At 58.2% G+C, this 57,671-nt stretch carries 49 protein-coding genes and 3 pseudogenes (2 of these 52 cut by a window edge); 29 read left to right on the top strand and 23 right to left on the bottom strand.

Annotated elements, in window-relative coordinates; all coding sequences use genetic code 11:
- Positions 1 to 1,647, top strand: the 3' portion of a protein-coding gene (locus KGB18_RS16945; protein WP_123719290.1) for a HAMP domain-containing sensor histidine kinase. 390 nt of this gene lie to the left of the window's left edge; the window shows 1,647 of its 2,037 coding nt (coding positions 391–2,037); its start codon lies off the left edge, out of view; it ends in the stop codon at positions 1,645 to 1,647.
- 2 nt (positions 1,648 to 1,649) lie between these two features.
- On the top strand, positions 1,650 to 2,231 hold the full coding sequence (locus KGB18_RS16940) for a cob(I)yrinic acid a,c-diamide adenosyltransferase (protein WP_223570265.1): 582 nt from the start codon (positions 1,650 to 1,652) through the stop codon (positions 2,229 to 2,231).
- A 134-nt stretch (positions 2,232 to 2,365) separates the two neighbouring features.
- On the opposite strand, the gene KGB18_RS16935 is transcribed toward KGB18_RS16940, so the two are convergent.
- The 4 genes from KGB18_RS16935 to secA form a co-directional block, all read right to left on the bottom strand.
- Positions 2,366 to 3,310, bottom strand: coding sequence for a Nudix family hydrolase (locus tag KGB18_RS16935; RefSeq protein WP_123719291.1), 945 nt, complete (start codon positions 3,308 to 3,310; stop codon positions 2,366 to 2,368).
- Positions 3,307 to 3,939, bottom strand: coding sequence for a glutathione S-transferase family protein (locus KGB18_RS16930; RefSeq protein WP_223570264.1), 633 nt, complete (start codon positions 3,937 to 3,939; stop codon positions 3,307 to 3,309). Before KGB18_RS16930 ends, KGB18_RS16935 begins: the two co-directional genes overlap by 4 nt.
- 162 nt (positions 3,940 to 4,101) lie before the next feature.
- Positions 4,102 to 5,319 carry a bifunctional glutamate N-acetyltransferase/amino-acid acetyltransferase ArgJ gene (gene argJ / locus KGB18_RS16925; RefSeq protein ID WP_008015216.1) on the bottom strand — a complete coding sequence of 406 codons (1,218 nt, stop codon included), beginning with the start codon at positions 5,317 to 5,319 and terminating at the stop codon, positions 4,102 to 4,104.
- A gap of 135 nt (positions 5,320 to 5,454) precedes the next feature.
- Positions 5,455 to 8,190 (bottom strand): preprotein translocase subunit SecA, encoded by a 2,736-nt coding sequence (gene secA / locus KGB18_RS16920; protein WP_052964293.1) that lies wholly within the window; start codon positions 8,188 to 8,190, stop codon positions 5,455 to 5,457.
- Between the two features lie 307 nt (positions 8,191 to 8,497).
- Here secA and KGB18_RS16915 point away from each other — a divergent pair, with 307 nt between their 5' ends.
- Positions 8,498 to 8,953, top strand: coding sequence for a DUF721 domain-containing protein (locus KGB18_RS16915; RefSeq protein WP_123357942.1), 456 nt, complete (start codon positions 8,498 to 8,500; stop codon positions 8,951 to 8,953).
- Between the two features lie 92 nt (positions 8,954 to 9,045).
- Here the strand turns inward: KGB18_RS16915 and KGB18_RS16910 are convergent, their stop codons facing one another.
- Positions 9,046 to 10,533: a helicase HerA-like domain-containing protein gene (locus tag KGB18_RS16910; protein ID WP_123719540.1), complete on the bottom strand. Its 1,488-nt coding sequence runs from the start codon at positions 10,531 to 10,533 to the stop codon at positions 9,046 to 9,048.
- 184 nt (positions 10,534 to 10,717) lie between these two features.
- Here KGB18_RS16910 and KGB18_RS30110 point away from each other — a divergent pair.
- The 5 genes and pseudogenes from KGB18_RS30110 to KGB18_RS16890 all read left to right on the top strand — a co-directional run.
- A pseudogene (locus tag KGB18_RS30110) lies at positions 10,718 to 11,749 on the top strand (cache domain-containing protein); the annotation flags it as partial.
- 93 nt (positions 11,750 to 11,842) lie between these two features.
- Entirely contained in the window at positions 11,843 to 12,607 is a 765-nt protein-coding gene (locus KGB18_RS30105; RefSeq protein WP_411736823.1) for a methyl-accepting chemotaxis protein, read from the top strand.
- Between the two features lie 220 nt (positions 12,608 to 12,827).
- Positions 12,828 to 13,949 carry a glycosyltransferase family 4 protein gene (locus KGB18_RS16900; protein WP_123719294.1) on the top strand — a complete coding sequence of 374 codons (1,122 nt, stop codon included), beginning with the start codon at positions 12,828 to 12,830 and terminating at the stop codon, positions 13,947 to 13,949.
- The gene (locus KGB18_RS16895; RefSeq protein WP_223570263.1) at positions 13,942 to 14,718 is read left to right on the top strand and encodes a DUF2334 domain-containing protein; all 777 of its coding nucleotides are present in this window, start codon (positions 13,942 to 13,944) and stop codon (positions 14,716 to 14,718) included. The genes KGB18_RS16900 and KGB18_RS16895 overlap by 8 nt, the downstream gene beginning before the upstream one ends.
- Complete coding sequence (locus tag KGB18_RS16890; protein WP_123719296.1) at positions 14,715 to 15,710, top strand: YbhN family protein; 996 nt, start codon at positions 14,715 to 14,717, stop codon at positions 15,708 to 15,710. The genes KGB18_RS16895 and KGB18_RS16890 overlap by 4 nt, the downstream gene beginning before the upstream one ends.
- Before the next feature lie 100 nt (positions 15,711 to 15,810).
- Here KGB18_RS16890 and KGB18_RS30100 read toward each other — a convergent pair.
- A pseudogene (locus KGB18_RS30100) lies at positions 15,811 to 15,984 on the bottom strand (hypothetical protein); the annotation flags it as partial.
- An 81-nt stretch (positions 15,985 to 16,065) separates the two neighbouring features.
- Positions 16,066 to 16,914 (bottom strand): formyltetrahydrofolate deformylase, encoded by an 849-nt coding sequence (gene purU / locus KGB18_RS16885; protein ID WP_007903852.1) that lies wholly within the window; start codon positions 16,912 to 16,914, stop codon positions 16,066 to 16,068.
- Positions 16,915 to 17,241: 327 nt separating this feature from the next.
- Here purU and mvaT point away from each other — a divergent pair, with 327 nt between their 5' ends.
- Positions 17,242 to 17,619: a histone-like nucleoid-structuring protein MvaT gene (mvaT, locus tag KGB18_RS16880; protein ID WP_007903853.1), complete on the top strand. Its 378-nt coding sequence runs from the start codon at positions 17,242 to 17,244 to the stop codon at positions 17,617 to 17,619.
- Positions 17,620 to 17,717: 98 nt separating this feature from the next.
- Here the strand turns inward: mvaT and sbcB are convergent, their stop codons facing one another.
- Positions 17,718 to 19,148, bottom strand: a complete 1,431-nt coding sequence (gene sbcB, locus KGB18_RS16875) for an exodeoxyribonuclease I (RefSeq protein ID WP_223570262.1) — start codon at positions 19,146 to 19,148, stop codon at positions 17,718 to 17,720.
- A 182-nt stretch (positions 19,149 to 19,330) separates the two neighbouring features.
- Between sbcB and KGB18_RS16870 the strand changes: the two genes are divergently transcribed.
- From KGB18_RS16870 to KGB18_RS16850, 5 genes and pseudogenes are all read left to right on the top strand, one after another.
- Entirely contained in the window at positions 19,331 to 20,056 is a 726-nt protein-coding gene (locus KGB18_RS16870) for an RDD family protein (protein ID WP_123719300.1), read from the top strand.
- Positions 20,053 to 21,030, top strand: a complete 978-nt coding sequence (locus KGB18_RS16865) for a stage II sporulation protein M (RefSeq protein ID WP_201121285.1) — start codon at positions 20,053 to 20,055, stop codon at positions 21,028 to 21,030. The genes KGB18_RS16870 and KGB18_RS16865 overlap by 4 nt, the downstream gene beginning before the upstream one ends.
- Positions 21,017 to 22,561, top strand: a complete 1,545-nt coding sequence (locus KGB18_RS16860) for a DUF4129 domain-containing protein (RefSeq protein WP_223570261.1) — start codon at positions 21,017 to 21,019, stop codon at positions 22,559 to 22,561. Before KGB18_RS16865 ends, KGB18_RS16860 begins: the two co-directional genes overlap by 14 nt.
- The gene (locus KGB18_RS16855; RefSeq protein WP_201060556.1) at positions 22,558 to 23,721 is read left to right on the top strand and encodes a DUF4350 domain-containing protein; all 1,164 of its coding nucleotides are present in this window, start codon (positions 22,558 to 22,560) and stop codon (positions 23,719 to 23,721) included. The genes KGB18_RS16860 and KGB18_RS16855 overlap by 4 nt, the downstream gene beginning before the upstream one ends.
- 503 nt (positions 23,722 to 24,224) lie before the next feature.
- Positions 24,225 to 24,368 (top strand): annotated as a pseudogene (locus tag KGB18_RS16850) (serine recombinase); the annotation flags it as partial.
- 3 nt (positions 24,369 to 24,371) lie between these two features.
- Here KGB18_RS16850 and KGB18_RS16845 read toward each other — a convergent pair.
- Positions 24,372 to 25,676: a hypothetical protein gene (locus KGB18_RS16845; RefSeq protein ID WP_223570260.1), complete on the bottom strand. Its 1,305-nt coding sequence runs from the start codon at positions 25,674 to 25,676 to the stop codon at positions 24,372 to 24,374.
- 1,002 nt (positions 25,677 to 26,678) lie between these two features.
- Between KGB18_RS16845 and KGB18_RS16840 the strand changes: the two genes are divergently transcribed.
- Positions 26,679 to 27,134: a GNAT family N-acetyltransferase gene (locus tag KGB18_RS16840; protein ID WP_223570259.1), complete on the top strand. Its 456-nt coding sequence runs from the start codon at positions 26,679 to 26,681 to the stop codon at positions 27,132 to 27,134.
- A gap of 35 nt (positions 27,135 to 27,169) precedes the next feature.
- On the top strand, positions 27,170 to 27,367 hold the full coding sequence (locus tag KGB18_RS16835) for a hypothetical protein (protein WP_223570258.1): 198 nt from the start codon (positions 27,170 to 27,172) through the stop codon (positions 27,365 to 27,367).
- Between the two features lie 169 nt (positions 27,368 to 27,536).
- Here the strand turns inward: KGB18_RS16835 and KGB18_RS16830 are convergent, their stop codons facing one another.
- A complete protein-coding gene (locus tag KGB18_RS16830; RefSeq protein WP_223570257.1) occupies positions 27,537 to 29,801 on the bottom strand; it encodes an AAA family ATPase in 2,265 nt (754 codons plus the stop codon).
- Positions 29,802 to 30,059: 258 nt separating this feature from the next.
- Between KGB18_RS16830 and KGB18_RS16825 the strand changes: the two genes are divergently transcribed.
- The 6 genes from KGB18_RS16825 to KGB18_RS16800 all read left to right on the top strand — a co-directional run bounded on the left by KGB18_RS16825 (position 30,060) and on the right by KGB18_RS16800 (position 35,087).
- Positions 30,060 to 30,704 carry an EndoU domain-containing protein gene (locus KGB18_RS16825; protein WP_223570256.1) on the top strand — a complete coding sequence of 215 codons (645 nt, stop codon included), beginning with the start codon at positions 30,060 to 30,062 and terminating at the stop codon, positions 30,702 to 30,704.
- 14 nt (positions 30,705 to 30,718) lie between these two features.
- Entirely contained in the window at positions 30,719 to 31,129 is a 411-nt protein-coding gene (locus tag KGB18_RS16820) for a hypothetical protein (RefSeq protein WP_019580780.1), read from the top strand.
- A 374-nt stretch (positions 31,130 to 31,503) separates the two neighbouring features.
- The gene (locus tag KGB18_RS16815) at positions 31,504 to 32,505 is read left to right on the top strand and encodes an AAA family ATPase (RefSeq protein WP_123719303.1); all 1,002 of its coding nucleotides are present in this window, start codon (positions 31,504 to 31,506) and stop codon (positions 32,503 to 32,505) included.
- A 187-nt stretch (positions 32,506 to 32,692) separates the two neighbouring features.
- On the top strand, positions 32,693 to 34,024 hold the full coding sequence (locus tag KGB18_RS16810) for a DUF58 domain-containing protein (protein ID WP_223570255.1): 1,332 nt from the start codon (positions 32,693 to 32,695) through the stop codon (positions 34,022 to 34,024).
- A 124-nt stretch (positions 34,025 to 34,148) separates the two neighbouring features.
- Positions 34,149 to 34,397: a hypothetical protein gene (locus KGB18_RS16805; protein WP_123719306.1), complete on the top strand. Its 249-nt coding sequence runs from the start codon at positions 34,149 to 34,151 to the stop codon at positions 34,395 to 34,397.
- Positions 34,398 to 34,700: 303 nt separating this feature from the next.
- Positions 34,701 to 35,087 carry a DUF6124 family protein gene (locus KGB18_RS16800; protein ID WP_223570254.1) on the top strand — a complete coding sequence of 129 codons (387 nt, stop codon included), beginning with the start codon at positions 34,701 to 34,703 and terminating at the stop codon, positions 35,085 to 35,087.
- Between the two features lie 146 nt (positions 35,088 to 35,233).
- On the opposite strand, the gene KGB18_RS16795 is transcribed toward KGB18_RS16800, so the two are convergent.
- Together KGB18_RS16795 and KGB18_RS16790 are read right to left on the bottom strand one after the other, a co-directional pair.
- Complete coding sequence (locus KGB18_RS16795) at positions 35,234 to 35,593, bottom strand: PilZ domain-containing protein (RefSeq protein ID WP_038981931.1); 360 nt, start codon at positions 35,591 to 35,593, stop codon at positions 35,234 to 35,236.
- Between the two features lie 233 nt (positions 35,594 to 35,826).
- Positions 35,827 to 36,201 (bottom strand): tetratricopeptide repeat protein, encoded by a 375-nt coding sequence (locus KGB18_RS16790; protein WP_201060553.1) that lies wholly within the window; start codon positions 36,199 to 36,201, stop codon positions 35,827 to 35,829.
- Between the two features lie 172 nt (positions 36,202 to 36,373).
- On the opposite strand from KGB18_RS16790, the gene pyk reads away from it, so the two are divergent.
- The gene (pyk, locus tag KGB18_RS16785; protein ID WP_123719309.1) at positions 36,374 to 37,825 is read left to right on the top strand and encodes a pyruvate kinase; all 1,452 of its coding nucleotides are present in this window, start codon (positions 36,374 to 36,376) and stop codon (positions 37,823 to 37,825) included.
- A gap of 206 nt (positions 37,826 to 38,031) precedes the next feature.
- Here pyk and KGB18_RS16780 read toward each other — a convergent pair whose 3' ends face one another.
- From KGB18_RS16780 to KGB18_RS16770, 3 genes are read right to left on the bottom strand one after another with little or no spacing between them, the layout of a single operon-like run.
- The gene (locus KGB18_RS16780; RefSeq protein WP_123719310.1) at positions 38,032 to 38,781 is read right to left on the bottom strand and encodes an enoyl-CoA hydratase-related protein; all 750 of its coding nucleotides are present in this window, start codon (positions 38,779 to 38,781) and stop codon (positions 38,032 to 38,034) included.
- 60 nt (positions 38,782 to 38,841) lie between these two features.
- Positions 38,842 to 39,777, bottom strand: a complete 936-nt coding sequence (locus tag KGB18_RS16775; protein WP_201060551.1) for an iron-sulfur-binding ferredoxin reductase — start codon at positions 39,775 to 39,777, stop codon at positions 38,842 to 38,844.
- Positions 39,770 to 40,876: a sensor domain-containing diguanylate cyclase gene (locus tag KGB18_RS16770; protein WP_123719312.1), complete on the bottom strand. Its 1,107-nt coding sequence runs from the start codon at positions 40,874 to 40,876 to the stop codon at positions 39,770 to 39,772. Before KGB18_RS16770 ends, KGB18_RS16775 begins: the two co-directional genes overlap by 8 nt.
- Positions 40,877 to 41,335: 459 nt before the next feature.
- Here KGB18_RS16770 and KGB18_RS16765 point away from each other — a divergent pair, with 459 nt between their 5' ends.
- The 5 genes from KGB18_RS16765 (at position 41,336) to KGB18_RS16745 (ending at position 48,841) form a co-directional block, all read left to right on the top strand.
- A complete protein-coding gene (locus KGB18_RS16765; protein ID WP_123719314.1) occupies positions 41,336 to 42,859 on the top strand; it encodes a fumarate hydratase in 1,524 nt (507 codons plus the stop codon).
- 237 nt (positions 42,860 to 43,096) lie between these two features.
- Positions 43,097 to 44,857, top strand: a complete 1,761-nt coding sequence (locus KGB18_RS16760; protein ID WP_123719315.1) for an ATP-binding protein — start codon at positions 43,097 to 43,099, stop codon at positions 44,855 to 44,857.
- Positions 44,857 to 46,191, top strand: coding sequence for a sigma-54-dependent transcriptional regulator (locus KGB18_RS16755; protein WP_052967295.1), 1,335 nt, complete (start codon positions 44,857 to 44,859; stop codon positions 46,189 to 46,191). The genes KGB18_RS16760 and KGB18_RS16755 overlap by 1 nt, the downstream gene beginning before the upstream one ends.
- Before the next feature lie 317 nt (positions 46,192 to 46,508).
- Complete coding sequence (locus tag KGB18_RS16750) at positions 46,509 to 47,828, top strand: MFS transporter (RefSeq protein WP_123719316.1); 1,320 nt, start codon at positions 46,509 to 46,511, stop codon at positions 47,826 to 47,828.
- A gap of 383 nt (positions 47,829 to 48,211) precedes the next feature.
- On the top strand, positions 48,212 to 48,841 hold the full coding sequence (locus KGB18_RS16745) for a flavin reductase family protein (RefSeq protein WP_018926552.1): 630 nt from the start codon (positions 48,212 to 48,214) through the stop codon (positions 48,839 to 48,841).
- On the opposite strand, the gene KGB18_RS16740 is transcribed toward KGB18_RS16745, so the two are convergent.
- On the bottom strand, positions 48,842 to 49,072 hold the full coding sequence (locus tag KGB18_RS16740; protein ID WP_030128151.1) for a hypothetical protein: 231 nt from the start codon (positions 49,070 to 49,072) through the stop codon (positions 48,842 to 48,844). It abuts the gene before it with no gap.
- 41 nt (positions 49,073 to 49,113) lie between these two features.
- Entirely contained in the window at positions 49,114 to 49,467 is a 354-nt protein-coding gene (locus KGB18_RS16735) for an antibiotic biosynthesis monooxygenase family protein (protein WP_123719317.1), read from the bottom strand.
- Positions 49,468 to 49,802: 335 nt separating this feature from the next.
- Here KGB18_RS16735 and KGB18_RS16730 point away from each other — a divergent pair, with 335 nt between their 5' ends.
- Positions 49,803 to 50,732 (top strand): AraC family transcriptional regulator, encoded by a 930-nt coding sequence (locus tag KGB18_RS16730; RefSeq protein WP_052967299.1) that lies wholly within the window; start codon positions 49,803 to 49,805, stop codon positions 50,730 to 50,732.
- A gap of 131 nt (positions 50,733 to 50,863) precedes the next feature.
- On the opposite strand, the gene KGB18_RS16725 is transcribed toward KGB18_RS16730, so the two are convergent.
- The 6 genes from KGB18_RS16725 to KGB18_RS16700 all read right to left on the bottom strand — a co-directional run.
- A complete protein-coding gene (locus tag KGB18_RS16725) occupies positions 50,864 to 51,919 on the bottom strand; it encodes an ABC transporter ATP-binding protein (protein WP_052967300.1) in 1,056 nt (351 codons plus the stop codon).
- A gap of 15 nt (positions 51,920 to 51,934) precedes the next feature.
- Positions 51,935 to 52,783, bottom strand: coding sequence for an ABC transporter permease (locus KGB18_RS16720; protein ID WP_123719318.1), 849 nt, complete (start codon positions 52,781 to 52,783; stop codon positions 51,935 to 51,937).
- On the bottom strand, positions 52,780 to 53,688 hold the full coding sequence (locus KGB18_RS16715) for an ABC transporter permease (RefSeq protein WP_052967302.1): 909 nt from the start codon (positions 53,686 to 53,688) through the stop codon (positions 52,780 to 52,782). Before KGB18_RS16715 ends, KGB18_RS16720 begins: the two co-directional genes overlap by 4 nt.
- 192 nt (positions 53,689 to 53,880) lie before the next feature.
- The gene (locus KGB18_RS16710; RefSeq protein ID WP_007898368.1) at positions 53,881 to 54,984 is read right to left on the bottom strand and encodes an ABC transporter substrate-binding protein; all 1,104 of its coding nucleotides are present in this window, start codon (positions 54,982 to 54,984) and stop codon (positions 53,881 to 53,883) included.
- A gap of 218 nt (positions 54,985 to 55,202) precedes the next feature.
- Positions 55,203 to 56,663, bottom strand: a complete 1,461-nt coding sequence (locus KGB18_RS16705) for an aldehyde dehydrogenase family protein (protein WP_123719319.1) — start codon at positions 56,661 to 56,663, stop codon at positions 55,203 to 55,205.
- Positions 56,660 to 57,671, bottom strand: the 3' portion of a protein-coding gene (locus tag KGB18_RS16700) for a 5-guanidino-2-oxopentanoate decarboxylase (RefSeq protein WP_123719320.1). The gene runs 626 nt beyond the window's last position; 1,012 of the gene's 1,638 nt are visible here — the last part of the coding sequence; its start codon lies beyond the right edge, outside the window — the gene reads right to left on this strand; it ends in the stop codon at positions 56,660 to 56,662. The genes KGB18_RS16705 and KGB18_RS16700 overlap by 4 nt, the downstream gene beginning before the upstream one ends.

The raw sequence follows: 57,671 nt of genomic DNA, 5'->3' as shown, positions 1-57,671 counted from the left end.
CAAGTGATTACCCTGCCCCGTCCCGGCGTTGCGCCGGGGCACTTGCTGCTGGTGGCCAGCAGCGAGTTGCCGATGGCGTTCTACACCGGGACCCTGACCGCCAGCCTGGGGATTCTGATCTTCAGCGTGCTGTTGTGGCTGGTGATTGCCCGGCAGATCAAACGCCTGATTACCCGGCCGATCCATCAGCTCGAAGAGTTGTCCCGGCAAGTCACCCGGGAAGAGAACTATGCCTTGCGTGCCTCTCGCGGCAACCACGACGAAATCGGTAGCCTCGCCGAAGCGTTCAACACCATGCTCTCGCGCATCGAAGCCCGGGAGCAGCAGCTCAAGCGTGCCCGCGACGACTCCCAAGCCGCTTACGATCAGGCCCAGGGGCTGGCCGAAGAAACCCGTCACACCAACCGCAAGCTGGAACTGGAAGTTCAGGTGCGCAGCAAGATCGAAAAGAAACTCACCGGTTTCCAGAACTACCTCAACAGCATCATCGACTCCATGCCGTCGGCACTGATCGCCCTCGACGAGCAGCTCTACGTGACCCAGTGGAATCAGGAAGCCAGCGCCCTGTCCGGCACGCGTCTCGACGAAGCCTTGAACCAGCCGATCTTCCTCGCCTTCGAACCGCTCAAACCGTTCCTGCCGCAGCTCAGGCAAACCGTCGAGCAACACACTGTGGCCAAGATCGAACGCGTTACCTGGCTCAAGGACGATGAGTCCAAGCATTACGCCCTGACGTTCTACCCGTTGATGGGCGGTGCCGGGCGCGGCGTGGTGATCCGGATCGATGACATCACTCAGCGTCTGTCCCTGGAAGAAATGATGGTGCAGTCGGAAAAAATGCTCTCGGTCGGCGGCCTCGCGGCCGGCATGGCTCATGAGATCAATAATCCACTGGGCGCAATCCTGCACAACGTGCAGAACATTCGTCGGCGCCTGTCACCCGATCTGCCGAAAAACCTCGAACAGGCCGAGCAACTGGGCATCGAACTGGAAACAGTCAACCAGTACCTGCAAGCGCGTGAAGTGCCGAAATTACTCGATGGCATTCAACAGGCCGGCGCCCGGGCGGCAAAAATCGTGACGCACATGCTCAGCTTCAGCCGCCGCAGCACCCGGCAGATGGCCCCGTGCGATTTACCGGCGCTGATCGATCAAGCGGTGGAAATTGCCGGCAACGACTTCGACCTGGCTATCGGTTTCGACTTCAAGGGGCAGGCGATCATTCGGCAGTTCGATCCGGCACTGGGCCCGGTGCCCGGCACCGCCAACGAACTGGAACAAGTGCTGCTCAACCTGCTGAAAAACGCCGCGCAAGCCATTCACCAGCGCACAGACGATCGCGAACCGGGGCGGATCATTCTGCGTACAAAACTGAATCCGCCGTGGGCGGAAATTCAGGTCGAGGACAACGGCATCGGCATGAGCGAGAACGTGCGCAAACGCACGTTCGAGCCGTTCTTCACCACCAAGGAAATCGGTCAGGGCACCGGCCTTGGGCTCTCGGTCTCGTACTTCATCATCACCAACAACCACAAAGGCCAGATGGAAGTGCAATCGACGCCGGGCCAAGGTACCTGTTTCACCTTGCGCCTGCCGTTGTCGGGCACTCCGGTGGTCTCTCAAGAACTCAATCAGCTGTCGAGGTAACCATGGGCTTTCGCTTGTCGAAGATTTACACCCGCACTGGCGACAAAGGCGAAACCGGGCTCGGCGATGGCCGCCGGGTGCCCAAGGACCATCCGCGAATCGAAGCCATTGGCGAAGTCGATACGCTGAACAGCCAGGTGGGTGTGCTGTTGGCCGGATTGGCGGCGCAAAGTGATACGTACCCGGGGTTGAACGAAGTAATCGAGGTGTTGGCGCCCTGCCAACATCGGTTGTTCGACCTGGGTGGTGAACTGGCGATGCCGGTTTATCAGGCACTGAACACGGCAGAAATCGAGCGCCTGGAAGCGGCGATCGATGTGTGGAATGAAGAGTTGGGGCCGCTGGAGAATTTCATTCTGCCCGGCGGTTCGGCGCTGATTGCCCAAGCCCACGTATGCCGCTGCCTGGCGCGCAGTGCCGAACGGCGCTGTCAGCAGTTGAATGCAATCGAGCCGCTGGCCGGGGTTGGTCTGGCGTATATCAATCGGTTATCGGATTTGTTGTTTGTGGCGGCGAGGTTGATTGCCAAGCGTCAGGGGATTGCCGAGATTTTGTGGCAAGCGGCAGCGAAACCCCACGTTTAGTCGGCGCGTCCAAAGACGCCATCGCGGGCAAGCCCGCTCCCACAGGGATCAGCGTCGTACACAAATCTGTGTCCACCACGAACCACTGTGGGAGCGGGCTTGCCCGCGATGGCGCCAGCAGCAACACCGCAGAATCAGGCTTCAGGCCAAAACGCCCGAATCCCTGCCACACCCTGTGCTCCCGCTTCCCAGGCTTTCTGCCGCTCTGCCGGGCCCACCCCACCGAGCAAAAACACCGGTTTGCTGAAGCCCTCAATCAAAGTCGAAGCCTGCTCCCAACCCAATGGCAACGCATCCGGATGAGTCTGTGTCGGCTGTACCGGCGACAGGGTCACGAAGTCCACGCCCATCTGCTCGGCCAGCGCCAGTTCTTCAGCGTTGTGGCAGGACGCTGCCAACCAGCGCGACGCTGGTAGCGGGCGCCCGGCCGCCGCGTACTTGCGCAACTGCGCCGACGTGATGTGCCAACCGGCGGACGGAAAGTCCCCCAGCCATTCAAACGGCCCTTTGATCATCAACTGCGCCTTGCCGGCACACAGCCCCGCCGCGTCCACCGCCAGATCGCGGTATTGCGGGTCGTAGCCGTTGGGTGCGCGCAATTGAATCAGCTTGATGCCGCCAGCGATGGCTTTCTGGATACCGCGCAGCAAAGCCGGGGTTTCCAGGCCGTCCGGGGTGATCAGGTAGTCGCCGGGCAAGCGAGCAGCAGCGACGATCGGCTGGTTGGCGGCCGGAAATTCGTAATCCACCAGCTCCCGCGCAGTCACCCAGGCCAAAGGCTGACCTTCGGCGCCATGGGGTTCGCCGGTAAACGCCGAGACTTCCCAGACATCCAGCAACACCTGCTTGTCCGGGTAATCGTGGCGGACCTTGATCATCGGCCGCGCGGTATTGACCACAATGCCCAACTCTTCGTGAAGCTCGCGAGCCAGGGCCATTTCGACGGATTCGTCATCCTCGACCTTGCCACCGGGGAACTCCCACAAACCGCCCTGATGCTGGGTGTCGGCACGGCGGGCAATGAGGATTTTGCCGTTGCTATCGCGGATAACCGCGGCTGCTACATGGACTCGTTTCACCGCTCTATTTCCTCCAGACCCGCCTTCCGCCAAGCCTTGAAGGCTGGCCATTGGTAGATGGTTTCGACATAGGCCGCGTCGGCCTCGGGCAGTTTTACCTGATAGGTGCGCAGGCGTACGGCGATCGGTGCAAAAAACGCATCGGCCAGGGTCGCACCGCCAAACAGGAACGGGCCGGTTTCAGTCGCGACGGCGCGACATTCAGCCCACAACGCCAGCATGCGCTCGATTTCAGCCTGAACCTCAGGTGGGGTCGGCGACAGTGGCGCATCGTGGCTCAGGTCGAACGGCATGTTGCCGCGCATGGCGAAAAAACCGCTGTGCATCTGCGCGCACGCCGAACGCGCCTGGGCACGGGCGGCAGTGTCTTTGGGCCACAGGCTGGCATCGGGAAATTGTTCGGCCAGGTACTCGGCAATCGCCAGGGAATCGGCAACGGTGCCGTGTCCGGTTTTCAGCAGCGGGACTTTCCCGGTCGGCGAATGCTTGAGCACGCGCTCGCGAGTGTCCGGCTGGTTCAGCTTGATCAGTTCTTCGGTGTAGGACACGCCGGTCAGGTCGAGGGCCAGTGCGGCGCGCAGGGACCAGGAGGAATACAGTTTGTCGCCGATGATCAGGTGGAGGCTCATGTTCGGGACCTTTTGATAGGAGTACAAGCCAGAATCTTTAGCATCTGGTGGTCCGTCTTCGCGGACAAGCCTCGCTCCAACAGGGATCGCGCCGCAAACAAAGTTTGTGCACACCGCTGAACCTGTGGGAGCGGGCTTGCCCGCGATAGGGTCGACGCAGTCTTACGTACGGTACTCAGCGTTGATCTTCACATATTCGTGGGACAGGTCAGTGGTCCAGATGGTTTCGCTGCAATCGCCGCGACCCAGCTCGATGCGAATGGTGATTTCTTCCTGCTGCATCACCGCCGCGCCCTGGGCTTCGGTGTAGGTGGCAGAGCGAGCGCCACGGCTGGCGATACACACGTCACCGAGGAATACGTCGATCTTGCTCACGTCCAGGTTCGGTACGCCGGCACGGCCCACGGCGGCCAGAATGCGGCCCCAGTTCGGGTCGGAGGCGAACAACGCAGTCTTGATCAGCGGCGAGTGGGCCACGGTGTAACCGACGTCCAGGCACTCCTGGTGATTGCCACCGCCGTTGACTTCCACGGTGACAAACTTGGTCGCGCCTTCGCCGTCGCGCACGATGGCCTGGGCCACGTCCATGCAGACTTCGAACACCGCTTGCTTCAGCAAAGCGAACAGCGGACCGCTGGCTTCGGTGATTTCCGGCAGTGCTGCCTGACCGGTGGCGATCAGCATGCAGCAGTCGTTGGTCGAGGTGTCGCCGTCGATGGTGATGCGGTTGAACGACTTGTTGGCGCCGTCCAGCAGCAGGTTTTGCAGCACGTCGCGGGAGACTTTGGCGTCGGTGGCAATGTAGCCGAGCATGGTCGCCATGTTCGGGCGGATCATGCCCGCGCCTTTGCTGATGCCGGTGACGGTGATGGTCACGCCATCATGCTGGAACTGGCGGCTGGCACCCTTTGGCAGGGTGTCAGTGGTCATGATGCCGGTAGCGGCGGCTTCCCAGTTATTCACCGACAGATCGTCGAGGGCAGCTTGCAGCGCGCCTTCGATTTTTTCGACCGGCAGCGGCTCACCGATCACACCGGTGGAGTACGGCAGCACCAGGCTTGCATCGACACCGGTCAGCTCAGCCAGTTTGGCGCACGTGCGCTCGGCAGCCGCCAGGCCTGGTTCGCCAGTGCCGGCGTTGGCATTGCCGGTGTTGGTCAGCAGGTAACGTACCGGGCCTTGCACGCGTTGCTTGGCCAGGATAACGGGAGCGGCGCAAAAGGCGTTCAGGGTGAACACGCCCGCCACTGTGGAACCTTCGGCACAGCGCATGACCACGACATCCTTGCGCCCCGGGCGCTTGATGCCGGCCGAGGCGATACCGAGTTCAAAACCGGCAACCGGGTGCAACGTTGGCAAAGGACCAAGACCAACAGCCATGAATGCGCTCCTTAAAAAGTAGTGTCTGCACCGTCATTACCCCGTTCTTTTAACGTGGCGCGGTGGTTTAAATGGCAAAACGCCGCGACGGCATAAGCCGGTCGCGGCGCGGGTATTTCAGCGTATGAAACGGGTTTACTGGATCTGCCCGTGGCAATGCTTGTACTTCTTGCCCGAACCGCAGTAGCACAGCTCGTTGCGGCCCAGCTTCTGCTCGTTGCGTACCGGTGCGGTGGCGAGGGCTACATCGACCTCTTCACCCAACACTTCCGGTTGCTCCAGGCCAGGTGCTTCGTCGTGCTGGAACTGCATGCGCGCAGCCAGTGCCTCGGCTTCCTGACGCAGGCGAGCTTCTTCTTCGATCGGGTCTTCGCGGCGAACCTGAACGTGCGACAGCACACGGATCGAGTCGCGCTTGATCGAATCCAGCAACTCGGAGAACAAGGTGAAGGACTCGCGCTTGTATTCCTGCTTCGGGTTCTTCTGCGCATAACCACGCAAGTGAATGCCGTGACGCAGGTGATCCATGGTCGACAGGTGGTCTTTCCACAGGTCGTCCAGTACGCGCAGAACGATTTGCTTCTCGAAGGTGCGCAGTGCTTCGGCACCGGCCTGGTCTTCTTTCTCGTTGTACGCGGCGATCAGCTCGTTCATCAGCTTCTCGCGCAGGGTCTCTTCGTAGAGGTGATCGTCTTCGTCCAGCCATTGCTGGATCGGCAACGCCACGCCGAAGTCGCTCTGCAACGCCGCTTCCAGACCGGCCACGTCCCACTGCTCTGGCAGCGATTGCGGTGGAATGTGTGCGCTGACGGTTGCGTTGAGCACGTCCTGACGGAAATCGGCGATGGTTTCGCCAATGTTGTCAGCGGCCAACAAACTGTTACGCATGTGATAGATCACTTTACGTTGTTCGTTGTTGACGTCGTCGAACTCGAGCAGTTGTTTACGGATATCGAAGTTACGGCCTTCAACCTTGCGCTGAGCCTTCTCGATGGCGTTGGTCACCATGCGGTGCTCGATCGCTTCACCGGACTGCATGCCCAGCGCCTTCATGAAGTTCTTCACCCGGTCAGAGGCGAAGATGCGCATCAGGCTGTCTTCCAGCGACAGGTAGAAACGGCTGGAACCGGCGTCGCCCTGACGACCGGCACGACCGCGCAACTGGTTGTCGATACGGCGCGATTCGTGACGCTCGGAAGCGATCACCTGCAGACCGCCCGACTCCAGCACTTGCTGGTGGCGTTTCTGCCAGTCGGCCTTGATCTGGGCAATCTGCTCAGGGGTCGGGTCTTCCAGCGAAGCCACTTCCACTTCCCAGTTACCGCCCAACAGGATGTCGGTACCGCGACCGGCCATGTTGGTGGCGATGGTCAGTGCGCCCGGACGACCGGCCTGAGCAATGATTTCGGCTTCTTTTTCGTGGAACTTGGCGTTCAGAACCTTGTGTTCGATGCCTTCCTTCACGAGCAGGCTGGACATGTGCTCGGACGTTTCGATGGTGGCAGTACCCACCAGCACCGGACGGCCCTGAGTCATGCACTCCTTGATGTCGTTGATGATCGCCGCGTATTTCTCTTCGGCGGTCAGGAACACCAGGTCGTTATAGTCTTTGCGCGCCAACGGTTTGTTTGGCGGAATCACCATGACCTGCAGGCCATAGATCTGGTGGAATTCGAACGCTTCGGTGTCTGCGGTACCGGTCATGCCGGACAGCTTGTTGTACAGACGGAAGTAGTTCTGGAACGTGGTCGACGCCAGGGTCTGGCTCTCGGCCTGGATGTTCAGGTTTTCCTTGGCTTCGATGGCCTGGTGCAGGCCTTCGGACAAACGGCGACCCGGCATGGTACGGCCGGTGTGTTCGTCGACCAGCACGACCTGACCGTCCTGCACGATGTATTCGACGTTGCGGTTGAACAGCTTGTGCGCACGCAGGCCGGCATAAACGTGGGTCAGCAGACCGAGGTTATGCGCCGAATACAGGCTCTCGCCTTCAGCCAGCAGGCCGACGCGGGTCAGCATGTCTTCGATGAACTGGTGACCGGCTTCGTTGAGTTCGACCTGACGGGTCTTCTCGTCCACGGTGTAGTGGCCAGCCTTGGTGACTTCGCCTTCGACTTCTTCGACGTGCAATTCCAGCTGCGGGATCAGTTTGTTGATCTCGATGTACAGCTTGGAGCTGTCCTCGGCCTGACCGGAGATGATCAGCGGCGTACGGGCTTCGTCGATGAGGATGGAGTCGACTTCGTCGATCACGGCAAAATTGAGTTCGCGCTGGAATTTCTCTTCCATGCTGAACGCCATGTTGTCGCGCAGGTAGTCGAAACCGAATTCGTTGTTGGTGCCGTAGGTGATGTCGGCGGCGTAAGCGGCGCGCTTCTCTTCCGGCGGCTGGAATGGGGTGACCACGCCGACCGTCATGCCGAGGAATTCGTAGAGCGGACGCATCCAGTTGGCGTCACGGCGTGCCAGGTAGTCGTTCACCGTCACAACGTGCACGCCCTTGCCGGACAGCGCGTTGAGGTAAACACCCAGTGTTGCCACCAGGGTCTTGCCTTCACCGGTACGCATTTCCGCGATCATGCCTTCATGCAAGGTCATGCCGCCGATCAGCTGGACATCGAAGTGGCGCATACCCATGACGCGCTTGCCGGCTTCGCGGGCGACCGCAAAGGCTTCGGGCAGCAGTTTGTCGAGGGTTTCCCCTTTGGCGAGGCGGGCCTTGAACTCGTCGGTCTTGGCACGCAATTGATCGTCCGAAAGGGCTACCATTTGCTCTTCGAAGGCATTGACGAGCTGCACCGTCTTGAGCATGCGTTTGACTTCACGCTCATTCTTGCTTCCAAAAAGTTTCTTTAACAAAGGCGCAAACATATCGGCAGGATCTTCCACACTAAAGGGATGGAGGGCGGCCCCGTGAGTCGCCCGTGCAGCCCTCATGGCCGCATGCGAACGAGCATTCTACCCGGAAACGATGGTGAGGAAAGTGGCGTTATTCCACGATGCATGCACTGCGCTGTGACGGGGCTCACTTAAAATAAGGGCTTTTTGCTGAACTTCAACCCATCGAGGGCACAAGTTACTCGTTGATTTAATGGGTAAAGCGCTCGCAAAGCAATGGGTCGGGGGCAACGGGTGCTTTCTGTTACCATGGCCACTCTGTTACTTCAGGTGTTCGATCATGGCATTTCGCCCTCTCACGGCCAGAGCACCCGCCGTTCTGCTTCGCGAAGCCAAACCGCTGAAAGCCATCTTTGGCCACGCTCAACGCCTGGGTCATTTACAACGTCTGGTGGAAAGCCAGCTGCAGCCGGCTGCCCGCGAGCATTGCCATGTGGCGTCGTGGCGTGAAGGCAGTTTATTGCTGATTGTCACCGACGGCCACTGGGCCACCCGCCTGCGTTATCAGCAAAAGCGTCTGCAACGGCAGTTACAGCTGTTCGACGAGTTCGCCAGCCTGACGCGGATCCTGTTCAAGGTTCAACCGCCTACCGTTCAGCAAGGGGCGGCGGGGCATACGATAAATTTGTCGACCGATGCGGCGGCGACCATTCAGGCGACGGCTGACGGGATTACCGACCCAAACCTGCGGGCGGCCCTCGAACGCCTGGCGGCGCACGCCAAACCCAAGGTTTAAAAGCAGGATCAAAAGATCGCAGCCTTCGGCAGCTCCTACAGGATGTTCACCATTCAATGTAGGAGCTGCCGCAGCCTGCGATCTTTGCTTTTTCAGCGGCGTTTGCTGCCTCCGAGCAATGACCCCATCAACCCGCGTACCAATTGTCGGCCCAATTGATTTGCCGCCTGTCGCATCGCTGATTTCAACGCCTGCCCTGCCGCCGTACCGAGGAATTCCCCGGCCTGTTCAGTGAAACTCGGCTCTTCAGGTGCAGGTTTGCCCGGCGCAGCTTCAGGATCCGGCGCCAGGCCTTTGCGCCCCATCAGCACTTCATAAGCCGATTCGCGATCGACCGGTTTGTCGTAGCGCCCCTTGAAAGGCGAACCGGCGATCAGCACGGTGCGTTCGGTCTCGGTCAGCGGCCCGATCCGCGATTGCGGCGGTGCAACCAATACACGCTGGACCATCCCCGGCGTGCCCTTGTCTTGCAAGGTGCCAACCAGCGCCTCGCCGATCCCCAACTCCGTCAATACCGACAAGGCATCGAACGCCGGGTTCGGCCGGAAACCGTCGGCCACCGCACGCAGGGATTTCTGTTCTTTGGCGGTAAATGCACGCAAACCGTGCTGAATGCGCAGGCCCAGTTGAGCCAGCACATCGTCCGGCAAGTCGCCCGGCGATTGGGTGACGAAATACACCCCCACGCCTTTCGAGCGAATCAGTCGCACCACTTGTTCCAGACGCTCCTGCAATGCCTTGGGCGTACCGGCGAACAACAAGTGCGCTTCGTCGAAAAACAGCGCCAGCAGTGGTTTCTCGGCATCGCCGCGTTCCGGCAATTGCTCGAACAGTTCGGCCAGCAGCCAGAGCAGGAACGTCGCATAGACTTTTGGCGCTTCGTGCACCAGACGACTGGCATCGAGCAAGTGAATGCGCCCGCGACCATCCACGGCCGGTTGCAACATGTCTTCCAGTTGCAGCGCCGGTTCGCCGAACAACGCTTCAGCGCCCTGCTGTTCCAGCGTCGCCAGACGACGCAACAGCGCCTGGCTGGAGCCGGTGGTCATCAACGCGGCGTCATCCCCCAGCAATTCGGGGTTGTCTCGCAGGTGATTGAGCAGCGCCTTCAAATCCTTCAAATCCAGCAGCAACAGCCCTTCGCGGTCGGCCACCTTGAACGCGGCATAGAGTGCCGACTGCTGACTGTCGGTCAGTTCCAGCAGGCTGCCGAGCAGCAACGGGCCCATTTCGCTCAAGGTTGTGCGCAGTGGATGACCAGACTGACCGTTAATGTCCCACAGGGTCACCGGATACGCCTGAGGCTTATGGTTCAGCCAGGGCATCCCGGCGATCCGCTCCGCGACCTTGCCTTGAGGGTTGCCGGCGGCGCCCAGGCCACACAGGTCGCCTTTGATGTCCGCCGCGAACACCGCCACACCGGCATCGCTGAAGGCTTCGGCCAGGCGCTGCAAGGTGACGGTTTTACCGGTCCCGGTAGCGCCCGCTACCAAGCCGTGACGGTTGGCCAGGCGCATGGCTTGGGCGATGGACTGGCCCGCGAGATCGGCGCCGATAACGAGTTGCAATGAGTCAGGCATTTTGTCACCCATGGTTAATCTTTGATCCTTCATGGCCGATAACAAGCGAGAGACCAGACTGAAAAATAGCGTCGGTAATTCCCTAAGGAGAGGTGGAAATATCAGCTTACTTTCAACACTGCCCATTTTGCGCGCCTTTATAAAAGCACGCCCTGGACATTAAGACTTTAGCGGACCCCAAGCTATGAATAAAAATCTGCGCTTCAGCCATAAAATACTGCTTGCCGCCGCCCTCATCGTTATTGCTGCCTTCGCCTCGTTCACACTGTACAACGACTATTTGCAGCGCAATGCGATACGCAACGATCTAGACAACTATCTGCAAGAAATGGGCAGCGTAACGGCCAACAATATCCAGACCTGGCTGGCCGGACGCAGCCTGCTGATAGAAAATCTGTCACAAAACGTCGCCCTGAACGCTGACACTGGCAATGTCTCCAAACTACTTGAGCAGAAGGCCGTGACCTCGACCTTCATGGGTGCCTATCTGGGCAACAAGGATGGCACCTTCATCATCCGTCCTGACAGCAAGATGCCCGACGGCTATGACCCTCGCGTCCGGCCTTGGTACAAGAGCGCCCAAAGCACCGGCGGCTCGGCACTGACCGAACCGTACATCGATCTCGCGTCCGGCCAACTGGTCATTTCCATCGTCAACAGTGTGCTCAAGGACGGTCAAAGCATCGGCGTGGTCGGTGGCGACCTCAGCTTGCAGGTGATCGCCGACAGCCTCAACGCGCTGGACTTCGACGGCATGGGTTATGCCTTTCTGATCAGCGCCGATGGCAAGATCCTGGTTCACCCGGACAAAGCCCTGGCGATGAAGTCCCTGAGCGAGGCGTATCCGAAAAACACCCCGCGCATCAGCAGCGAACTCAGTGAGATCGACGTCGACGGCAAGACCCGCATCGTCACCTTCACCCCAATCAAAGGCCTGTCCTCGGTCAATTGGTACATCGGTCTGTCGGTGGATAAAGACAAAGCCTTCTCGATGCTCAGCGAATTCCGCGCCTCGGCGGTCGTCGCGACTGTGATTGCCGTGGCCATCATCATCGCCCTGCTGGGCATGTTGATCCGCATCTTGATCCAGCCGCTGCACGTCATGACCCGCGCCATGGAAGACATCGCCGACGGTGAAGGCGACCTGACCAAGCGCCTGACCATCCAGAATCAGGACGAATTCGGCATCCTCGGCACCGCGTTCAACCGTTTCGTGGAACGGGTTCATACGTCGATCCGCGAAGTGTCCTCGGCCACTGGCCAAGTCAACGAAGTGGCCCTGCGTGTGGTGGCTGCCTCGAACTCGTCGATGTTCAATTCCGACCAGCAAGCCTCGCGCACCAGCAGCGTCGCCGCGGCGATCAACCAGCTCGGCGCCGCGGCCCAGGAAATCGCCCGCAACGCCGCGCAAGCGTCAAGTCAGGCCAGCGACGCGCGCAGCCTGGCCGAAGATGGCCAGCAAGTAGTGGATCGCAGCATTGCCGCGATGAATCAGCTGTCGAGCATGCTCAGCGCCTCGAGTACCAACATCGAATCGCTGAACAGTAAAACTGTGAACATCGGGCAGATTCTCGAAGTGATCACCAGCATCTCCCAGCAAACCAACCTGCTGGCGCTGAACGCCGCCATTGAAGCGGCGCGGGCCGGTGAAGCCGGACGCGGTTTTGCCGTGGTGGCCGACGAGGTGCGCAACCTGGCACACCGCACGCAAGAGTCGGCGCAACAGGTGCAAACCATGATCGAGGAGCTGCAAGTCGGCGCCCGCGAATCCGTCAGCACCATGAGCGACAGCCAGCGCCATAGTCAGGACAGCGTGGAAATCGCCAACCTGGCCGGTGAACGCTTGAACAGCGTGACGTTGCGCATCGGCGAAATCGACGGCATGAACCAGTCCGTGGCCACAGCGACCGAGGAACAGACGGCGGTGGTTGAGTCGATTAACGTGGATATCACCGAGATCAACACGCTAAACCAGGAAGGCGTGGAAAACCTGCAATCGACGTTGCGCGCGTGCTCGGACCTTGAGCAGCAGGCTTCGCGATTGAAGCAGTTGGTAGGCAGTTTCCGCATCTAGCGTCTGATAGACCCCAATCGCGAGCAGGCTCGCTCCCACACTGGATCTATGGTGAACACATTATTTGTGAACTACGGAGATCAAATGTGGGAGCGAGCCTGCTCGCGATAACGATCTGCAAAGCCCCGCAAAACCCCGCTGACACCCCGCGCCGCAAAACCCCGACCGAACATCTATCCTTCATATAGGTCAACCAAGGGAGAACAAACGGACCGGAGGAATGTTCATCGTGCATATCGCTGACATAACCATGTTCTACGCCCCTGCCAGCGGTGGCGTGCGCACTTATCTGGATGCCAAACACCGTCGCCTGGGCATCAAGCCGGGCATTTGTCACAGCCTGTTGATTCCCGGGGCTCATTTCAGTGAACAGGACGGTGTCTACACGGTTCCGGCCCCTGCCCTTCCATTCGGCAAGGGTTATCGCTTCCCCCTCCGTCTCGCGCCATGGCGCAATGTTCTGCAGGATTTGCAGCCCGATCTGATTGAAGTCGGCGACCCATACCTGACTGCCTGGGCTGCTTTGGACGCCAAACGCCAACTTGATGTGCCGGTGATCGGTTTTTATCATTCGGACCTGCCGCTACTGGTCAGCAATCGCATGGGCAATTGGGTTACCGCCAATATCGAAGCTTATGTCAGCAAACTCTATGGCAACTTCGATCGGGTTCTGGCGCCGAGCCAAATCATGGCCGATAAGCTGATCGGGTTGGGCGTGAAGAATGTTTTCGTACAACCGCTGGGCGTCGACCTGCAAACGTTCAACCCCAGTAAACGGGATACAGGTTTACGGGCTGAATTGGGCATCGATGAAAACACTCATCTGCTGATCTTCGCCGGCCGTGGATCGAAGGAAAAAAACCTGCCGGTGCTGCTCAAATGCATGAAACGCCTGGGTCGTCGCTATCACCTGTTGCTGGTAGGCTCGTCAATGCCGACCCTGGTACCGCGCAATGTCACCGTCCTCAACGAGTTCTACCCGGCGGCGCAAGTCGCGCGCTTGATGGCCAGTGCCGATGCGCTGGTGCATGCCGGTGATCAGGAAACCTTTGGCCTGGTGATCCTCGAAGCCATGGCCAGCGGCATTCCGGTGGTGGCCGTGGCGGCCGGGGCTTTTCAGGAAATTGTCACCGATCAATGCGGCCTGCTTTGCACACCGAACAATCCAGCAGCAATGGCCAACGCTGTGCGTGAACTGTTCAGTCAGGGCAGCGCCGCGCTGGGCAAACAAGCCCGCAGCCATGTCGAACAGCATTACGCCTGGGATATCGTGGTCGACAGCCTGTTGGGGCACTATCACGCCGTACTCGGCACTCAATGGCCACTGACCGCCAATGGTTGAGCCCATGAACGCGCCCAGCCTGTTACTGGTATTGCACGACGTTGCGCCGCAAACCTGGCCCGATTACCAAGCCTTCGTCGAAGCCGTCGACGCGCTGGGTGAGGTACCGATCACCTGGCTGGTGGTGCCCGACTTCCACAAGCATAACGACCTGGACGCGTATCCGGCGTTTCGACGTTTGCTGACCCGCCGCGTCTCTCTCGGCGACGAACTGGCACTGCACGGTTACTTCCATTGCGATGAAGGCCCCATCCCCCTCACTCCCCGAGACTGGTTCATGCGCCGAATCTACACCCATGAAGGCGAGTTCTACGACCTGTCACAGGGAGCCGCCCTCACCCGCCTGCGTGCCGGAATCGAGGTGTTCCACCGTTACAACTGGCCATTGCAAGGTTTCGTCGCTCCGGCCTGGCTGATGAGCGACGGCACCCGCCAAGCCTTGCGCCAGGTACCGCTGCGCTACACCAGCGACTCGCAGCATCTGTATCGATTGCCGGATTTCACCGCGATCGATGCTCCGTGCCTGGTCTGGAGTGCGCGCAGCGCCTGGCGTCGGGGTCTGTCGAAAATCGTCAGCGATCAGCGCGAACAACGCTGGCACCAGGCGCCGGTGATTCGTCTCGGCCTGCACCCGGTGGACATGCGCCATGAGTTCTCGCGTCAGTACTGGCTGCAAACCCTCAAGCGCTTGCTCGACGAGGGTCGTGTGCCGATGACCAAGGCCAACTGGCTGGCCCGGCAACGCGACCCCATCGGTCGCGCCGCATGAGCCGCGGGATTCTGCTGGTCGTCGCCCTGCTCGCTGCGGTGCTCATCCCGTCGTTGCTGGGTGGCGGAGAGACATGGTCGCGGTTGCAAAGCTTTCCGCTGAAATGGTTGCTGATCATGTTCGGCATGATCCTGCTCTGCTGGATGCTCAACACCCAGCGCTTGCGTCTGCTGCTGGGGGATCAGCGCGACAAGATCAGCCGCTTCAAAAGTCTTGGGGTGGTGATGTCCGCCGAGTTCGCCTACTGCGCCACTCCCGGCGGCAGTGGCGGACCGCTGACCATCATGGCCTTGTTGGCACGCCACGGCGTACGACCGGCCAGGGGCAGCGCCGTGTTCGCCATGGATCAGTTGAGCGATCTGCTGTTTTTTCTCTGCGCGCTGAGCGGGATTCTGATTTACGCACTGTTCCAGCACCTCAGTCAGCGCATGGAATGGCTGCTGACCGTCAGCGCCATCTCGATGTTCGGCGGGCTGTTCAGTTGCGTATTGGCGGCTCGCTACCACCGCTCGCTGATTCGTCTGAGTGGTCGGTTGCTCGCTCGTCTCAATGTCAAAGGCACTACCCGGATGCGCTGGGCGCGAAAGCTCCTGCACTTCCTGGCGGCGTTTACTGACACATTGAAGTTGCCTTTTCAGACATTGATCACGGTGTTTGCACTGACCTGCCTGCATTGGCTCTTGCGCTATAGCGTGCTGTATCTGGCATTGCGTGGGCTGGGCGTGGACTTGCAGTGGGCCTGGTGCTTTCTGATCCAGATGCTGTCACTGAGTGCGGGGCAGTTCAGCCTGTTGCCGGGCGGTGCCGGGGCGGCGGAACTGACATCGGCGGCGCTGCTGGCGCCCATGGTCGGGAAATCCACCGCGGCGGCGGCGATTCTGATCTGGCGGACAGTGACCTATTACTTCTATCTGGTGGTCGGTGGGCCGGTGTTTTTGCTGATGCTTGGGCGGCCATTGCTCAGGAAGTTGATGAAGCTCAAGCAGGCTTAAAAGATCGCCTGTGGCGAGGGGGCTTGCCCCCGTTGGGCTGCGAAGCGGCCCCCGGCATTCCTTCATCTTGCGACGGCTGCGTCGCCGAACGGGGCGATGCGGCGTTCCGACAAGCCCCCTCGCCACGGTCCTGTAACTGCTCCCACAACTCGGCGGCACCGGGAAACTCCGTGCCGTCTTCGGGGCTCAGGTCATCCGGGTCATAGCGACTCAAACAGCCCTCACCCAATGTGGCGGGTGCCTTGGAAGTCGCTTTGTCCAGTGGATCGGCCATGGTTATGTTCTCAGTGCAAAAACGGCGAAGGGCCTGAAGCGATTGAACGCCCAGGCCCTTCGAATTTCAACCGTATGGCTATCAGAACACGACGGTTTTGTTGCCATGCACCAGCACCCGGTCTTCCAGGTGATAACGCAGACCACGGGCCAGCACCATTTTCTCGACGTCACGGCCGAAGCGCACCATGTCTTCAATGCTGTCGCTGTGACTCACGCGCACTACGTCTTGCTCGATGATCGGACCGGCATCCAGCTCTTCGGTGACATAGTGGCAAGTAGCGCCGATCAACTTCACACCGCGCATCGAAGCTTGGTGATACGGCTTGGCGCCAACAAACGACGGCAAGAAGCTGTGATGAATATTGATGACTTTATGGGCATATTCGCTGCACAACTCAGGCGGCAGAATCTGCATATAACGGGCAAGTACCACCACTTCGGCCTCGTGCTGTTTGACCAGACGCGAGACTTCGGCGAAGGCCGGCTCCTTATTCTGTGGGTTGACCGGGACATGGTAGTAAGGAATACCGTGCCACTCGACCATGCTGCGCAAATCATCATGGTTGGAGATCACGCAGGCGATTTCACAGTCCAGTTCGTCACTGTGCCAGCGGTGCAGCAAGTCGGCCAGGCAGTGGGATTCGCGGCTGGCCATCAACACCACGCGTTTCTTCTGCTCGGTGTCGGTGATGCGCCAGTCCATCGAGAACTCTTCGGCAATCGGTGCAAACGCTTCGCGAAAGGCTTCGATACCGAAAGGCAGCGAATCGGCACGAATTTCGTGACGCATGAAGAACCAGCCACTGAGATTATCCGAGTGATGGCTCGCTTCAGTGATCCAGCCGTTATGTGACGCCAGAAAGTTACTGACTTTAGCAACGATGCCGACGCGGTCCGGGCAAGCAATCACCAGCCGAAAAGTGCGCATGAGGGGGAAACTCCAGAACTTCGCAAAGGCCGCTATTCTAGCGATTGCGCAGCAAAACTGCAGTATTGATGACGCATGGCTTTGCCCGCAGGTCCGATACAGGTTCTGCAAGCACCAGGCTGACCCGCGCGATGGTGTTCTTGCGGGCAATCTTCAAGAGGTCAACTGTGAATATTTGTGACGCTATTTAACTGTCCCTCCAATGTGTGTCCTATTCCGCAACTAATTTAAATAAAACTCTGGTTAAATGTTTACTTGATGAAACACCCTGACTATTATTGTCGCACTGTCACCCTGCCATCCAGCGCCTAACATAAGGTAGTCCCCATGTCCTTGATCAACGAATATCGCGCCACCGAAGAAGCTATCAAAGAGCTGCAAGCCCGTTTGAAGAATCTGTCCCAAGACGACAAACTGCAAACCGAGCTGGAATTCGAAGGCAAACTGCGCACCCTGATGGGTGAATACTCCAAATCCCTGCGTGACATCATCGCGCTGTTGGATCCAGAGTCCAAAACCAAGGCTCCACGTGGCGGCGCAGTAAAAACTACCGGCACCAAGCGTGCTCGCAAAGTTAAACAATACAAAAACCCGCACAACGGCGAAGTCATCGAAACCAAAGGTGGCAACCACAAGACTCTGAAAGAGTGGAAAGCCAAGTGGGGCGGTGACGTGGTTGAAAGCTGGGCTACCCTGCTGGGCTAAGCCGCAAGCGTGTCGCAGACTGATCCGCGACCAAAAGAACGCCAGCAAATGCTGGCGTTTTTTTATGCCTGAAATTCAAGCGCAGATTATTCTCGTTTTCAAAGACTCAAACGTTTGCGTAACGTCTGGACATGATTCTTCCATTCATCCAGAACCTCTCGCTGAAACGATGTAGCACTAATCATCAATTGAGCAGCAACCTCCAGAAAACTATCCAGCGTATTTGGCGCGCCCCACTCAGGTGCACACAAACGTTTCTGACAGAATATTCGCCAGCGTTCTTGCTCCTCCAGGCTCAACGTATCGGGAAAGTTGCGTGCGCGATAACGAAACAATAATTCAGGCAAACGTTCATCATCGAAAGGCCACTGTTCTTGTGCTAATTGCGCAGGGTCGGCAGCTCTGACTTGCTCACATAGACGCCGGTCCCGATCACCGATAAAACCGTCGTATAACTGTTGCTCGGGGTCTTGGCTCGAAGAGAAATCGTCGCGGGAGTAAATGTCTGACACTTTATCTCGCCAAACTTGTTGTGCGTCACTTAGCCGCAGCGCCCGCTCCTGATAAAGCGCCATATCCAGTCCCAAACGTTGCTGATCTACAGGACGAAGTACCGATAACGGCGCCACTACCGGGCACTTGTTGATGTGTATGAGCTTGAGCGGCACCGGCAGTTCGCCTTCGGCCAAGTCATCGCGGCGGGTATAAAGCCGCTGACGCAAGGTTTCGGCATCCAGATCGAGAAGCCCCTGAGGGTCCAGATGCAGGTCACAGACAATCAGCGCGTTGCGATTACGTGGATGCCAAGCCAATGGCAGCACCACACCCACATAGTTGCGGGCCGCCGAAAAGCGCCCGGAAATATGCACCATCGGCTGCAACAGCCTAATTTGATCCATGACCTTTTGTTTGCCGCGCAATTGAAACAGCCAGTCATACAACTTCGGCTGTTTTTCCCGAATCAGACGCGCGAGGGCAATGGTGGCGCGAACGTCCGACAGTGCCTCGTGTGCATGCCCGTGATCGATGCCATTGGCAGCGGTCAGACGTTCGAGTTTGAGCGTGACTCGCCCTTCGTCGTCCTTCGGCCAGACGAGGCCATCGGGACGCAAGGCATAAGCCGCGCGCACCACATCGATCAGGTCCCAGCGGCTGTTGCCGCCCTGCCACTCCCGTGCGTAGGGGTCGAAAAAGTTTCGATACAGGCTGTAACGGGTCATCTCGTCGTCAAAACGCAGCGTGTTGTACCCGGCCCCACAGGTGCCGGGCGCCGCGAGCTGGGCATGAACCCGTGTCATGAAATCGGCTTCGCTCAAACCTTGCTCGGCCAGACGCGCGGGCGTAATACCGGTGATCGCGCAAGCCGCCGGATGAGGCAGGATGTCGTCACTGGGCTGGCAATAAAGGTTGACCGGTTCGTCTATTTCATTGAGATCGAAGTCGGTGCGAATCCCCGCCACTTGCAGCGGGCGGTCGCAACGGGGGTTGATGCCAGTGGTTTCATAGTCGTACCAGAAGATCGAGGTCACGGGTTGTTCCTGAACTGAAGACCGGCGAAGTCTAGGCGCACATATACCGCCCCGACCAGAATCTTGTCATTCAATCATCTCTGACCACGCACCGTGCAATACATAGTTATGTCGTTTTCCCCCAAGAGGCTGCTAGCATCGAAAGGAGATCGAATCCGGACCAGGCCACATCAAGGTTGCCCATGCTCGAGACCACAGCACTGCCAGGGAAAGCGACGCTGGCCCGGCCACTGGATACGCGGTATCACGTCGAAACGCCCGAAGGCATCGACTTGCCGCTGCGCCCGGCCGGGTTGATGGTACGTGCGCTGGCGTTCGCCATCGACCTGGGCCTGCGTGGGGTGATTCTGGGCCTGCTGTTTATTATGTTGGCGTTTCTCGGAAAACTCGGCGCCGGGCTGGGTTCGATTCTGCTGTTCGTGGTGAGTTGGTGGTACATGGTGCTGTTCGAGGTGCTCAATCAGGGCCGCTCGCCGGGCAAACAATGGATGAGGTTGCGCGTAGTGCATGACGATGGCACGCCGATCGGCTGGTCCGCGTCCTTGCTGCGCAACCTGCTGCGATTTGTCGACATGTTGCCGTTCGGCTACTTTCTCGGGGCGATCAGTTGCCTGCAACATCCCTCCTTCAAGCGCCTCGGCGACCTGGCCGCCGGTACGCTGGTGATCTACCGCGAACAACCGCTCACCCGCCCCCAACTACCCGATGTCCCACCGCGGCGCGCAGCCTTCGCGCTGACGCTGACCGAGCAACGCGCCATCCTCGGGTTTGCCGAGCGCCAGGGTGAACTCTCCGAGGCACGGGCCAATGAGCTCGCCTCGATACTCGCGCAACCGTTGCAGGTATCGAAGCCACAGGCGAGGGCCGAACTCAACGGCATCGCCCGTGGCCTGTTGGGCCCCTCATGAAGCAAAGCCTTTTCGAAAGTCGCCACCAAGCCGAATGGGAGCAGTTTGCACTCATGCTTGAACGGCTGGAACGAGGCAAGGACGCCTCTGGAGTCGCCAGTTTCCCCAGCGATTATCGACGGCTCTGCCAACACCTGGCCCTGGCTCAGGAGCGCGGCTACAGCAGTTTCCTGATCGATTCATTGCAGCAACAGGTTCTGCGCGGGCATCAACAGCTTTATCGGCATCGCAGTCGACTGGGTGCCAACGTGTTGAGTTTCATCCTCGCCGATTTCCCGCGACTGGTGCGTGAGCAGTGGCGCTTCGTCCTTGCCGCCAGCCTGATGTTTTTTGGCAGCCTGATCGGCTTCGCGTTGCTGGTGTATCTGTTCCCGGAACTGATCTACAACCTGATCCCGGCCGAGCAGGTCAGTGAGATGCAAAGCATGTACGATCCCGTCGCCGGTCATCTGGGGCGCCTGGCAGATCGGGCAGCCAGCGAAGACTGGGTGATGTTCGGTTACTACATCATGCACAACATCGGCATCGCCTTTCAGACCTTCGCCAGCGGTTTGCTGTTTGGCCTGGGCAGCGCGTTTTTCCTGTTCTTCAACGGGTTGATGATCGGTGCGGTGGCCGGGCACCTGACGCACATTGGTTACGGGCAAACCTTCTGGTCGTTCGTGATCGGCCATGGCGCCTTCGAACTGAGTGCCATTGCCCTGGCCGGTGCCGCAGGCCTGCAACTGGGCTGGGCCTTGATCGCCCCGGGACGTTTGCCCCGCGCCGAAGCCCTGCAACTGGCAGCGCGCAAGAGCGTGTTGCTGATTTGCGGGGTCATGCTGTTTCTGCTGATTGCGGCGTTTATCGAAGCCTACTGGTCGTCGCGGACCGGGCTCACGCCGCTGACCAAATACCTGGTCGGCGCGGCGCTCTGGTGCCTGGTGGCGACTTATCTGCTGTTTGCCGGACGGACCCGTCATGCGCCTGAGTGATGCCAGTGTGGTGATCCGCCCGCGCACAACCTGGGAAGCCATGGACCTGGGAGTGCTGCTGAGTCAGCGCCATCGACGCCTGTTGATGACCAGTTGGGCGATCGTGACCTTGCCGGTCTTTGCCCTGCTCACCTTGCTGCTGTGGGATTCACCCTCCCTCGCCGTGTTCCTGTTCTGGTGGCTCAAACCGGCGTTCGATCGGCTGCCGCTGTACATCCTGTCCAAAGCCATGTTCGGCGAAACCCCCACGCTGAAACAGGCCCTGCACCAATGGCCACGGCTGCTCAAACCGCAACTGCTGGCCAGCCTGACCTGGCGCCGCCTGAGTCTGAGCCGCAGTTTTCTGATGCCGGTGGTGCAACTCGAAGGCCTGGCGGGCGAAGAGCGCCAACAACGTTTGCGCGTGTTGCTGCAACGCAACGCGGGCGCCGCCCAGTGGCTGACGATCATCGGCGTGCATCTGGAAACCGCGCTGTGGATCGGCTTGATGGTGCTGTTCTACATGCTCTTGCCGCAACAGGTCGAACTCGACTGGGGCTGGCAGACCTTGATTACCGCCGCCACCCAAGACTGGCTCTGGCTGGAACACCTGACCAATACCTTTTACGTTCTGGTGCTGATTGTCTGGGAACCGATCTATGTGGCCTGCGGTTTCAGCCTTTATCTGAACCGGCGCACGCGGCTGGAAGCCTGGGATATCGAGCTGGTCTTTCGCCGATTGTGCCAACGCTTGACCAGCACGGTCGTCACGCTGCTGCTGGCCGCGATCCTGCTGGTGCCGACGGCGCAAAGCGTCTGGGCCGCCGAACCGGTTATTTCACCGGACTCTGCGCGTCTGCTGGACCAGTCACTGACCAGCCAGGCGTCCCGGGGCAGCATCAAGGTCATCCTCGATCAGCCCCCCTTCAAGAATAAGGAAACGGTAACGCGCTATCGCTTTGGCGAAGACAAACCCGCCCCCGACACTGCGGACAATGGTCAAACGCCCGCCTGGCTGAAGGCGCTGTTCAGCTTGCTGGACAGCCAACGCTTTGGCGTATTGGCCAACCTGATCGAAGTGTTGCTGTGGGGCACAGTGATCGGCGCCATTGGGCTATTGATCTGGCGTTACCGCGACTGGCTGCAGGCCTTCGTCAGCCGCCGCCCCCCGTTAAATCGCAAAGTCGCGCGGCCATTACCGCAGCAGGCGTTCGGCCTGGACCTCAACCGCGAAACCCTGCCCGCCGACATCGCAGCCAGCGCCGAAAGCCTCTGGCAGACCAATCCCCGTGAAGCCCTCGGGTTGCTCTATCGCGCCCTCCTCAGCCACTTGCTGCACGATTTCAACATGGCGCTCAAACCCGCCGACACCGAAGGCGAAGTTCTTCAGCGCGTTGAACAATTGCAACAACCTGCCTTGCTGGCCTTCAGTAAAAACCTCACCGGGCACTGGCAAAACATGGCGTATGGGCATCGATTGCCCCCCGCGCATTTGCAACAGGAACTCTGTGATGGCTGGCGCACGTTGTTCGGCCCGGGAGCGGTCCGTTGAACCGGCGCTTGTGGCTTTCAGTCGGTGCGTTCATCGCCCTGCTAGTGTGTGCGCTGAGTGTTTACCTGTATTTCAAGGCCATACCCTATCCAGCAGAAATCGATCACGGCCCATCGCCCGAAGCCCAAGCCAACCCCTATCTGGCGGCCGAGCACTTTCTGCGCAAACAGGGCCTGACCGTCAACCACGCCAACAGCCTCGACATCTTGCCGACGCTCGAGCCTCATCAGCGCAGTTTGTTGTTGCTCGGCGATCGAACGAACATGTCGCCACGACAGGTGAATCAGGTGTTGAACTGGACCCGGGCCGGTGGACGTCTTTTATTCGTCGCCGAAGCCCTGTGGGATGAGAAGACCGGTCAGAGCAACGACCTGCTGCTCGACCGGGTGCAGCTGCACCAGTCCCTGAGCAAAGACCTCAAGGAACCGCCGCCCGATCCTATTGACGATCCTTACCCCAAACTGACCAAGCTCTACCTGGAAAACGAAGAGGCGCCGGCCTACTTCAACTTCGATACCGCGTTCCACCTCGACGACCCGAAAAACCTCGCCCAGGCCTGGGCCAACAGCGGCAAGGCCACGCACATGATGCAGCTGAGTCACGGGCTCGGCTCGATTACCGTGGTCACCGACGCCGACCTCTGGAAAACCCCGGCTATCGACCAGTACGACAACGCCTGGCTACTGTGGTACCTGACGGCCGACACAGACGTGACCCTGCTGTTCAATACCGATCACGACAGCTTGCCGACCTTGCTGTGGCGCTATTTTCCACAAGCCTTGGTGGCCCTGATCGCCTTGATCGTTTTCGGGTTCTGGCATGTGGGCGTGCGTAACGGCCCGTTGCTGGAGCCGGCCACGAGAGCCCGCCGCCAGCTTCAGGAACACCTGCGTGCCAGCGCCGATTTCATGCTCCGCCACAACGGTCAGCACAGCCTGCTGCAAGCCTTGCAACAAGACATCCTGCGTCGTGTCCGTCACCGTCATCCCGGTTTTGAACAACTCGGCGTTGCCGAACAATGGCTGGTGCTCGCACGCCTGACCGGCCAACCCACACGCGCCATCAGCCAGGCCATGAGCCCGCGACCGAAGCAGCGGCTTCCCAGCGCTGAATTCAGCCGTCAGGTCGCCCACCTGCAAACCTTGAGGAACGCCTTATGATCTGGCACCTTGCAAAGGTTAGATCCCCATTGTATTAGAAACAGCTCTCTATGTACTCACGGCCTGAAATGGTGCTTGAGGGGCGATCTAATCGCCTTAAATCTGATAGAGCAGACAAAAAGGGTTGGGGTGTCTGGTCAGTACAGGAGATCGCAGATGGAGCTTGTATGGGCTACGGAGGATTTAGTGATCGCTGGGCGACCCTATCCGGGGTTCCCCATTCTGCTTTGGGAGCCAATGGAGAGTTGCGTCCCGGCCAATCAATTCTTTCGTCACTACCTGCTTCGCGGAGCCATTGGTTCTAGGCAGTCCTGGCCCAGTGCCGGGCGTGCTTTGTACGACTTTTTCAGCTTCCAGTACATCTAGCAGTGAATATTCGCTTGGCATTGTGTCGATTCCTTTCGAGAAAGCCCAAGAATAGCAACGACAGTTGGAGTCTGGAAAAAGTTGTCGAGGCGAAAGAGTGGTGTGGCTGAACCCAGCAGATTTGGGAATGGGGGAACAAAGCCGCAGGAAAGTATCAAGGTCGACCAATTAACACCGATCTACACAAGCGTGTGACGGAGCTACTCAGCGCAGGCCTTGGCATTCGAGCAACTGCTCGCCACCACCACAGTGCTACGAATAGAAGAAACTGTTCTGCTTAACGACTAAGGCTTTTCTGCTACAGCAGCATTAGCGGCAGGTAAATCAACAATTTCCGCCGAAGGCTTAACGGGAGGTGTTTTCGCCAAAGCGCTCTTAGCTATTTGAGCAATTTGTGCGGCAAACCCAGGGATCGATTTCATTGCCTCTTTGACAGCGACTGAAGACATCAATTCATGCCATGGGCTGCCGTAGCTAGCCGACTCGACTAAACGAAGGGGCTGCTCATCGAGCCGAGATAGCGCTGATCGCAACAGCTGGGACTCAAGCACAGGATCAATACGATGCGCTTCACGCCGATATCCTTCATAAGCTTTAGAAATAGAGGCTTTGAAAGCGTAATCTTCAGAAAGACGGAAGCGCTGCCCAATTTGCTTTGTTGAAAGCCAGGCAAACCATATGGGCGCGCCCACAGAAAGTATCGACAAGACAAAATTTATAGCAATAGCTGTCCCGGTAACATTTGGAGCCGTTATCAGTTCAGCAAGGTGCTGTAGTTGATCCTTGCCAAAATAGCTTCCGAGGCCGAGCGAAAGCACAAGCCCAGCCACCCACATCCACATAGAGACCCCAAGCCTGCTAGAGCGATCAGCAAACGCGGCAGCCAGCCCCTGACTAGTGGCTGTGGAATAAGCTAAATTAGCCTTCTTTACCACCTCGGTAGCTTCACTGGCAGCATCAATCAACTGTTGCTGCGCGGTTTCGGCGGCATCACGCGCAGACAGAATATGAACCCGGTCCTTTTCAGCGTCACTCAGAAGTTGCTGTAATTGGGCGCGTGCATCGCTCAGCGTTTCAAGATCCTCCGGAAGCTGGATGGCCGCCTCGTGAGCAGATTCGATTTCTCTCACCACAGAATCAAGGCTTTCGGATCGAGCAGTGAGATTATTGATTCTCGACTCGACCGTTTTTAACTGCCTTCCGGATAGCCGAATTCCATTGGCCAGCTCTTTAACGTCGTGGGATTTTAGGAGAGGTGCCGCGGCTCTTTTGAGTCCACCAAGGGTCATAAAAAGAGACGACAACGCGGCCTGTGAATTTCCCCATATCTGCGGCACAGAATTCGCACGATAGAACTGCAACCGGGGCAAGTACGCCTCAACGGCACCAGCTTTCTCACCGACGTCATCGCCAATTTCGGCCAAAACGTTTCGAACCTCGGCTATAGCTGCAACGATGTCGTCTACGTTTAGACCAGGAAAGCTCCAATTGCTGTGAGCAATATTGAAGTTACCCGCAGGTACCTGCGTACGCACTGCTGTTTCGAGTAATTCAAGCTCTTGTGTTACGGATGCAATAGCTGGATGCATTTTTCAATTCCCTACCGAAAAAATCACTAAATGCACCCATGGGCACGTGACTGATGTCTTCGAAACGTCGCAACGCATTGAATTATATGGTGTCTCAGGGCAGGTTCGAACTGCCAATCTTCCCCTTGGGAGGGGAGAAGATCTCGTACCAATTTTTGTACCAATAGGTAGGTTTTAGCACGAAAAACTGAGTTCGCCTGGGGCATCAACCCCCTGATTTCATTGCCCTTAGCAACTTAGCAAACACCCCTCAACATGTCATCATTAGGCTTGCCTAGCGTGACCGTGAGCTGGAGGGGCGCGGAATGGGGTTCGGCGGGGTGATCTCAGTCCAGCCCGTCAGTTTGCCTACCTCATCCCTCGCGCGAGTCTGAACACGACCATCGGGGTGCTCGATACGACTGGACAGCACACGCCCCGTTATGATGTCGCAAACGTGAGACATCACGCTGCCTGGCTTGCTGCCCCCCGTTAGAATGCGCGCCTTCTCATTATTCACGTCGGCCACCAGTTGCGTGGCATCCGTCTCGCTGACACTTCCCGCTTGTCGTTGCTGCTCAATCCGCGCCTTGATCGCCTCGCCCTGACTTTCCAGGTTGGCCCGTGGCACGGTCCTCAAACTTCTGATTTATTGGCTTATCGGAATTGGCATGGTTCAACTCCTTTCGAGAAAACCCAAGCATAGCAGGGGGGCAATGCTGAAATGGTTTAGGGCAAAATTAGGGTACTTTCAGGACCGCTATTGGCCGCAGCGCGCCACAGGCAGAGGACGAAAACACCGTATTTGATGGGCTGGAGCGGTTCTCAGGGATGCGTGAAGGGGTGCGAATCCCAATCCACACTTACCTCTAAGTCATGCTGAATAACCGCTTTCGGGGCCCATTGCCGCCCTTCGCGATAGGCAGAAATCGACAGCCAAAAGCAGCCATTGCGCCTTTTCGTTTTGGTCCGTAAGCCCGAATCCTTCTATGATCAAGCGATTATGCGGAAGGAGCTGCCTTGATGGATTACCTGATTCGAAACGCTATGAATGCAGATGCCCCGGCTATCAGTCGAACGATCATTAACACTCTCCGCGAGTCCAATGCTCAGGACTACTCATCGGAAATCATCGGTCAAGTGGCGCAGAGCTTTTCTCCCCCGGCAATTCTTCAATTGTTGTCTCGGAGTCAGGTACTCGTAGCAATAGTCGACGGTCATATCGTTGCAACTGCAAGTCTTGATCAGGACGTTGTCCGAAGCGTGTTTGTCGATCCGACCTATCAAGGCAAAGGGATCGGAAGACACCTGATGGAGAGGATTCAGTCGATCGCCAGAAATGCAGGCCTGAATCTGCTACGTGTTCCCTCTTCCATCACTGCAGAAGGCTTTTATGCTTCACTTGACTTTAAAAAAATCCGGGACGAGTTTCACGAATCGGAGCGCACGATCATCATGGCGAAGACATTGGACCTGTAGCGCTACAGCGTCCAAGAAGACGCCAGGATCAAAAAATGGATTTCATCTTTGATATCTTGATCAACATGTTGGCTCATCGGATTGGCGTTTACGTGCTTGGCTTGCTCAGTGGCGGTCGTTTCAAGGGAGAAAGCGGTTTTGCCTGGGGTTGGGCAGTCGCCGTCGGCGGCTTGGTGCTATTCGCACCTTTCGTGATTTTTATAGCCTTGCTCATCCATACCAGTGGCGGGTGAGGTGATGACCGCTCTGGGGCGGTTTCAGCCCTTGGCGACAGGCAGAAACCGGCCAAAAGCAGACGTTCTCCTTTAATTTCGGACCCCAAGCGCTCCTCGCCCCGCTTAGTCTTGATTAGCCTTCGCTCATACATTCATATGAGCATGTTCGTGAACAATCTTAGATCAGCTATTTGGTCATTGCTTTATAGTGTTCAGAGTACCCGCACTCTTCAAATATTATTCTCAGTCCATCCCTGAAGGCTTGGTGATCAAATTCTTTAATGTCAAAAATATTCTGACCAAGAGAGTGTGACTCTCTGTTCATATATCTGTAGAAGGTGGCAAATCTATCCGCCGACAAAGCGGGCATCTGAAATACGTTATTGAAGTCTGTCTTCTGAACAAAATTAAAGAAGTATTCAATTATGTTTCTCATGCAGTTCGCAATGAGTGCAGGTGGCGAAGCAGGATCTTTTACAATGGACCAGTACGATTGGTAGTCATTTTGTATCTCCTCGTATTTCATGGAGATTATACTGCTACCGTTTGCATTCTTAATAACTCTATACAGGTTCTGCGTTTCTGCGCGTTTATCCTTGTTGGTATGTGTGAGTTCGTAGAAAAAATACAAGCTATGCGTAAGCACGAATACTTGTTTATAAAGTGCGTCATTAATGAAGTATTTCTTTATTAGTTGCCCAATATTGAATACATATAGATGTGAGAGGCTTGAGATAGGGTCATCAATTACGACTACTTTTGTTAGAGGAACGGCTGACGGGGTTTTTTGCCCCTTACATAATTCGATAAAATATAGAAAGCTTATGACTGTTTTTTCACCTTCACTGAGTGAGTGAAATGCGTTGGCTTGATCTGTGGTCCTAGCAATCCTGTAAAGGGTGTCATTATGCTTAACTACTGAGAAGCCATCGATTCCGATTTCGAGTAAGCCGTTATTTATGTTTTGAATTGATTCCTCGATATTCACAGTTTGCTTTCTAAGGTTAGCGATCTGGCCATGAGAATTTTCGATAATCTGCTGAATATCTTTGCCGTTTTTATTCGCCTTGCCAGCTTCTTCCTGAAGCTCTGATACTGACTGAGTGTAGGCTGATATTGTTTGATCGTAATCCCAGCGCATTAAGTTCCAGAAGCGAGATTTTATATCGTCTTTTGTTTTTTTCTTGTTGGAAAGTTTGTCATTATGTTCTCTGATCAATTCATTCAGAGTGGCAATTACGTCATTAATCGATTTTACGGCGGGGCCACTGGACGAAAGAGTTACTGGGGTGCTCGGGCTTTTAAGCTTGTTGCTAGTAATCAGTGCATTTTCACGAATTGAGGACTTAAGGGTCTCACAGGCAAGTTCCCAAGCATTTACGAGTTCCTTGCTTGCTAATGGAAGATTCGATATGTCTTGTATGTTAATTCGCGAAGTAAAGGACTCATATCGAGCCCTAGTATTTTCAAGGGCTTCTATGTCTCGATCATAGGCTTCATCAAAAACATCGCGTATCGATTTTACGATGTTTTGCGTGATTGTATTTTCTTGGCAGAACGGGCAAGCCTGAGGCTGGCTGGCGTTGATATCAATATATCGGAGCCCTTGCTTAACCCAGTCCGAACTCCCAAGCCTGTTGATAAACTCCGCGACCGATCCGTCTTGGCTGCCTACTATGACTTTGGACCATATAGGATCTATCTCGACGTTGAGCCAATCTGCTGCCAAGTCAGGAATGGCTGTCAGTTGAACGGCGCCTTCGCCCTCGATCGAAGAGGCTTCAGCTCTCAAATCTTCAATTGTGTAATCCGGGGCCTCCTCAGTGCGAACAAGACCAGTGACGTGCTGAAAAAGAAGCTCTGTTCGCTTTAAATTATCAAGGCAAAACTCCAATACACGATCGCCGCCTGAGTATTTTGTTTTAATTTCCCACGTCTTGCTGCTAGCCTTGGACTTTTCTTGTTCCAGACGAGTTGTAATATCTCCAGTTAACTCGGAGTTTTTTTGCTGTAAGCTCTGTGCTTTTTCAAGCTCTATAGTTTCCGCTTCGATTTGCTGTAGTGCCTGTTTGTTTTCTTTCGAGAGAGTAAAAATCCCCTTAAGGTTATCTTCCTCAAAAAAATAGTCATTAAGAAAGCTTTGATTGTAAACTAAAATATCACAAGGCTGGCTGGTCTTGAAGCTACATTTATGAAAGGCAGCATTATTAGGCGCATATAGATATTCTGATACAGTGCTTTTTCCTGCCCCGTTTAATCCGTACACGAGGCAAGTCTTATTTGTTGGTGTTACTGAAGACTTGAGCTTATAACTGGTTACGCCTTCAATATTTAATTCCGTTATCACGATCATATCCTCTGTGCACAGAATGTGCGATACGCCATTAGTATTAGCATAAGAAGCATAGATCGCTTTTTTATAAGCGCCACGAGCCTGTCGATGACGGCGCATTCTGATCGAGGGTAACGATACGTTGACGTTGCCTATAAAGGGCCAGTCGAGAGCTCTAGGCTCTGTCAAACTCCGGCAATCTGGGATCGAGTCAATGTGCTAATCGCCCACTTGGTTGCTTGTTAGCCGGTAACCGCCTCGTGGCTGAACACCCGCTATTGACCAATAAATGCTCGTAACAAATGGCAGCTAATGGCTGATCTCAGCCCGTCGCCACCGTCGGCTTGGGTCGAAAGTAGCCGGTGACAGCTTCATCAGTTGAAGCTGTCGATCGAGCTGTGGGAGAGCGTTACCGGTACTGCATTTCCAATACATTTGCTTGATAAAAAATATCAGGTGTTGATAACACTCGCCGTGGATAATAACGTCGGTCATCCCGTGAGTGTTGGTGGGCAGGAGGTGCAGCCATCTCTGCCGACGAGTACTGATGGAAGCCAGATTGACAATTCTGGTGGTTGGAGTACTACATCCCCCGCGGTGGATCCGAATCTATCGCCAGGTATTATGTTCAGCAACCCGGTTGACATCCTGCATATAATCGGTGCGGATTATGATAGGGATGGCAATCCAACGGGGGCGCATACATTATTGAATGGCGATGTAAGAATTGTTCCCGGATCACAGTCGGCTCCTGACGCATCTGGTGTCTATCGGGCCACTGTTCAGGTGCCGGACCCAAAAAACCCAGGTCAGTGGCTGACCAAAACGACTAACAATTCGATAAATACGATGTTCCCTGCCTCTTGGACTAAAGCACAATTGATAGATGAAATTGATGGCGCTTGGAATAGTCCTAGGAAAGTAGTAAATGGGAGCCGCTGGACTTCCTGGACGCCTTCCGGTGTTAAAGTAACCGGGTACACGTCCCCAAGAGCAACCGTTTACCCACTCTACAAACCTTAAAGCAGGAGAGAGAAATGGAACTGAAATTTTGCCATATTTACGCGGGGTATGACGCTGTTTTAGGGCATTTGTTTTGCCGGGGTGCGACGGTTTCTTCGGGAGAAAATGCCCCGCGCTATGAGCTCTATATATGCTCTGTGCTAGACGCTATTGCCCAGATTCCACAAGATTGCGATCGATTACTTGGTTATATTGCATCTATCGAAAACGGTTCGGAACAGTCTGTCGAAACTGGCGGGAACGATGTTGCACTGACAATGGACGCTTCAGGTGTGCAAGTCGACATCCGCGTCAACGACGATTGGAATGGACAGCCCGAGGGCAAATTTACCCTAGAGGAGTGGCGAATAGTTCTAGAGCAGTGGAGGTATTTTCTGGGATTGCCTGAGTCGGAAGAGTCAGTAGTTACATTTAAACTGCCGTAATAAAAACGAGCAACGCAAACAGGAATCAACTCCAAGCTTGCTTCGAGGATCAGCCTGAATGGTGCACCGAGTCTACACAATCGTGCATCACATGGCTGTCGACTATTCACCCATTGCTTTACGTAAGCATCCGCTTCGACGACTGATGTGAAAGCCCGCACTGTACGTGAAACCAGTTCCTCGGATGTGTCCAAGCTATAGGCTAACCTCCACCTCTGACGAACGCTCAAATGAGGAGTTGCGATAGGATTGCAATGAGACCGATTGGCAGTCACTCATTCCACGCGTAAAAAACATAAAAATAGTTAGATTAGGTAAGTATCTGATTTATGGAAGATAAAACACATATAACAGTTAGCAAGGCTCCGGAAAGCATGAGTGAACAGATCGAGCCCGGCACACAGACCCACGCCGTCCAGCAACGCCAGCGCGCCAGCCAGTTGGCCCAAGCGATAAGGACGGAACTGCAAAAAGCCGTGATCGGCCAGAACATCGTGATCGACGATGTGCTTACCGCCCTGATCGCCGGCGGCCATGTACTGCTCGAAGGCGTGCCGGGGTTGGGCAAGACGTTGTTGGTGCGCGCCCTCGCCCGCTGCTTCGGCGGCGAATTCGCACGCATCCAGTTCACCCCAGACCTGATGCCCAGCGATGTCACCGGGCACGCGGTATACGACTTGCAAACCGAGCAATTCAAACTGCGCAAAGGCCCGCTATTCACCAACCTGCTGCTGGCCGACGAGATCAACCGCGCCCCGGCGAAAACTCAGGCGGCGCTGCTCGAAGCCATGCAGGAACGCCAAGTCACCCTCGAAGGCCGCGCCCTGCCCATCGCGCAACCGTTCATGGTGCTCGCCACGCAAAACCCCATCGAACAGGAAGGCACTTACCCGTTACCGGAAGCCGAACTCGACCGCTTCATGCTCAAGGTGCGCATGGACTACCCCGAAGCCGAGCAGGAATTGAACATGGTGCGTCAGGTCAGCCGCTCGACCCGAGCCGACATGCTTGATGTGCAACCGCTGCGCACCGTGTTGCAAGCCAAGGACGTGCTGGCCTTGCAGCGCATTGCCAGTGATCTGCCCATGGACGATCAGGTACTCGATTACGCGGTGCGCCTGGCCCGCACCACCCGAACCTGGCCGGGGTTGACCCTGGGTGCCGGGCCACGCGCATCAATCGCCCTGGTACGTTGCGCCCGCGCCCGGGCCTTGTTGCGCGGCGGCGAATTTGTGATTCCAGATGACATCAAAGGCTGCGCGCTGGCCGTTCTGCGTCACCGCGTGCGAATTGCCCCGGAGCTGGACATCGAAGGCCTGGAAGTCGATCAGGTACTCAAGCAACTGCTCGATCAAGTCCCGGCGCCGCGTTTGTGAAACCCGCTACTTCGGCAAACGATGCTCCTGTGGCGAGGGGGCTTGCCCCCGTTCGGCTGCGAAGCAGTCGTAAAAAGGCTTGGAAGTTTTTGGGAGTGCTTCGCACTCCAACGCGGGCAAGCCCGCTCGCCACAAAGGTGCTGTGCCAGATGGTTGTATGTAGCCCTGACCAAGGAATCGCGACGCAATGAAACCCACGCGCCTGCTGCTGATCTGGCTCGCAGTACTGCTGGCCATCGGCATCGTGCTCGGCGCATTGCGGGCACTGGACATCGCAGTTCCATCGAGCCTTTTGGCGATCAACTGGGGATTACTGTTAGCACTGCTGGCATTGGCGATCATCGACGCCATCCGCCTCAAACGCCTGCCCCCGCCCCGCGTGCAACGGCAAATGCCCGGCAGCCTGGCGCTCGGTCGATGGGGCGAAGTGCGACTGGAGGTCGAGCACGATTTTGCTCAACAGCTGAACGTACACATCTACGACCATGTGCCGCACGGCCTGGACTTCGAACTCCTTCCCCTGTCGGTCGAACTGCAACCCGGCCAACAGAGCCAGATCGGCTATCGCCTGCGCCCACTCAAGCGCGGCCACTTCACCTTCGAACACTGCGAAATCAGCCTGCCAAGCCCAATGGGCCTATGGTCAGGCAAACGTCTACTGAACGTAGTCGACAACACCCGCGTCTACCCCGACTTCGCCCGCCTCTACGGCGGCCAACTACTGGCTGTGGATAACTGGCTCAGCCAGCTCGGTGTACGTCAACGCCAGAGACGCGGTCTGGGTCTGGAGTTTCATCAACTGCGCGAATTCAGAGAAGGCGACAGCCAGCGTCAAATCGACTGGAAAGCCACGGCACGCCAACGCACACCGATTGCCCGTGAGTATGAGGATGAACGCGATCAACAGATCATCTTCATGCTTGATTGCGGGCGGCGCATGCGTAGCCAGGATGATGAGTTGTCGCACTTCGACCATGCACTCAATGCCTGTTTGCTGCTGAGCTACGTGGCACTGCGTCAGGGTGATGCGGTGGGCCTGAGCACCTTCGCCAGCCATCAGCCGCGCTACCTCGCCCCGGTCAAAGGCACTGGTCAACTCAACGTGTTGCTCAGCAGTGTTTACGATCTCGACAGCACACAATGCCCCGCCGACTATCTGGCCGCCGCCAACCAGTTATTGGCTAGACAAAAACGCCGGGCACTGGTGGTGCTGGTGACCAACCTGAGGGATGAAGATGACGAACAACTGCTTGCCGCCGTCCAACGGCTGAGCCGTCAGCATCGGGTATTGGTGGGCAGCCTACGAGAAGAGGTGCTCGACAGTCTGCGGCACGCGCCGGTACAAACATTGCCCGAGGCGCTGGCCTATTGCGGAACAGTGGATTATATGAATGTACGGGCAGAGCTCCATGAGCGGTTGAGTGCTCATGGAGTTCCGGTGCTGGATGCTCGGCCCTCAGAACTGGGGACCGAGATGGTGACGCGGTATTTGGGATGGAAAAAAGCTGGAACGATGTAATGGCCAATCGCACGATTCCATATGAATATGATGTGCGAGCACGTACGACTAGCTCTCATCCCAGAGTAATTACGAGAAGCAACCCCACCCAAGAATCTGATAGCTCTATCACAAGGAATCAATCATGGACGAGGCAAAACTATTCGCGTCAGTGATCACGCAGATCAATGACAACCAACTGGCATTGCGAGCCGCTGTAGAGGAACTATCGAATTGGGTGGCGCAGCAAGGAGCTGCCGAAATAGCGGATAACGTCCGATGTGCCTTACAAACGCTAGATGTAAACCAGGACTTTATATCTTTGGCACTTATTTCTATCTCCACCGATTTTCAAGAATCACAGATTCCAAAAAGGCCTGATTCTAATGGCTAGCTAACCTTCAATATTTGTAGTTTCTCCTAGGTGTTACCCGATGTTCCTGATCGTGTAGTAACGAGGGGCAATAAGCTCTGCCGTGTAAAAACTGACGTTCATGGCCGGCAATTTGCTTTTTGTACTCTCCCATCAGGCGTCTCAAATAACCGCGCTAATGACTACAGAATGAAGCGCCTCTGCCTACAAATATCAGCGACCCAGTCTGATTGTGGGTGGTGTCCGTCCCGACATAAGGTTCTCCTGTCGCCGCCGCCCTTTCGTTATTTCCGAATCGGTGGCAGCCCCAACAAGGAGTTAACCGTGATAACGCCCCGACCCAATCTACTCAAAACCACCGCCCGTTCGCCCTACAGCACCCTCGACTCGAGAAAACTCCACGAAGCTGCCGACAGGGCCCTAGATCACTATCTCAAACGGGAAAACACTAAACCGTGCTTTGCCGACGAACGCACCACCGAGGAACGATCCATGAAGATGTTCACCGTCGTAGCCAATGCCAATCCCGAAGCCCTCGCCATCCAGACCTATGAAACCTTTTCCTCGGTCAGCATTTTGCTGCTCGACCTGGCGGAAAGCCTGGACGACAAGCAGCGGCATCTGGCTATGGCGATTTATCAGATGAGTGAGTTGGGGTTGATGCTGGTGGAGCGGTCGCTGGATAACGAGCGGGCGATTAAGCCGGCCTAACCTTTAAGTATTGGCCGTCTGGCCTGACGCCATCGCGGGCAAGCCCGCTCCCACAGGGATCTTCGGTGAACACACAATAGGTGAACACCATCGAAAATGTGGGAGCAGGCTTGCCCGCGATGGCAATAGTGAAAGCGCCGCAGCCTTCAGGCCGAAGCAGGCAAAGGCTGAAAACTGAAGTACTGCTTCAGTGCCTCGACCAATTGCCCATATTCCGGCGGTGCCTGTTGCAGGCTGAAGCCGGCGTCATAGTGGTGAGGGGTTTCGTCCTCGTGGCACCACAGACAGCAGGCGTTGAGGTCGATCACCTGCTGACAATGGCCATCCATGGGGATTTTCAGGCGCAGATTAAAATCGGCGCCCACCATCATTGGCAACTGGCTGATCAACATCAGCCCGTCCTCGGACAGATTGCCCAGAAAGCCAATGGGCTTGTCGGTGACGCTGTTGAACACTTTGAGAAAATACGGCAGTTGATGCCGCTCGATCCGGCGGTCAGTGAACATGCTGATTTCGCTACGCAAGGCCCTTAAGCAGGGCCGCACTAATGCTTCGGAACGGGCCTGCTCTATTGCTTTATAGGCATAAGCCGCGCTCTCCCCGATTCCCGGTGCGACAGTCCATCCTTCCGCTACCGCTTACTGCTGCCGATCACAGGTGTTACCTCGAATTAGAAACAAGGCTCTAAACCGATTTATTCGACTATAGCTCACCGCCGCCGGTCAGCCAGCCGCTTCAATCAGAACCGGGTCGGGCTCACGACCGCCGCGCTGCGGGTCGGGTAATGCCCCAGGCTCTGCAAGGTTTCCAGGCGGGCACGGGCGCGGTAGGCGTATTCGCTCTGCGGGTACGAGGCGATGATGAACTGGTAAGTCTGGACCGCGTCGACAAACATTTTCTGCCGTTCCAGGCACTGGCCGCGCATCATCGACACTTCCGGCCACACATAAGGCCGCGCACGGCTGGCGCGCTCGACCTTGGACAGCTCGAGCATCACTTGCTCGCAGTTGCCGCGCTCATAGGCGCTGTAGGCATTATTCAAATGATGGTTCATCGACCAACGGGTGCAGCCCACAACACTGAGGGCAAGGACGGCAATGAGCACGAATCGCATGGGGGGATCTCCTGTCTTGCGCTCTGTATCGACCCGTTGTCTGAAATCTTCAGGATGTTGCTGCAAAGTTGTCGGGGTTCAATAAAGAAACCAATAAGTAGTGCAAACGAACAATGACTACACCCAAAGACCATAGTAGCCTCTGCTAGCGCTTGAACTCAGGAGTCTTTGCATGTCCGTCCGTCGTACCAAAATCGTCGCTACCCTTGGCCCGGCCAGTAACTCGCCGGAAGTTCTCGAACAGTTGATTCTGGCTGGCCTGGACGTCGCCCGTCTGAACTTCTCCCACGGCACCCCCGACGAGCACAAGGCTCGCGCGAAGCTGGTGCGTGACCTCGCTGCCAAGCACGGCCGCTTCGTCGCCCTGCTGGGTGACCTGCAAGGCCCGAAAATTCGTATCGCCAAATTCGCCAACAAGAAGATCGAGCTGAAGATCGGTGATCAATTCACCTTCTCTACCAGCCATCCGTTGACCGAAGGCAACCAGCAAGTGGTCGGCATCGACTACCCGGACCTGGTGAAAGACTGCGGCGTGGGCGACGAGCTGCTGCTCGACGATGGCCGCGTGGTAATGCGCGTCGATACCGCCACCGCCACCGAGTTGCATTGCACCGTGACCATCGGCGGCCCGCTGTCGGACCACAAAGGCATCAACCGTCGCGGTGGCGGCCTGACCGCACCGGCCCTGACCGAGAAAGACAAGGCCGACATCAAGCTCGCTGCGGAAATGGAAGTCGACTACCTCGCGGTGTCCTTCCCGCGTGACGCCGCCGACATGGAATACGCCCGTCAACTGCGCGACGAAGCCGGCGGTACTGCCTGGCTGGTGGCGAAGATCGAACGCGCTGAAGCCGTGGCCGACGACGAAACCCTCGACGGCCTGATCAAAGCCTCCGACGCGGTGATGGTTGCCCGTGGTGACTTGGGTGTGGAAATCGGCGACGCCGAGCTGGTGGGCATTCAGAAGAAAATCATTCTGCACGCACGCCGCCACAACAAAGCGGTGATCGTCGCGACCCAGATGATGGAGTCGATGATCCAGAACCCGATGCCAACCCGCGCCGAAGTGTCCGACGTAGCCAACGCCGTACTCGACTACACCGACGCCGTGATGCTTTCGGCCGAAAGTGCTGCCGGTTTGTACCCGCTGGAAGCCGTACAGGCCATGGCGCGCATCTGCATCGGCGCTGAAAAGCACCCGACCAGCAAGACCTCCAGCCACCGCATCGGCAAGGTCTTCGAAAGCTGCGACCAGAGCATCGCGCTGGCGGCCATGTACACCGCCAACCACTTCCCGGGCGTGAAAGCGATCATCGCTTTGACCGAAAGTGGCTACACGCCGTTGATCATGTCGCGTATCCGTTCCTCGGTGCCGATCTACGCGTTTTCCCCGCACCGCGAAACCCAGGCCCGCGCGTCCATGTTCCGTGGCGTCTACACCGTACCGTTCGACCCGGCATCGCTGCCGCCTGAGCAAGTCAGCCAGGCCGCGATCGACGAGTTGCTCAAACGCGGCGTTGTGGAGAAAGGCGACTGGGTCATCCTGACCAAGGGCGACAGCTACCACACCACCGGCGGCACCAACGGGATGAAAATCCTGCACGTTGGCGACCCGATGGTCTGAGTGATCGCTCGCTGAAAAACAAAAGCCCCGCCATGTGAATGGCGGGGCTTTTTGCATTCTGATCCTGGAAAATTGTTGTCTGGGCCGACCTCATCGCGGGCAAGCCCGCTCCCACAGGATTTGGGTTGATATTCGATTTGTGGACACCTGCAATCCTTGTGGGAGCGGGCTTGCCCGCGATGAGGCCAGTACAGTCAGCGAAAAACTCAATGCCGTTTGATGAATCCGGTCAACGCCGCCATCGCTTCCGGCGAACGCAGCCGCTGGGTGAACAACGCCCCCTCTTCTTCGATCACCTTGCGCAACTGTTCCCGATCCGGCGCTTTCATCAATTGCTTGCTGATGCGCACCGCCTCCGCTGGCAACGACTCGAATCGCAACGCCATCTCCCGCGCCTTGGCCAACACCGCTTCGCCACTGCCCAAGGCTTCAGTCGCTATCCCCCACGCCGCCGCCTGTTCACCACTGAAACCCTCGCCGAGCAGCAACAACTGCGCGGCTTTGGCATGGCCGAGCAAACGCGGCAGGATCAGGCTGGAACCGAACTCCGGGCACAACCCGAGGTTGACGAACGGCATACGCAACCGGGCGTCGGTGCTGACGTAAACCAGGTCGCAATGCAGCAGCATCGTCGTGCCGATCCCCACCGCTGCACCGGCCACGGCGGCGATCACCGGTTTACGGCACTCCAGCAAATTGAGCATGAAGTGGAACACGGGGCTTTCGAGGTTGCTCGGGGGTTGCTGAAGGAAATCAAGGATGTCGTTGCCGGCGGTGAAACACTCAGCGCCACCGGTGATCAGCACCGCATTGATTTCGGGGTCGGTATCGGCTTGCTTCAGGGCCTCGGCCAAGTGGCTGTACATGGCGCGAGTCAGGGCGTTTTTCTTTTCGGGGCGATTGATGCGCAGGGTCAGCAGGCCGCGCTCGCGTTCAAATCGGATGGTATCGGGCATGGCGTGTCCTGATCTGAGAGGATCAATTGTGGCAAGCTCGCTTGCCACAAAAATCAGCGCTCAACCACGGGGTAGAAAGACATCCGCCAGCAGTTGATTACGCGGCAAACCGGCCAGGTACAAACGCCGGGCAAAGGCATCAACGCTGTCGGGGGCCCCGCAGACTAAGGCCAGGGTTTGCCGCGAAACAAGGCGCAGTTGTGCCAAAGCCGCGGGCAACTCGGCCGCCGTCCACAGCTCCACCGTCAGGTTTTCACGGCCGTCGGCCATGGCTTGCAGGGGCTTGGCCAGATAATGCTCACCCGCATCATGGGCCAGATGAATGACACGGATGGCGCCCTGGTGATCCTGACGCAATGCTTCGCGCAAAATACCGAACAACGGCCCCAGACCGGTGCCTGCCGCCAACAACCACAGAGGTCGGGTGTGCCAGTCCGGGTCGTAATGCAACGCTCCGCCGCGCAACTCGCCGAGGCGGATCGGATCGCCAATTTTCAACTGGCGTGCCGCATCACTGAATTCCCCCGGCTGACGGCAATCGAGGTGGAACTCCAGAAAGCGATCTTCTTCCGGCAGACTGGCCAGGGAGTACGGCCGCGCCACCTGACCCGCCCACAAAACCAGATGCTGCCCCGCCTGATAGCGCAACGGTCGCTCGCTGGTCAGGCGTAAACGCAAAACGCTGGGGCTCAGCCAATCGCTGGCGGTCACCTGGGCGGCAAGCCCATCACGCAGCGGATCAAAGGTTTCGACTTGCAGATCGTCGACCACCTGGCACTGACAGGCCAGCCGCCAACCCTGCTGACGCTGCTCATTGCTCAAGGCATCGGGACGGCTGTCGCTGGGCAAGCCCTCGACACATTTAACCAGGCACGCATGACAGCTGCCGGCGCGACAGCTATAGGGCACCGACACGCCGTTCTGATTCAAGGCATCGAGCAGGTTGCTCCCCGCCGCTACCGTCCATTGGCGTTCGCCGACCCGTAACTCAGGCATCGACATTCTCCCAGGCCGCCGCGCAACGGTTACGGCCGTCACGCTTGGCGCGATACAGCGCCTGATCGGCGCGGTGCAAGGCGTCATCCAGATCGTCGCCAAGCGTCAATAACGTCATGCCCGCCGACAGGCTGAGGTGGCGAACATTGAGGCCGATCATCTCCACATCCATAAAGGCAACGCGCAACCGTTCGCAGCAAGCGGTCAGACGTTCGGGATCACAATCGGGCAACAGCACCACGAACTCTTCGCCGCCATAGCGGGCCAGAATATCGCCATCGCGCAGACAGGCGGTGGCCACTCCGGCAAACGCTTGCAGCACCTGATCGCCGGCGGCATGGCCGTGAACATCGTTGATGCGTTTGAAGTGGTCGAGGTCGATCAACGCCAGACCATGCACCACGTCGGCTTCCATGGCGTTCAACTCGCGGGAGGCCAGGCGCAGGAAATGCCGGCGGTTAAACAGCCCGGTGAGTTCGTCGGTTGCCACCAGGCCTTCGAGCTGGCGCATCATTCCGCGCAGGGTGTCCTGATGCGCCTGCAAGGCGAACCGCCGCTGACGCATACGCTGGCGCGACATCTGGACGTAACGGGCGTAAAGCACCAGCCACACGAGCACCACAAACAGCACGCACACCTGCAACAGCGCCAGCGTCGGGTTGGGTAGCTGGAAGTGGTAGCCCTCCCACAAGGTGATGGCACTGAAACTGAAAAACACCAGAAACGCGCAACGGGCGAAAGCCGTGCGCGAAAGATGAAACAACCCAAACAACAGAATCAGCAGGTAAAACACCAGAAACGCGCCACGCGCCTCATCCAGATGAGCGATCAGCCAGGTTTGCCAACCCAGCCCCAGCAGTATTTGCACTTCGGTCAGGCTCGGGTCGGAAAAGCGCAGGTTGCGGCCGCTGGAAAACACCACGAACAACACCGCCTGGCTGAATACCACCAACGCGCTCCCGATCGCCATGCCGGTGACGGATTCTTGGTAGTGACCGGTGAAAAACGCCAGCCACAGCAGCAGCAAAGCCAGGGCGTAGGTGCCAGCTGCGAGGGCAAAGCGTTTGAGCAAAAGCCGCTGGATGGCGTTATGGGTCAATCGTTGATTCACCGTGGGAAAGGGGGCTGTCGGAGTGTCCTACTCTACAGGCCGGATGCCACTTTAGTGGCGTGTCTGATAAATGACCATTCAATTTTCGGGGCAAAAAACTGGCGTCAAAGCCATGACCCGATTCCCCCTGTAGGAGCTGCCGAAGGCTGCGATCTTTTGATCTTGCTCTTCGGCACTTCAAAAAGAGCAAAGTCAAAAGATCGCAGCCTTCGGCAGCTCCTACGGGTGCGCGTCGTGCGATAACTGGCGATCAGAACCTTCCGACCTATGCGACCAACGTTTGATTGTCAACGGATGTGCCCGCCATCGAGGCGCGGTATACTGCCGCGCCTTTTTAGCGTCGCGCCAGCATGCCCGGCGTGCCTTGAAAGGTGCTTGCAACCGACCGATGCACCCAAGCTGCAAGCACCTTATTGAATGTTCCCGTCTTTTAGAGGAGCGCGACTCATGACCGTGATCAAGCAAGACGACCTGATTCAGAGCGTTGCCGACGCCCTGCAATTCATTTCCTACTACCACCCCGTGGATTTCATCCAGGCGATGCACGAGGCCTACCTGCGTGAAGAATCGCCGGCAGCCCGCGATTCCATGGCGCAGATCCTGATCAACTCGCGCATGTGCGCCACTGGCCACCGCCCGATCTGCCAGGACACCGGTATCGTTACCGTGTTCGTGCGCGTGGGCATGGACGTTCGTTGGGATGGCGCCACCATGGGCCTGGACGACATGATCAACGAAGGCGTGCGCCGGGCTTACAACCTGCCGGAAAACGTCCTGCGGGCCTCGATCCTCGCCGACCCGGCGGGCGCTCGTAAAAACACCAAGGACAACACCCCGGCCGTTATCCACTACTCCATCGTTCCGGGTAACACCGTGGAAGTGGACGTGGCGGCCAAGGGCGGCGGTTCCGAGAACAAGTCGAAAATGGCCATGCTCAACCCGTCCGACTCGATCGTCGACTGGGTACTGAAGACCGTTCCGACCATGGGCGCCGGCTGGTGCCCACCGGGCATGCTCGGCATCGGCATCGGCGGTACCGCCGAGAAAGCCGCCGTCATGGCCAAGGAAGTGTTGATGGAATCCATCGACATTCACGAGCTGAAGAAGCGCGGCCCGTCCAACCGTATCGAAGAGATGCGTCTGGAACTGTTCGAGAAGGTCAACCAACTGGGCATCGGCGCCCAGGGCCTGGGCGGTCTGACCACCGTGCTCGACGTGAAGATCATGGATTACCCGACCCACGCCGCTTCGTTGCCGGTGTGCATGATCCCCAACTGCGCCGCCACCCGTCACGCGCACTTCGTGCTCGACGGTTCCGGCCCGGCCTCGCTGGAAGCGCCACCGCTGGACGCCTACCCGGAAATCGTCTGGGAAGCCGGCCCGTCGGCTCGTCGCGTCAACCTTGACACCCTGACCCCGGAAGAAGTGCAGAGCTGGAAGCCGGGCGAAACCGTCCTGCTCAACGGCAAAATGCTCACCGGTCGCGACGCTGCGCACAAGCGCATGGTCGAGATGCTGAACAAGGGTGAAACCCTGCCGGTGGACCTGAAAGGTCGCTTCATCTACTACGTCGGCCCGGTCGATCCGGTCGGTGACGAAGTGGTCGGCCCTGCCGGCCCTACCACCGCCACGCGGATGGACAAGTTCACCCGTCAGATCCTCGAGCAAACCGGCCTGTTGGGCATGATCGGCAAATCCGAGCGCGGCCCTACCGCAATCGAAGCGATCAAGGACCACAAAGCCGTTTACCTGATGGCTGTCGGCGGCGCGGCTTATCTGGTGGCGCAAGCCATCAAGAAATCCCGCGTGGTAGCTTTCGCCGAACTGGGCATGGAAGCGATCTACGAGTTCGACGTAAAAGACATGCCTGTGACCGTTGCGGTCGACAGCAAAGGCGAGTCTGTACACATCACCGGTCCTGCGATCTGGCAGAAAAAGATCAGTGAAAGCCTGGCGGTGGAAGTGCAGTAAGCACCTCCCTCACTGCCAAAAAGGCCGGGCCGTCTCCCCAGACGACCCGGCCTTTTTTTGGATATCGATTTAATCCTTCGATCTAAGCAGAGGTCACTAACGAATTGGCGTATACCCAGACCATGTTGCGCTCTCGATCGAGTAAATTTACTTCCGTCTGAACACGTGATGTCGGGACGAAGGAAACGCGGGCCCATGGTATGGTGCCCGCCCGTCCTTCAACCTGTTTCCCACAGTATGCTGCCGACTTCTCGTACCTTGCGTCTGTCGTTCTATACCCTGCTGATCATCGCGGGTGCAGCCTTGGCCGCCACCCTGGCCATCCGTCACACCGAACGCCAAGCGTTGGTGGAAGATGCCGCGCGGGCCAATCAGCAATTGGCGCTGTACGCCAACTCCCTGCACACCCTGATCGACCGCTACCGCGCCCTGCCCGCCGTATTGGCGCTGGACCCGGAATTGCGCGCCGCGCTAAACGGTGAAGTGAGCCCCGAAGAGCAGCTTGCGTTGAATCGCAAACTGGAGAAAATCAACGGTGCCGCGCGGTCCTCGACCCTCGAACTGCTCGACCGCACCGGTCTGGCCGTGGCCGCCAGCAACTGGCGTTTGCCCAGCAGCTACGTCGGCCACAACTATGGTTTTCGCCCCTACTTCAGCCAGACCCGAACCCAAGGCACCGGGCGCTTTTACGCGGTGGGTGTGACCAGCGGCATTCCCGGCTACTTTCTGTCCAGCGCGGTGACCAGCGACGGTGGTGAGTTCCTCGGGGCCATGGTGGTGAAACTCGAGTTCCCGGAACTTGAGCGCGAATGGCGTCAGGGCAGCGACACGTTGCTGGTCAGCGATGCGCGCGGGATCATCTTCATCGCCAATCAGCCCGGTTGGCGCTATCGCCAATTGAAACCGCTGAGCGACAGCGACCGCGCCGAGCTCAAAGCCACCCGCCAATACGATAAACAACCGCTGACCCCGCTTGACTATCAATCGCTGCGACACTTCGACGACAACAGTGCGCTGACCCGGGTCGTTGGTCCCGACGGGACGGCGGATTACCTCTGGGAATCGCTGCCGCTGGCCGCCGAAGGCTGGACGCTGCATCTATTGCGTCGCCCGCAAGTCGCGTTCGAAGATCGCCGCAACGCCGGGCTCGCCGCGGCCGGGGCCTGGCTGACGCTGGTGTTTCTGTTGCTATTCCTTAACCAACGTTGGCGCCTGGCCAAAATGCGTCAGCGCAGCCGTGAAGAACTCGAGCGACTGGTGGAAGAACGCACCCGGGATTTGCGCACCGCTCAGGACGGGCTGGTGCAATCAGCCAAACTCGCAGCCCTCGGCCAGATGTCTGCGGCGCTGGCCCATGAAATCAATCAACCACTGACCGCCCAGCGCATGCAGCTTGCTACTCTGAGGCTGCTACTCGATCACGGTCGGGTCGACGATGCCTACAAGGCGCTCAAACCGGTGGACGACATGCTCACGCGCATGGCCGCCCTCACCGGCCACCTGAAAACCTTCGCCCGCAAAAGCCCCAGCGGTTTGCGCGAACGGCTGGACCTGGCGGCGGTGGTCGATCAATCCTTGCAGTTGCTGGATGCGCGCCTGCGTGACGAGCACATCAGCACCGTGCTACATCTGACTCGCCCGGCTTGGGTGCGTGGCGATGCGATTCGTCTGGAACAGGTGCTGATCAACCTGCTGCGCAATGCCCTGGATGCGATGCACGACAAAGCCTGCAAGCGTCTGGAAATCCGCCTCGAAGCCGATGAACAATTGTGGCGCTTGAGCGTTTCCGACAACGGTGGCGGCATTGCCGAAGAGAACCTGGGGAAAGTGTTCGATCCGTTCTTCACCACCAAACCGGTGGGCGATGGCCTGGGCCTCGGGCTGGCCGTCTCGTTCGCCATCGCTCACGAAGCAGGCGGCCGCCTGAGTGCCGATAATGGTGAAAACGGCGCGGTGTTCACCCTGACGTTGCCCATTGATCTGGAGGTGCCTGCTTGATGCTCAATTCGGTGATGGTGGTCGATGACGAAAGCAGCATCCGCAGCGCCGTCGAACAGTGGCTGAGCCTCTCGGGTTTCGAAGTGCAACTGTTCAGTCGCGCCGACGAGTGTCTGGCGCAACTGCCGAAACATTTCCCCGGGGTGATTCTCAGCGACGTGCGCATGCCTGGCATGACGGGGCTGGAGCTGCTGGCCGAAGTCCAGCGTCGCGATGCCGACTTGCCGGTGATCTTGCTGACCGGTCACGGCGATGTGCCGATGGCCGTCGAAGCGATGCGCGATGGCGCCTACGATTTCCTCGAAAAACCTTTCAGTCCGGAAACCCTGCTGAGCAGCCTGCGCCGGGCTCTGGACAAGCGTCGGCTGGTCCTGGAAAACCGTGCCTTGCACGAGCAAGCGGACAATCGCGCCAAACTCGATGCCACCCTGCTGGGGGTTTCCCGTGGCTTGCAGACGCTGCGTCGGCAGGTGCTGGACCTGGCGACGTTGCCGGTCAATGTGCTGATCCGGGGCGAAACCGGCAGCGGCAAGGAGTTGGTTGCCCGTTGCCTGCACGACTTTGGTCCCCGCGCGGACAAGCCCTTCGTGGCGCTGAACTGTGCAGCGATTCCCGAGCAGTTATTCGAGGCCGAACTGTTCGGTCATGAGAGCGGCGCGTTCACGGGCGCCCAGGGTAAACGCATCGGCAAGCTCGAATACGCCGACGGCGGCACGCTGTTTCTCGATGAAATCGAAAGCATGCCGTTGGCCCAGCAGGTGAAACTGCTACGGGTATTGCAGGAGCAGAAGCTTGAGCGATTGGGTTCCAACCAGAGCATCCACGTGGACTTGCGGATCATTGCCGCGACCAAACCCGACTTGCTGGATGAAGCCCGGGCCGGACGTTTTCGTGAAGACTTGGCCTATCGACTGAATGTCGCCGAGTTGCGTCTGCCGCCGTTGCGTGACCGGCGTGAAGACATTCCCCTGCTGTTCGAGTTCTTCGCGCAGAGTGCTGCCGAGCGTTTGGGCCGCACCTTTGCGCCCTTGAGCGGGCCGCAACTGAGCCATCTGCTGAGCCACGACTGGCCGGGCAATGTGCGCGAACTGGCGAACGTCGCCGAGCGACAAGTGCTGGGCCTTGGCGAACCGGAACCGGCGGGGATCGACCCCGGCCAGTCACTGGCGGCGCAGCAAGAAGCCTTCGAAGCGCATTGCTTGCGCGCGGCCTTGACCCGGCATAAAGGTGATGTGAAAGCGGTGCTAGAAGAACTGCAACTGCCGCGCCGTACCTTTAATGAAAAGATGCAGCGGCATGGGTTGAGCCGTGAGATGTTTTTGCAGGACAGCTGAATTTTTGTGGTGTCTGTATGGACCTCATCGCGGGCAAGCCCGCTCCCACAGGATCGGTGTCATGCAAAAAATCTGTGTTCGACTCGATCATTGTGGGAGCGGGCTTGCCCGCGATGAGGCCGGCACAGGCAAAGAAACCCATGACCCTATAAGCGGTTTTCCGCTCGCGCCCGCCCCTGAATAAGCGGATTTCCGCTCAATAAATCCAGCTACCCCCTCTAAACCGGCCCTCCTCTCCTTGGCACAGCTCCTGCTATAGCTCCAGCAGGCTGCGTTTTAACGCGCTCCACAAAAACAATTAAACGAAGGATCCTTCAATGGATAACTCTAACGCCCTGCCTCTTGGGTCGGCTGCCGCGCCGGCTAAAGAAAGAACCACCGCTAGCCGGATCAAATCGATCTTCAGCGGCTCTGTCGGCAACATGGTCGAGTGGTACGACTGGTACGTCTACGCCGCCTTCTCCCTGTACTTCGCCAAAGCCTTCTTCCCCAAAGGCGACACCACCGCACAACTGCTCAACACCGCCGCGATCTTCGCCGTGGGCTTCCTGATGCGCCCGATCGGTGGCTGGTTGATGGGTCTCTACGCCGACAAGGCCGGTCGCAAGAAAGCGCTGATGGCTTCGGTGTACCTGATGTGTTTCGGCTCGCTGCTGATCGCCCTGAGCCCGGGTTATGAAACCATTGGTATCGGCGCACCGATCCTGCTGATTTTCGCCCGTTTGCTGCAAGGCCTGTCGGTCGGTGGCGAGTACGGCACCTCGGCGACTTACCTCAGCGAGATGGCGACCAAGGATCGTCGCGGCTTCTACTCCAGCTTCCAGTACGTGACCCTGATCTCCGGCCAGCTCATCGCTTTGGCAGTGCTGATCGTGCTGCAACAGACCCTGACCACTGAAGAGCTGTACGCCTGGGGCTGGCGCATTCCGTTCGCCATCGGCGCGCTGTGTGCCGTGGTCGCGCTCTACCTGCGTCGTGGCATGGAAGAAACCGAGTCGTTCACCAAGAAAGAGAAAGCCAAGGAAAGCGCGATGCGCACCTTGATGCGCCATCCGAAGGAACTGATGACCGTGGTCGGCCTGACCATGGGCGGCACGCTGGCGTTCTACACCTACACCACGTACATGCAGAAATACCTGGTGAACACCGTCGGCATGAGCATCTCCGACTCCACCACGATTTCCGCAGCCACGCTGTTCCTGTTCATGTGCCTGCAACCGATCATCGGTGGGCTGTCGGATAAAGTCGGTCGTCGGCCGATTCTGATCGCCTTCGGTATTCTCGGGACACTGTTCACCGTACCGATCCTGACCACCCTGCACACCGTCCAGACCTGGTGGGGCGCGTTCTTCCTGATCATGGCGGCGCTGATCATCGTCAGCGGCTACACCTCGATCAACGCGGTAGTCAAAGCCGAACTGTTCCCGACCGAAATCCGTGCGCTGGGCGTCGGCCTGCCGTACGCACTGACCGTGTCGATCTTCGGCGGCACCGCTGAATACATCGCGCTGTGGTTCAAGAGCATCGGCATGGAAACCGGTTACTACTGGTATGTCACGGCATGCATCGCGGTGTCGTTGCTGGTGTACGTGACCATGAAAGACACCCGCAAGCATTCGCGGATCGAGACGGACTGACAGTTTCATTGATGGTGGCTGTTTTGGCCTCATCGCGAGCAGGCTCGCTCCCACAAAGGTCTGGTGTACGCAGATCCAATGTGGGAGCGAGCCTGCTCGCGATGGCCGCGACTCGGTCTCAAGATGACTCTGCCCGCACCAACTGATCCCTGAACGCAACACCACAACCCGGCCTTCGCCGGGCTTAGTCATTTCTGGGGAAGCACACAAAAACCTGTGGGAGCGGGCTTGCCCGCGATGAGGCCATAACATTCAACATCTGTGTTGACTGTTAAACCGCTATCGCGGGCAAGCCCGCTCCCACAGTGATCGAGGATGGGCTGGAAATATGCCGCGGGCCCTTGCACCATGATCACCTCCCGAACGCTCCAGGAATTCACTGTATGCCCGACGACATCCACTTCTACGAACCCGCCAACGGCCACGGCCTACCGCATGACCCGTTCAACGCCATCGTCGGCCCGCGCCCTATCGGCTGGATTTCCTCCCAGGACGCCAATGGTCGCCTGAACCTGGCGCCCTACAGCTTTTTCAACGCCTTCAACTACATTCCGCCGATCATTGGGTTCTCCAGCGTCGGGCGCAAAGACAGCCTGAACAACATCGAGCAGACCGGCGAATTCGCCTGGAACCTGGCGACCCGCCCACTGGCCGAGCAGATGAATCAGAGCTGCGCCATGGTCGGGCCGGAGGTCAATGAGTTCGAACTGTCCGGGCTGACCACCGCTGCGTCGAAAATCATTCAGGTGCCACGGGTTGCCGAAAGCCCGGTGTCCTTTGAGTGCAAGGTCACGCAGATCATTCAGTTGCAGCGCGCAAACAAGGAAGTGGTGCCGAGCTGGCTGATTCTCGGCGAAGTGGTCGCCGTGCACATCGCCAAGTGGCTGTTGAAGGATGGGGTGTACGACACCGCCGCGGCAGAACCGATTCTGCGCGGCGGCGGGCCGGCGGATTACTTTCAGCTGGGGCCAGAGGCATTGTTCAAGATGTTCCGCCCCGGGGCGGTCAAGTAATTACCAGAGCAGGTCGGCGTCTTCTTTAACGTCTTTGAGGCGGGTCAGCTCTTTGGCCGCGGCCTCGTCGGCTTCATGAGCGGTCTTGAAGGTCTGGCTTTCCAGCACTTTGTGAAAACGCGGGGCACCGGAACCGCCGAGGGCTTTGACGGCAATCGCGGCGTGGTAACCGCCCTCGCCCGGTACTACTGCTGAAACGGCTTCGAAGTGTTCAAAGGCTTTGCGTGCCATGTCGCGGATCCTGGCTAATGGAGAGTTGCGCCATTAAACCCTCAACCGGCGAGTTTGTGTACCGCTGCCTTGGACTGGCCAAGGGCCTGGGCCGCCGAGACATCCTTGAAGGTATGGAAATCCAGGCTATTGACCACCAGTTCCTGCACCAGCTCGGCAAAAATCTGCATCGACGGGCTGCCGAAGTAAGCGGTCATGGCCTGTTGGTTGTCCCAGAAACCGGACACCAGCCACAGCTCCGGATCGCATTGCGAGTGCTGCAGGGCAAAGCTCAGGCAACCCGGCGCGTTGCGCGATGGCTCGATCAGGGCGCTCAAGCGCGCACCGAGTTCTGCCGAACGCCCGGCGCGGGCGCGGACGAAGGCCATATGACTGACGGGGATTTGCGTAGACATGTTCAACCCTCCCAGGTCATTCAGTGGCAGCCAGGGACGGGCTGCGACAGGATCCAAGATTAGGCGGCGCGCCCTGGTCGTCGTTAGTCGATTCCTGCCGGCTTGTTGCACAATCCTGCGCGGCTGCAAAAAACGTCTGTAACAACATGTAAACCACTGTCACATCGCTGCAACACGACTTTCAAGCAAGTTTTCCCGGCGCTGACCTGCCATAGCAGCCTCGCGTATTTACCTCGTGCAGAATCAGGCAAGCTTTTGGCAGGATGTGTCTACCGCTGTCCCTTGCACAAATTTAAGCTCAGCCCATTACCAACGCGTCACCGAGGATGCCCTGCATGTCGTCGCTCGATCATTTTCAAGTCCCGCTGGATGCCGACATGGAAAAACAGCGCGCGGAACTGGCCGCCCTCATCCGCCGTAACACGATGGAGGATGGCACTTATGCCACCGCCGTCGGTTCGCTGTTCATGTCGCGCCACAGTCAAAACCACGACTTCGCCCCGGTGCTGGCGCAACCGGCCCTGTGCATCATGGCCCAGGGGCGCAAGGAAGTGCGGCTGGCGGATGAATACTTCAATTACGACCCGCTGAATTATCTGGTGGTCTCGGTCTCGATGCCTTTGAGCGGGCGGGTGGTGAATGTCTCGCCCGAGGAGCCGATCCTCGCCGTGCGGCTGGACATCGACCCGGCGGAAATCAGCGCGTTGATTGCCGACGCCGGCCCCATCGGCGTACCCACACGGCCTACTGGCCGTGGCCTGTATGTCGAGCAGATCGACACGGCAATGCTCGATGCCGTGCTGCGTCTGGCACGTTTGCTGGACACACCTAAAGACATCGCCATGCTGGCGCCGCTGATTCGTCGAGAGATTCTGTATCGGCTGTTGCGCAGCCAGCAGGGTCATCGGCTGTATGAAATTGCCATCGCCAACAGCCAGAGCCATCGCATCAGCCAGGCGATCAAATGGCTCAACGGCAATTATGAGCAACCGCTGCGCATCGATGATCTGGCGCGGGAAGTGAACCTGAGCGTGTCGACATTGCATCACCGGTTCAAGGCAATGACGGCGATGAGTCCGCTGCAGTATCAGAAGCAGTTGCGCCTGCAAGAGGCGCGGCGGTTGATGCTGGCCGAAGGATTGGAGGCTTCGGCGGCGGGTTATCGGGTGGGGTATGAAAGCCCTTCGCAGTTCAGCCGGGAGTACAGCCGATTGTTTGGCGCGCCGCCGCTCCGGGATTTGGCGCGGTTGCGGTTGTCGGTTTGATCTGACATTTGTTGTGTGGCTGATGGCCCCATCGCGGGCAAGCCCGCTTCCACAGGGGGTGGTGTACACCGATCCAATGTGGGAGCGGGCTTGCCCGCGATGAGGCCAGAAAGGCCAACATCAAATCTGGATCAGGCGCTCAACACGCGGCACGCCTCCGCCGGCAACGTCACCGACACCGGATTGCCAATGCTCAACCCAACCCCCTGACACGGCGTGCTCAACGCGGTAAACGACACCCCGGAACACTCAACAGTCGTTTCAATCGTCGCCCCGATATCCCGCACAAACGTCACCTTCCCGAGCAACCGATTCCCTGCCGTGGCCTGGGGCTGCGACAGTTGCAGGTCTTCCGGGCGAATCAGCATTTTCACCTTCTCCCCCACCACAATGCTGCTGCAAATTGGCACTTGCAGCGCATCGCCACCGGGTAAGCTGACTTTGCCGTTGCCCAGCGCCGTGGCCGGGAAAATGTTCCCCGAACCGATAAAGTCCGCGACGAATTCATTGGCCGGATGCCGATAGATTTCAATCGGCGTACCCACCTGCTGCACCCGATGCTCACCCAGTACCACCACGATGTCGGCCATGGTCATGGCTTCGCGCTGGTCGTGGGTGACCATGATGGTGGTGATGTTCAAACGCTGTTGCAGCTGACGGATTTCCACCTGCATCGACTCACGCAGCTTGGCGTCCAGCGCCGACAGCGGTTCGTCGAGCAGAAGGATTTTCGGCCGCGAGGCAATCGCCCGGGCAATCGCCACGCGTTGACGCTGACCGCCGGAGAGTTTCGCCACCGGGCGATCAATCATTTCCTGCAGCTGAATCAGCTCCAGCAACTCCACCACCCGTGCCTGTTGATCAGCCTTGCTGACCCCGCGCAGTTTCAGCGGATAGGCGATGTTCTCCCCCACCGTCATGTGCGGAAACAGCGCCAGCGATTGAAACACCATACCGAAATTGCGCTGGTGCGCCGGCGTATGGCCGATGTCTTCACCGTCCAGGCGAATCTCGCCACCGGTCAGGGTTTCAAGCCCGGCGATCATCCGCAGCAAGGTGGTTTTACCGCAGCCCGAAGGGCCGAGAAAACACACCAGTTTGCCCTCAGGCAAATGCAGGTTCACATCCTTTACCGCGCAGGCCGAGCCGTAATGTTTCTCGACGTTTTCCAGAATCAGACCAGTCATGTTGCACCTCAAGAATCAGAACGAAACGCCACCTTCACCGACCAGCTTCTCCAACGCCCAAATGAGGACGAAGTCGATCAGCACGATCAGCACGGCAAACGAGAAAACGGTAGGGTCGAGCGAAGACACGGTGCGGCTGTACATCCAGATCGGCACGGTCATGACGTCGATGGTGTAGAGGAAATAGGTCACGGTGAATTCGTTGAACGAGACGATGAACGCCAGCAGCATGCCCGCCAGAATCCCTGATTTCATCAACGGCACCACCACATCGACAATCGCCCGAGTCGGTGAAGCGCCGAGCATTTGCGCGGCCTCTTCGACTTCGCTGCCGATGGAGAGCATTGCCGCGGTGCAGTTTTTCACCACGAACGGCAGCGCCAGAATCACGTGGGCAATTACCAATCGCGAGGTGGTGATGTGGAATGGCAGGCTGTCGAACACCAGCAGCAAAGCCAGACCCAACACCACCATCGGGAACACCAGTGGCAGCGACATCAATTGCAGCGCCACGGACTTGCCACGGAACTCGCAACGGGTCAGGGCGTAGGCTGCCGGCACCGCGATGATTGTCGCGAAAATCATGGTCAGACAGGCCACCATCAAACTGGTGGTCATGGCTTTGCCGAGGCTCAACACATCGCTGGAGTCTGGTGACACGAAGGTGTTCCAGGCAGCCTTGTACCATTGCAGGCTATAGCTGCTGGGCGGGAAGTCGAGGTTCGACGCACCGCTGAACGACATGACGATCATGGTCAAAATCGGCAGCACCGCCAGCAGCAGAATGAAGCCCGACAGGATGCCGGCGAACTTGCCGGTATCGCCTGGCAGCAGCGAGTGGCGCTTCTTGATCAGGGTGCTCATTGGGAAGCCTCCAGCATGCGCCGACGACGGCCAGTGATGTATTCGGACAAGGTCATGATCGCCAGGGTGGTAACGATCAGCACCACACCAGCAGCAGACGCAGCGGGCCAGTTCATCAGCGGAGCGATCTGGTCATGCACCATCACCGCCAGCATCGGCACGCGCCGACCACCGAGCAGCAGCGGCACCACAAAACTGCTGGCGTTGTAGGCGAACACCAACGTCGCGCCAGTGATAATCCCCGGCAAGCTCATCGGCAACACCACCTGGCGAAACACCTGCAAGCGACTGGCGCCGAGGGTGGCAGCGGCTTCTTCGTAAGTGCGGGCGACGCCGCGCATGGCGCTGGCAATCGGCAGCACGGCCAACGGGAACGCGGTTTGCACCAGGCCCATCAACACGCCATTCTGGTTGTAGAGCAGCATGATCGGGCGCTTGATCAGGCCCAGGCCCATCAGCGCCTGATTGAGCATCCCGCCCGGCCCGAGGATCACCAGCCAGCCGTAGCTTTGCAGCAACAGGTTGACCAACAACGGCAGCAGCACCGCCGCGAGGAAGATCCGCCGCACAAATGGCGAGGTCAGCCGTGACATGGTGTAAGCCACCGGGATCGCCAGCAGCACCGCAATCACCGCGCTGATCAGCGCCAGGCGCAACGTCAGCAGCAACGATTTGAGGTAATAGGGTTCCAGCAATTGGGCGTAACTGGCCAGGCTGAACCCGGTCCACTCCGCGCCTTTGGTGCCGACGCTCATGCGCAGCACCAGCAGGCTGGCGGCAATCAGCACGCCGAGAAACAGCATCGACGGCGAGAGGAAAAACCAGGCACGCGCCGTAGGTGAGACACCCCGATTTATGCGCACGGGTGCGGCGCTTACCGGATGGGTCAGAGGTTGGTGTTCCATAGCAAGGGTCTCGTCAATGGAAAGCAGCTGAGCGAGCACAACCTTCGAAACCACCGTGAACCCTGTGGGAGCGGGCTTGCCCGCGATAGCAATCTGTCAGTCACATCATTATCGACAGGGAGGCCGTCATCGCGGGCAAGCCCGCTCCCACAGTGTTTTGCAGTGTTCTAAAGAACTGTGTTCGCCACTCGATCAGGAAGAAAAGATTTCCGTGTAACGACGAATCCATTGGTCATGCACGGTGGCCAGGAAGGCGTTGTCGTGCATGATCGCCTTCTCGGCAATCTGCTCCGGCGTGAGGATGTAGGGGCTCTTGCGCGCTTCGGCGGAGATGATCGCCTTGGCGTTGACCGGGCCGTTGTAGATGTCTTCGGCCATCTTGCCCTGCACCAGCGGGTCCAGAGAGTGGTTGATGAAGGCGTAGGCCAGGTCGATATCGCCCGGGCGATTCTTCGGCATCACCGACAACATCAGGTCGGTGTAGAAGCCTTCCTTCATGCCGAACGTGGCGCCCAGGCCGTAGGCCGGATCGCGAATCTGTTTCGGGAAAAACGCCGGCGCGTACAAGCCGCCCATGTCCAGGGAACCGGTGCGGAACAGCTCGGCAATCTGGTTCGGGTTTTCGCCCAAGGTCACGACGCGATCTTTCAGCTCGGCGAGTTTCTTGAAGCCCGGCTCGATGTTGTGTTCGTCACCACCGGCCAGTTTGGCGGCGATGATGATCAGGTCCATGGCCTCGGTCCAGTTCGGTGGCGGCAGGAAGATGTTCGGCGACAGTTCTGCGTCCCACAGGGCGGCGTAGCTGTCCGGCGCTTCTTTGATGGTGCGGGTGCTGTAGACCAGGCTGTTGCACCACAGCAGGTAACCGATGCCGTGACCGTTGGCGCCGGTGCGGTATTGCTCCGGCACGTCGATCAGGTTAGGGATGCGGTTGAGATCGGGTTTTTCCAGCAGGTTGGCGGCGGCCAGACCTTCGGCGCCGACGCCGGCCAGAGTGATGATGTCGTACTGCGGACGATCACCGCCGGCCTTGAGTTTGGCGACCATTTCCGAGGTGCTGCCGGTGCGGTCAGCGATGACCTTGCAGCCGTACTTGGCTTCGAAGGTTGCCGCGATGTTGCGCAGTGCCGCGAGGCCGGTGTCATCGGACCAGGTCAGCAAACGCAGGGTCTTGCCCTGGAAGCGCGTATCGCTGGCATTGGCCTTGATGAACGGCATGCTCATGGCCGCCGCAGCCACGGACGCCACGCCCACGGTTTTGATGAATTGACGTCTGTTCAGATCGTGCTCGCCCATGAAGGACTCCCTTTGTTTTTTTAAGTATGAGGTTGGTCGCAACCGTTGCATCCGCGCGGCCAGATCAGCTTCAAGCCCCCGGTTTCAATGGGCCTTGGCGATGCCAGCGGGTTCATCCTGAGGTCGTGCAAAACACCTGACTATCGATAAAAACTCATTGAAGCCATGACGCTGGCGCATGCCTCATCGCGAGGCATGCGCTCACCTTTTTCGTGCTGTCAGACGGCCCGAATCACGTGTTTGATTTCCTGGAAAGCCTGCAAGCCCCACGGCCCCAATTCGCGGCCGATGCTGCTCTGTTTGTAGCCACCCCAGGCGGTCTGCGGGAAGATCACTTGCGGCGCGTTGATCCACACAAGCCCCGCCTGCAAAGCGTTGGCGACGCGATCCGCAGCCTCGCTGTCACGAGTGACCACGCTGGCCACCAGGCCGAACTGGCTGTCATTGGCCAGGGTAATCGCCTCGGCTTCAGAGCTGAAACTGCGCACGCAGATCACCGGGCCGAAAATCTCTTCGCACCACAGCGCACTGTCGAGGGGCACGTCGATGAAAATGGTCGGCTGCAAAAAATAGCCGCGTGGCAGGTCTGCCGGGCGATTACCGCCGCAGATCAGCTTCGCCCCAGCGCTCAAACCACGATCGATGTGGCCCAGCACGCGTTGGTATTGCGCCTGATTGACCAGTGCGCCCATTTCCACGTTCGGGTCGAACGGGTCGGCCACGCGAATGGCTTCGGCGCGCGCCTTCAATCGCGCTACAAATTTATCCGCAAGTTCATCGGCAACCAACACGCGGCTGGTGGCGGAACACATCTGCCCGGCATTGAAGAAACCGCCGCCACAGGCCACTTCGACCGCCAATTCGATATCAGCATCGGCGAGTACCAGCAGCGAAGATTTGCCGCCCAATTCCAGGCTCACACCCTTCACGGTTTCTGCTGCGCGCTGCATGACCTGGACACCGACCGCGTTGCTGCCGGTGAAGGAAATCTTGGCGATGCGCGGATCAGCCGACAGCGGCGCGCCGACGGCCAGGCCCGTGCCGCAGACCAGATTGAACACACCGTTTGGCAGACCGGCTTCGGCAATAATCGTCGCCAGTTCCAGCTCCGGCAGCGGCGTCACTTCCGACGGTTTGAGCACCACGCAGCAACCGGCGGCCAGGGCCGGGGCGAGTTTCCAGGCGGTGGTGACCATCGGGAAATTCCACGGCACGATCAGCCCCACCACACCGCACGGCTCGCGGCGCAAACGGGCGCTGAAATCGTCGCTCGGCAACGCCACGGCGCTGTCCTGCTTCGCGTCCAGGCCTTCGGCCAGATCGGCGTAATACTCGAACGTGGCGATTACATCGTCGACATCAATGGCCGCTTCGAACAGCGGTTTGCCGTTGTTGCTCGACTGCAATTTCATCAACTGTTCGCGACCGGCCTGCACGCCTGCGGCGATTTTGCGCAGGATCGCCCCGCGCTCGGTACCGGTGGTTTTCGACCACGCTTTGAAAGCGTTGGTCGCCGCCGTGACGGCCTGATCGACAGCGTGTTCATCGCCGCCGTTGACGGTTGTCAGCAGTGCTTCGGTCGCCGGATTGATCACGCGCAAATGTTCGTTGCCTGCCGACCATTGGCCGTCGATGTACAGGCCATCAAGCGTGGTCGGGAACGTTGTAGAAGAACTCATTTCGACACCGCCTTCATCCACTGGGTCTGATCGATTTCAATCAGGGTCGGACCCTGGCGATCGGTGGCAAGACGCAATGCACTGCGCAGTTCTTCGACACCGCTGACCGCCTCGGCCGCGCAGCCCAGAGCCTTGGCCACACCAATGAAGTCCGGGGTGTAGATGTCCACGCCAACCGGCTCGATGTCGCGGTTGACCATGTATTTCTTGATCTCTTCGTAGCCCTGGTTATTCCACAACAGGACGATCACCGGGGTGCGTGCTTCCACCGCACTGGCCAGTTCCGGCAGGGTGAATTGCAGACCACCGTCGCCGATCAGGCACACCACCGGAGGCCGTGCGCCGCCTTCGATGCTGCCACCAAGCCAGGCACCAATCGCTGCCGGCAAGGCGTAACCGAGGGTGCCGTAACCGGTGGACGAGTTGAACCAGCGGCGCGGGCGTTCCGGGTTGAATGTGAGGTTGCCGGTGTACACCGGTTGGGTCGAATCGCCGACAAAAACCGCGTTCGGCAATTCGTGCAAAACGGTTTCCAGGAAGCGAGTCTGGGCCAGCGTCGGGGCGTCCCAGGTCGCAGCCAGTTCATCGCGCAAACGCGCGGCACGCACCTGGCCCCAATCGTTGCGACGCTCGGCCAGCGACTTGTGGGACAGCGCACTCAGCAAGGCCTGAGCGGCGTTGCGCGAATCGGCCACCAACGCGACTTTCGGCGGGTAATTACGCACGGTCTGGTCGGGGTCGATGTCCACGCGCAGCAGCACGCCGGGAATGTCGAAGCCGCCAGCGAAGGTGACGTCGTAATCGGTTTCGGCCAGTTCGGTGCCGATGGCCAGCACCACATCGGCCTCGGCGACCAGCGCGCGGGTGGCTACCAGGCTCTGGGTCGAACCGATCAGCAGCGGGTGGCTGGACTCAAGCATGCCTTTGGCATTGATGGTCAGGGCCACCGGTGCATCCAGCAGTTCCGCCAGTTCGGTCAATTCAGCCGCGGCATCGATGGCGCCGCCA

This window comes from Pseudomonas sp. BF-R-26 (genome assembly GCF_019947395.1).
Lineage (GTDB): Bacteria > Pseudomonadota > Gammaproteobacteria > Pseudomonadales > Pseudomonadaceae > Aquipseudomonas > Aquipseudomonas farris.
This window is presented reverse-complemented; position numbering and strand designations above follow the sequence as displayed.

What these genes read in the sequence shown, in the direction of transcription:
- KGB18_RS16940 (WP_223570265.1), top strand. Translation starts at nt 1,650, where the DNA reads ATGGGCTTTCGCTTGTCGAAGATTTACACCCGCACTGGCGACAAAGGC.
- KGB18_RS16930 (WP_223570264.1), bottom strand. Translation starts at nt 3,939, where the DNA reads ATGAGCCTCCACCTGATCATCGGCGACAAACTGTATTCCTCCTGGTCC.
- argJ (WP_008015216.1), bottom strand. Translation starts at nt 5,319, where the DNA reads ATGGCTGTTGGTCTTGGTCCTTTGCCAACGTTGCACCCGGTTGCCGGT.
- secA (WP_052964293.1), bottom strand. Translation starts at nt 8,190, where the DNA reads ATGTTTGCGCCTTTGTTAAAGAAACTTTTTGGAAGCAAGAATGAGCGT.
- KGB18_RS16915 (WP_123357942.1), top strand. Translation starts at nt 8,498, where the DNA reads ATGGCATTTCGCCCTCTCACGGCCAGAGCACCCGCCGTTCTGCTTCGC.
- KGB18_RS16910 (WP_123719540.1), bottom strand. Translation starts at nt 10,533, where the DNA reads ATGCCTGACTCATTGCAACTCGTTATCGGCGCCGATCTCGCGGGCCAG.
- KGB18_RS30105 (WP_411736823.1), top strand. Translation starts at nt 11,843, where the DNA reads ATGTTCAATTCCGACCAGCAAGCCTCGCGCACCAGCAGCGTCGCCGCG.
- KGB18_RS16900 (WP_123719294.1), top strand. Translation starts at nt 12,828, where the DNA reads ATGTTCATCGTGCATATCGCTGACATAACCATGTTCTACGCCCCTGCC.
- KGB18_RS16895 (WP_223570263.1), top strand. Translation starts at nt 13,942, where the DNA reads ATGGTTGAGCCCATGAACGCGCCCAGCCTGTTACTGGTATTGCACGAC.
- KGB18_RS16890 (WP_123719296.1), top strand. Translation starts at nt 14,715, where the DNA reads ATGAGCCGCGGGATTCTGCTGGTCGTCGCCCTGCTCGCTGCGGTGCTC.
- purU (WP_007903852.1), bottom strand. Translation starts at nt 16,914, where the DNA reads ATGCGCACTTTTCGGCTGGTGATTGCTTGCCCGGACCGCGTCGGCATC.
- mvaT (WP_007903853.1), top strand. Translation starts at nt 17,242, where the DNA reads ATGTCCTTGATCAACGAATATCGCGCCACCGAAGAAGCTATCAAAGAG.
- KGB18_RS16870 (WP_123719300.1), top strand. Translation starts at nt 19,331, where the DNA reads ATGCTCGAGACCACAGCACTGCCAGGGAAAGCGACGCTGGCCCGGCCA.
- KGB18_RS16865 (WP_201121285.1), top strand. Translation starts at nt 20,053, where the DNA reads ATGAAGCAAAGCCTTTTCGAAAGTCGCCACCAAGCCGAATGGGAGCAG.
- KGB18_RS16860 (WP_223570261.1), top strand. Translation starts at nt 21,017, where the DNA reads ATGCGCCTGAGTGATGCCAGTGTGGTGATCCGCCCGCGCACAACCTGG.
- KGB18_RS16845 (WP_223570260.1), bottom strand. Translation starts at nt 25,676, where the DNA reads ATGCATCCAGCTATTGCATCCGTAACACAAGAGCTTGAATTACTCGAA.
- KGB18_RS16840 (WP_223570259.1), top strand. Translation starts at nt 26,679, where the DNA reads ATGGATTACCTGATTCGAAACGCTATGAATGCAGATGCCCCGGCTATC.
- KGB18_RS16835 (WP_223570258.1), top strand. Translation starts at nt 27,170, where the DNA reads ATGGATTTCATCTTTGATATCTTGATCAACATGTTGGCTCATCGGATT.
- KGB18_RS16830 (WP_223570257.1), bottom strand. Translation starts at nt 29,801, where the DNA reads ATGCGCCGTCATCGACAGGCTCGTGGCGCTTATAAAAAAGCGATCTAT.
- KGB18_RS16820 (WP_019580780.1), top strand. Translation starts at nt 30,719, where the DNA reads ATGGAACTGAAATTTTGCCATATTTACGCGGGGTATGACGCTGTTTTA.
- KGB18_RS16815 (WP_123719303.1), top strand. Translation starts at nt 31,504, where the DNA reads ATGAGTGAACAGATCGAGCCCGGCACACAGACCCACGCCGTCCAGCAA.
- KGB18_RS16810 (WP_223570255.1), top strand. Translation starts at nt 32,693, where the DNA reads ATGAAACCCACGCGCCTGCTGCTGATCTGGCTCGCAGTACTGCTGGCC.
- KGB18_RS16805 (WP_123719306.1), top strand. Translation starts at nt 34,149, where the DNA reads ATGGACGAGGCAAAACTATTCGCGTCAGTGATCACGCAGATCAATGAC.
- KGB18_RS16795 (WP_038981931.1), bottom strand. Translation starts at nt 35,593, where the DNA reads ATGTTCACTGACCGCCGGATCGAGCGGCATCAACTGCCGTATTTTCTC.
- KGB18_RS16790 (WP_201060553.1), bottom strand. Translation starts at nt 36,201, where the DNA reads ATGCGATTCGTGCTCATTGCCGTCCTTGCCCTCAGTGTTGTGGGCTGC.
- pyk (WP_123719309.1), top strand. Translation starts at nt 36,374, where the DNA reads ATGTCCGTCCGTCGTACCAAAATCGTCGCTACCCTTGGCCCGGCCAGT.
- KGB18_RS16780 (WP_123719310.1), bottom strand. Translation starts at nt 38,781, where the DNA reads ATGCCCGATACCATCCGATTTGAACGCGAGCGCGGCCTGCTGACCCTG.
- KGB18_RS16775 (WP_201060551.1), bottom strand. Translation starts at nt 39,777, where the DNA reads ATGCCTGAGTTACGGGTCGGCGAACGCCAATGGACGGTAGCGGCGGGG.
- KGB18_RS16765 (WP_123719314.1), top strand. Translation starts at nt 41,336, where the DNA reads ATGACCGTGATCAAGCAAGACGACCTGATTCAGAGCGTTGCCGACGCC.
- KGB18_RS16760 (WP_123719315.1), top strand. Translation starts at nt 43,097, where the DNA reads ATGCTGCCGACTTCTCGTACCTTGCGTCTGTCGTTCTATACCCTGCTG.
- KGB18_RS16755 (WP_052967295.1), top strand. Translation starts at nt 44,857, where the DNA reads ATGCTCAATTCGGTGATGGTGGTCGATGACGAAAGCAGCATCCGCAGC.
- KGB18_RS16750 (WP_123719316.1), top strand. Translation starts at nt 46,509, where the DNA reads ATGGATAACTCTAACGCCCTGCCTCTTGGGTCGGCTGCCGCGCCGGCT.
- KGB18_RS16745 (WP_018926552.1), top strand. Translation starts at nt 48,212, where the DNA reads ATGCCCGACGACATCCACTTCTACGAACCCGCCAACGGCCACGGCCTA.
- KGB18_RS16740 (WP_030128151.1), bottom strand. Translation starts at nt 49,072, where the DNA reads ATGGCACGCAAAGCCTTTGAACACTTCGAAGCCGTTTCAGCAGTAGTA.
- KGB18_RS16735 (WP_123719317.1), bottom strand. Translation starts at nt 49,467, where the DNA reads ATGTCTACGCAAATCCCCGTCAGTCATATGGCCTTCGTCCGCGCCCGC.
- KGB18_RS16730 (WP_052967299.1), top strand. Translation starts at nt 49,803, where the DNA reads ATGTCGTCGCTCGATCATTTTCAAGTCCCGCTGGATGCCGACATGGAA.
- KGB18_RS16725 (WP_052967300.1), bottom strand. Translation starts at nt 51,919, where the DNA reads ATGACTGGTCTGATTCTGGAAAACGTCGAGAAACATTACGGCTCGGCC.
- KGB18_RS16720 (WP_123719318.1), bottom strand. Translation starts at nt 52,783, where the DNA reads ATGAGCACCCTGATCAAGAAGCGCCACTCGCTGCTGCCAGGCGATACC.
- KGB18_RS16715 (WP_052967302.1), bottom strand. Translation starts at nt 53,688, where the DNA reads ATGGAACACCAACCTCTGACCCATCCGGTAAGCGCCGCACCCGTGCGC.
- KGB18_RS16710 (WP_007898368.1), bottom strand. Translation starts at nt 54,984, where the DNA reads ATGGGCGAGCACGATCTGAACAGACGTCAATTCATCAAAACCGTGGGC.
- KGB18_RS16705 (WP_123719319.1), bottom strand. Translation starts at nt 56,663, where the DNA reads ATGAGTTCTTCTACAACGTTCCCGACCACGCTTGATGGCCTGTACATC.